The organism is Nonomuraea sp. 3-1Str (genome assembly GCF_031570565.1).
Lineage (GTDB): Bacteria > Actinomycetota > Actinomycetes > Streptosporangiales > Streptosporangiaceae > Nonomuraea.
In genome coordinates this window covers 54796-110056 of the sequence record NZ_JALHBK010000008.1, presented here as the reverse complement: position 1 = coordinate 110056, position 55261 = coordinate 54796, and the positions used below count along the sequence as shown (strand labels likewise).

The window sequence follows — 55261 nt, the reverse complement described above, 5'->3', positions numbered from 1 at the left end:
CTCGCCGCGGCACGGCGGGAGTCGCCGGGCGACGACATGCTGTCGGGAATGGCCACGTACGAAGGGCCGGAGGGCGGGATGACGCCGGTCGAGGTGATCGCCACGTCCGCGCTGCTGCTGGTCGCCGGGCACGAGACCACGGTCAACCTCATCGCCAACGGCATGCTCACCCTGCTGCGCCACCCCGGGCTGCTCAAGCGGCTGCGCGCCGAGCCGGACCTGATCATCACCACGGTGGAGGAACTGCTGCGGTACGAGCCGCCGGTGCACTTCCTGTCGTCACGGGTGACGCTGGCCGACATCCCGGTCGCCGGGACCACGATCCCGGCGGGCGCGCCGGTCGTCCTCGTCCTCGCCTCGGGCAGCCGCGACCCGGCGCACGTCAGCCACCCGGACACCTTCGACCCGGACCGCCGCTACAGCGAGCACCTGGGCTTCGGAGGCGGCGTCCACTACTGCTTCGGCGCGGCGCTGGCCAGGCTGGAGGCGCAGATCGTCCTGCAGCAGCTCGTGAACCGCCTGGTGAACCCGCGCCTGGTCGAGGACCCTCCGCCCTACCGGCCCAGCGCCACGCTGCGCGGGCCGCGGCACGTGCTCGTCGACTACGACGGGGTCACTCCGGCCGCTGTCTGACGGTCCCCTCTGCGACGGTCTCTTCTGTGACGGTCTGGTCTGTGACGGCGGTCTGCTCGGTGGCGGTCCGCTCTGCGGCGATCTGCTCTGCGGCGGCCTCGCCGGTGAGGAGCTTGCCGGCCAGGGCGCGCAGTCCGGAGCGCTCGGCGGCCGTGAGCGGGGCGAGGGTCCGCTCCTCCACGGCCGCGACGACGGCCCGGCCCCGGTCGAGGGCGGCCCGGCCCGCGTCGGTGAGCGAGGCCCGGTAGCGCCGCCGGTCGCCCGGGTCGCGGTCGCGCTCGGCCAGCCCGTCCGCCACCAGGCCGTCCATCAGCCGGGCCATGTCGCTCGGGTCGAGCCCGAGCGAGTCGCCGAGCTCGCGCTGCGCCGCCGGGCCGTGGTCGGCCAGCGCCGCCAGCGCCGCGAACCGCCACAGGCTGAGCCCGGCCTCCGCGGCGAGCCCCTCCGCCACGGCGCGCCGGGCGGCGACCGCGACCTTGTGCAGCACGAACGTCGTGATCCCGAGCAGGGTGGGCGGCGGCTCCATGGCTCCCTAGTGTAGGGTTTCACCAATCATTGGTACTTACCCACTGATTTGGAGACCCTCGCCATGGACGCCCTCTACCCGCGCCTGCTCGTCCGCGACTTCGCCGCCTCGGTGGCCTTCTACCAGGCCGCCCTGCGCGACCTGCACGGAGTCGAGCCCGTGAAGGTCCTTCCCGAGGCGTCGTACGCCAACTGGGACATCGACGGGCAGGCCGGGCTCGTCCTGTTCGGGCGGGCCGCGATCACGGCCGCCGTCGGCACCTCGGACCTGCCCGAGACCCCCGCAGCCCAGGACACGTCCATGCTGGTGATGAGAGTGGACGACGTGGACGCCGCCGCCACCCGCCTGACCGGCCACGGGGCCCGGCTCGTCGCCCCGCCGCAGGGCCGCCCCGCCTGGGGTCCCACCCTGCGCACCGCCCACCTGCGCGACCCCGAGGGCAACCTCATCGAGCTCCAGTCGTACTAGCCGCCTTTACCTCACACGTCATCGCGGCCCTTCCCTCGGGTGCCGTAACGTTTGCGCCATGGGAGCGCTTGCCGTACATCAAGAGGAGACCTTCGGTGAGCTGCTGCGCGCCTGGCGCCAGCGGCGCCGGGTGAGCCAGCTCGACCTGGCGATCGAGGCCGACGTGTCGTCCCGGCACGTCAGCTTCCTGGAGACGGGCCGGGCCCGTCCGAGCCGCGAGATGGTGATGCGGCTGGCGGAGGAGCTGGAGGTGCCGTTGCGGCACCGCAACCGGCTGCTGGTGGCGGCCGGCTACGCGCCGGTGTTCCCCGAGCGGGAGGTGCGGGCGCCCGAGATGGCCGCGGTGCGGCAGGCCCTCGACCGGATCCTCGCCGGGCATGAGCCGTTCCCCGCGCTGGTCGTGGACGCCGGCTGGAACCTGGTCGCGGCCAACGCGGCGGCCGGGATGTTCATGGAGGGGGTGCCCGCCGAGCTGCTCCAGGAGCCGGTCAACGTGATGCGCCTGTCGCTGCACCCCGACGCGATGGGCGGCCGCCTGCTCAACCTCGCCGAGGTCCGCGCGTACCTGCTCAGCCAGCTCCGCCGCCAGGCCGAGGCGTCCGGCCACGGGGCGCTGGCCGAGCTGCACGACGAGCTGGCCGCCTACACCTACCCCGGGGTGGAGCTGAACGTGGCCCGCGTGCCCGGCCCGGCCGACATCCTGCTGCCCCTGCGCATCCGCCACGGTGACCGGGTGCTGTCGATGTTCACCACGATCGCCACCTTCGGCACGCCGGTGGAGGTGACGGTCTCGGAGCTGGCCATCGAGACGTTCTGGCCGAGCGACGAGGAGACCGCGGCGGCCTTCGGCCGCCCCGCCGCCGCGAGCTGACGCCGCCGCGAGCTGACGGGGCCCGGGCCGGCGTGGCCCGGTGGCGACGCCACCGGGCCGGTCCTCACCGCTCGTCGTGGACGACGTCGCGATGGACGCGGGCCGGCGGCACCCCGTCGTCCTGCAGGCGCCGGACCGTCTCGGTCACCATGGCCGCCGGCCCGCACACGTACACCTCGTGCTCGGCCCACGAGTGGAAGCGCTGCGTCACCTCCGGCAGGTGGCCGTGCATCCCCTCGTGGTCCGGGTCGCCGGAGACCACGGGCACGACCCGCAGCCACGGGAAGGCGCTCTCCATCCGGAGGAGGTCCGGCAGGTCGTACAGCTCCTCCGCGGTGCGGGCGCCGTACAGGAGGTGGATGTTGGGGCGGCGGCCCGAGGCGATGATCTGCTCCACGATCGCCTTCAGCGGCGCGAGCCCCGTGCCGCCCGCCACGCACAGCACGTCGCGGCAGCCCGGCTCGGGCGCCGCCATCGTGCCCATCGGCGGGCCCAGCGTGATCGCGTCGCCGATGCGGGTGTCGCGGGTGAGCGTGGTCGACACCCATCCGCCCGGCACGGAGCGCACGTGCAGGCGCAGCGTGTTGTCGGGGCGGGGGGCGTTCGCGATGGAGAACGGCCGCCACACCCGCGGCCAGCGCGGGACCTGCACGGTCACGTACTGCCCGGCCGTGTACGGCAGCCGCTGGCTGGGCTGGAGCGTGACCACCGCGATGTCGGGCGTGCGGCGTTCGTGGTCGATCACCTCCGCGACCCACCAGGCGGGCGACGCCCCGGCGTCCGCCTCGGCGGCCTCGATCATCAGCTCGGCCGCCGCGTTGTAGGCCGCGACCCAGGCGGCCTCGATCTCGGACGTCCAGATGTCGGCCGCGAACGTGCGCACGGTGGCCAGCAGCGCCCTGCCGATCGCGCCGTAGTGCTCGGCGACCACCCCGTACTTGCGGTGGTCGCGCCCCAGCTGGCCGAGGAAGGAGGCCATGCTGTCGGGGCTGTCGAGGCTCCATACGATGCGGGTCAGCGCGCCGAAGAGCCGGTCGCGCTGGGTGTCCATGCCCGGCGGGAACATGCTGCGCAGGTGCGGGCTCTCGGCGAACAGCCGGCCGTAGAAGTACGCGGCCGCCTTGCCGGCCACGGGCTCGATGACGGAGAAGCTCTCTTTTACCAGGCGCGGATTCAACGACATTTCCACATCAACCCCACCCCATAGCCCGGAATCGCATTCCGGTCGTGTCGTTCCACCTCCCTGACGGCTCCGGGTCACGAGCGTCCGGCGGGCCCCGGCTCGGCCGATCGCTCGGAAATCGAGTCTTACACCACCACAGGGACGTCACAACCGTTTCGCGCCGATACGGTGCGAACCCGAACTATGCGTAACGCTCTTGTTATTCTCCGCAGTCAAGGCGGCGCGCATTTCGGACGCGAAACGTGAATATGTATTGCATTCGCCTTTTCTGATTATTTCGCGGTTTGTCAGGAAGCCCTATTGGTGGCAGGGCGGGAACGGCCGGACGGATCCATCTCCGGGGGTGACGTGAGCGAAACGCCGTGCGCCATGATGGCCTGGCGGACGCCGCACCACCGGACGCCGTACCGACTCGTGCCGTACCGACTCCTGCTCGCACCTGGAGATCGCATGTCCCGACCGCTGATCGGCATCACCGCCTACTTCGAGGCCGCCCGCTGGGGGGACTGGGTGCGGGAGGCGGTCCTGTCGCCCCCGGCCTACGCCAAGGCCGTCGAACGCGCCGGCGGGGCGCCCGTCCTGCTGCCGCCCCTGTCCCCGCACACCGCCGCCGACCACGTACGCGGCCTGCGCGGCGTCGTCCTCGCCGGAGGGACCGAGGTCGGCGCCGACGCCTACGGGGAGGACCAGGACGGCCGGGCCGCCCCGCCGCAGGCCCACCGCGACCGCTACGAGGTGGCCCTGGCCCGCGCCGCGGTCCAGGCCGGCCTGCCGATCCTCGCCGTCGCCCGTGGCATGCACGTGCTCAACGTCGCCCAGGGCGGCACGCTCATCCCCTGGCTGCCCGACACGCTCGGCGACGACCGCCACGGCGAGCCCGGGGCCCGCCACTCCATCCAGGTCAGCGCGTCCAGCAAGCTCGGCAAAGCCGTGGGCGACCACGTCGAGGTGGTCGCGCCGCACGTGCAGTCCGTGCGCCGGCTCGGCTCGGGGCTGCTGGCCGTGGCCTGGGCCGAGGACCAGATCGTCGAGGCCGTCGAGCTGCAGGGCCACCGGTTCGCCGTGGGCGTGCAGTGGCATCCCGAGCGGGGCACGGGCGTCGCGTTGTTCGATGCGCTGGTCGAGGCGGCCCGCTAGGCTCCGACCATGCCGCTGAACCCTCAGGCGCGCGAGTTCCTCGCGCGCTACCGGCCGGACGACGGCGGCGGCCTGGACAGCCTGGACCTCGCCGCCATCCGGGAGGCGCGCGCGGCCGACCCGATGGCCGCGCACCGTGGCCCCCTCACCCGCATCGCCTCCGTCCGCGACGAGACCGCGGAGGGCGTGCCGATCCGGATCTACCGGGCCGACCGCGGCGACGGGCCGCTGCCCGTGCTCGTCTCCTTCCACGGCGGCGGCTGGGTGTTCGGCGGCGTCAAGCGCGACGACGCCACCGGCCGCGACCTCGCGCTGCGCACCGGCGCCGTGGTCGTCTCCGCCGGCTACCGGCTGGCGCCCGAGCACCCGTTCCCGGCCGCGGCCGACGACGCGTGGACGGTGGTGCGCGACGTCTTCGCCCGGCCCGCCTTCTACCAGTGCGACGGCTCCGTCGCGGTGATCGGCGTCAGCGCCGGCGGCAACCTCGCCGCCGTGGCCGCCTGGCAGGCCCGGGACGCCGGGCTGAGGCTGACCCACCAGGCGCTTGTCACCCCGGTGCTGGACCTGGCCGGGGACACGCCGAGCTACGCCGCGTTCGGGCGGGGCTTCGGGCTCGACGCGGCCGAGATGGCCTGGTTCGCCCGGCAGTACGCGCCCGGAGCCGACCCCGCCGACCCGCGCCTGTCGCCGCTGCGGGTGCCGTCCGTCACCGGGCTGGCGCCCGCCACGATCGTCACCGCCGAGTGCGACGTGCTCCGCGACGAGGCGGAGCGCTACGGCGAGCGCCTGACCGGGGCCGGGGTGCCCGCCGAGGTGGCCCGCTACGAGGGGGCCGTGCACGGGTTCTACTCGTTCCCGGGCCTGTTCGACCAGGCGCTGGAGGCCCGCGAGCTCGTCGCCCGCCGCCTGCGCGACGCCTTCGGCCTGGAGGGGGAGCCGTGACCGTTCCCGGATCCATCGTTCCCGGATCTCCCGTACCCGGATACGAGGCGTACGAGCGGCTGCGCGTGGACCTGCCCGCCGAGGGCGTGCTGCGGGTCACGATCAGCGAGCCCCGCAGGCTCAACGCCGTCGACATGGTCGGCCACCGCGAGCTGGCCTCGATCTGGCGCGACGCCGACCGCGACGACGCCGTGCGCGCCGTCGTCGTCAGGGGCGAGGGCGAGGCGTTCTCCGCCGGCGGCGACCTGTCCATGATCGAGGAGATGACGCGCGACCACGCCACCCGCATGCGGGTCTTCGCCGAGGCCCGCGACATCGTCTACAACGTGGTCAACTGCTCCAAGCCCGTCGTCTCCGCCATCCAGGGCCCCGCCGTCGGCGCCGGGCTCGCGGTGGCGCTGCTCGCCGACGTGTCCGTCGCCGGGCGCACCGCCCGGATCATCGACGGGCACACCCGGCTCGGCGTCGCCGCCGGCGACCACGCCGCGATCGTCTGGCCGCTGCTGTGCGGGCTGGCCAAGGCCAAGTACCACCTGCTGCTCTGCGAGGCCGTCACCGGCGAGCAGGCCGAGCGGATGGGGCTGGTCAGCCTGTGCGTGGACGACGACCAGGTGCACGAGACGGCGCTCGGCCTCGCCTCCCGGCTGGCCGCCGGCGCCCAGGAGGCCATCAGGCTCACCAAGTACGCGCTGAACAACTGGCTGCGCATGGCCGGCCCGTCGTTCGACGCCTCGCTGGCGATGGAGTTCCTCGGCTTCACCGGACCCGACGTCGCCGAGGGTGTGCGGGCGCTGCGCGACAAACGGCCCCCGTCCTTCTCCTGATCAGGTGATGTCCCCGCGGCGGTGGGTAGGCGCAGCCTCATAGGGGACAAGGAGGTCGTCGACCTGCCGAAGCGCCGGCGCTGGACGACGACGGGCCGGGTCCGCCGAGGCCGAGAACGCCGCCCCGGGGGACGGTCCGCGGCAGGTGGTCCGCGGCCGTGCACGACCCACGCGCACCGGCCACGCGCGTGGGGTGACGGCCGCACTGGGACCGGCGCCGGGGGCGCGGGAGGGTTGAGACCAAGCTCTCCCCGCACCGGGCCCGGTCAGACGCGCGGGCGGCGGGCGTGGAAGACGAACGCCGGCGGCGCGTTGCGCCACACCGTGCGGCTCGGCACCACCTCCTCGAACCGCTCGGCCAGCAGCGCTCGGAATCGGCGGGCCGAGCCCAGCGGGATCGCGTGCACGTACGAGAAGGTCGTGAAGGCGCCCGCCGGGCTCATCGCCGAGACGACGGCCCCCATCAGGCGCCGCTGCAGAGCGTCGGGGAAGGCCGCCCAGGGCAGGCCGCTCACCACCACGTCCGCCTGGCTCAGCCCGCGCGCCCCGAGCAGCCGCGACAGCTCGGCGGCGTCGCCGTGGACCACGTTCACCCCCGGGAAGCGCGAGGCCAGCAGGCTCGCCATCCGCTGGTTGAGCTCCACCGCCAGGTGCCGGCCGCGCCCGGCCAGCCGCCGCTGGATCTCCGCGGTGAACGGCCCCGTGCCGGGACCCAGCTCGACCACCACCGGCTCGCCCCGCTCGGGCACCGGGGCGCAGACGGACCGGGCCAGCCGCCGGGAGCTGGGCGCGAGCGCGCCGACCGTGACCGGGTCGCGCAGGAACTGGCCGAAGAACAGTGCGGTGTCGTTGGACATGCCTCGACCGTAGGGGCGCGGGCGACGCCGCATGATCCGCCGGAAGGACGGGGTTCCGGCCACTTGGAGGAGGCCGCATCCTCCGCGGGGAGGATCGGGAAACGGCGTCGCCCGGATAGTTTGCAGGGCATGCGTTGGCGTGGCGTGGCGCTCGATGTGCTGCTGGCGGTCTCGGGGATCGCGCTGGACCTGCTCCTGTCGGGCAAGGCGGGCGGGTTCGGCGACCTGCCCCCGGCCATGACCGTCCCGATGGCGGTGCTGGCCGGCCTGCCCCTGGGGTTCCTCCGCACCCGGCCGCCGTGGGCGGCGCTCTACCTGGCCGCGTTCCTCGTCTTCGCCGACCACGTGGGCTCCTACAGCTCCAACACCGCGCAGATGCTGATCTGCGTCGCCGTCGGCCGCGTCGCCTACCGGTCCGGGCCGGGAACCGTCGCCGCCTCCGTGGCCGCCGCCGTCCTCGCGACCGGGCTCAACCTGGCCGACGCCGGCGTCCCGGCCGCCGGCAACTGGTGGATGTACACCCTGCTCGTGCCGGGCTTCCCGGCCCTGGTCGGCGGCTACCTGCGCGGCCGCTCCAGCCGGTTCGAGCCGGGCGACATCACGCCCGACGTGCTGCTCGCCGGCGCCGGGGTGGCCGTCGGGGTGCTCAGCACGTGGACGTCGTGGGACCAGGGCTCCCTGCCGGTGTGGGTGGTCGGGCTGCTGGCCGTGTGCGGCGGCCTGTCGCTCGGCGTGGCCCGCCGGCTGCCCGGCATGGTCCTCATCTTCGAGGGCGTCCTGCTCGTCTCCGCCGACCAGTACCTCCACCAGGCCGTCAACTCCTGCCTCATCCTCTCGATGACCGCCCTCGGCGTGTTCGCGCTGCGGGTCGCGTCCTGGTTCTGGACCGCCGTCGCGTACGCCTCCGGCTGCGTGCTCGCCACCGTCGCCGTGGTCGACTCCGAGACCGAGGTCACCCCGTTCCGCGTCCTCGTGCTCATGCTCCTGGTCGTGGCGCCCATCGCGATCGGCCGTTACCTCGGCGTCCGGCAGACCGCGGCCGCCGCCGAGCGGCGGCGCGAGGAGGAGTCGGCGCGGCTGGCCCTCGCCCAGGTCCGCGCCGACCAGCTCGCCGAGCGCGAACGGATCGCCCGCGAGGTGCACGACATCGTCGCCCACCACGTCGGCGCCATGGTGCTGCGGGCCGGCGCCGCCCGCTACGCGGCCCCCGAGGGGCCGGTCGCCGACGCGCTGGCCGACATCCGCGACACCGGACACCAGGTGCTGGAGGACCTGCGCGGCCTGCTGGACGTGCTGCGCGACCCCGACGCCCGGCCCGGCCTGCTGGCCGATCCGGCCGACGTGATGCGCGAGTCCGCCGAGAGGATGGCCGCGGCCGGTCTCGTCGTCGACCTGCGCCTCGACCCGGCCGCCGACCGGGCCCCGCTCGTCGCCCGCGCCTCCGCCGCCCGCATCGTCCAGGAAGGGCTCACCAACGTGCTCAAACACGCCGGACCCGGCACCGAGGTCGTGGTCGCCCTCCCCGCCCGGGGCAAGGGACTGGCCGTCGACATCGTCAACGGCCGCCCGCCGGCGCGGGTGGAGCGCCTGCCCTCCTCGGGACGCGGGCTGGCCGGGATGCGGGAACGGGTCCGCGCCCTGGGCGGCACGCTGGCGGCGGGTCCGGGCGAGAACGGCGGCTGGCGCCTGACCGCCACCCTGCCCGGCACAAGGGACGACCCCGCCGGAACTCCGGCCGGCCGCTTCTGCGCGAAGGAGGACGTCGCGTGATCCGCGCCCAGGCGGTCGTCAGCCGCCCACCGGGGCGGCCCGGCCGGCGCCTCCTTCCGCCCGGTGCGGCCCGTGCGTCATCCCGCGGGCGGACCCCGGAATAATCCGGCAGGCTGACGACCGTCCGCGTCCCCGGCCGCCAGCATGTGGTCCACACTTCTCCAGGAAGGACCACATCATGCAGGAGACCGCGCCCGTGCCCCACGGATCCGCGCCTCAGGTGCCCGGGCCCCGGCGATCCGGACAGGTGTCCGCCGGGCTGCTGTACGGGCTGCGCATCGTCGTCGTCGCCCAGGCGGCGTCCCTGCTCGTCGCCGCCTCCCTGGCCGGCCAGGCGGTCGGGGCGGGCGAGGCGATGCGCGAGTCCCACGTCATGGCCGGGATGGTGGTCCACCTGGTCGCGCTCGTGCAGGTCGTCCTCGCCGTACTCGTCTGGCGGCCGGGACGCGGCGCCGGCTGGCCCGCGCTGGCGAGCGTGGCGCTGCTCGTCGTCGGCATGGCCCAGCACGTCACCTGGCTCTGGCTCGGGGCGCACCTCCCGAACGGGGTCGCCCTGTTCGGGCTGATCGTGGCCATGCTCGTCTGGGTGTGGTCGCCGCGGGCGGGCGTGCGCCGCTAACCTCGACCGTGTGTATGTGAAGATCTGCGGGCTCAGCGAGCCCGGGCACGTGACGGCGGCCGTCGAGGCGGGCGCCGACGCCATCGGGTTCGTGCTGACCCGCAGCCCGCGCCGCGTGACGCCGGAGCGGGCGGCGGAGCTGGCCGCGCTGGTGCCCGGCCACGTGCTCACCGTGGGAGTCTTCCGGGGAGAGGACCCGGCGGAGGTGCGCGCCGCGACCCTCGCCGCCGGGCTGCGGGCCGTGCAGCTGCACGGCCACCACCCCCACGCCGACTTCACCGCGCTGAAGGACCTCGGCCTGACCCTGGTCCGGGCCGTGGACGCCGAGGCGGACCTGCGGTGCGGCGCCTACGACGAGGACCTGCTCATCGTCGACGCGCCCCGGCCCGGCTCCGGCGAGCCGTGGGACTGGGCGGCCGTGCGGGGACGCCCCTCGGGCCGCTGGCTGCTCGCGGGGGGCCTCGACCCGGCCAACGTGGCCACCGCGATCGCCGCGGCCCGGCCGTGGGGGGTGGACGTGTCGAGCGGCGTCGAGGTGGCGCCGGGCGTCAAGGACGCCGGCCTGATCCGGGACTTCCTCGCGGCGGCCCGCGATGCGCGATGACCGCCCGCGAGGCCCGATCGCGCCCGGCCCGACGAGCGACGCCCTTTCCCCCCGCCTCCCCGGCCTGACCGCCGAGCAGGGCCTGACCGCCGAGCAGGGCCCGATCGCGGAGCAGGGCCCGGAGCTGGCGCGGGTGCTGGCCTTCACGCACGCGTTCGCCCGGCGCAAGGCCGGGCGGGTCGTGGAGGTGCCGGGCGGCTTCGCCGTGTTGAACGACCGCTACCCCGGCTCCCACGACGACAACCGCCTCGTCGTCGTGTCCCCCGCCCCGGACGGGCCCGCCCCGGTCCGGGCCGGGGAGGTGCTGCGGGCCGCCGACGAGGTGCTGGCCGGCCGCGGCCACCGCTACGTGTGCGTGGACGACGACGCGCTGGGCGCCGCCCTCGCCCCCGCCTTCACCGCGGCCGGTTACGACCACGAGTCGAACGTGGTCATGGTCTTCCGTGGCGCCCCGCCCGCCGACGTCCCCCCGGCCGAGGAGCTGACGCTGGAGGAGCTGCTGCCCGTCGTGCGCCATGACTGGCGCGAAGCCCTGCCGAGCGTCTCCGACGACGCGGTCGACCAGCTCGCGCGGCGGGTGGCGGAGCGGCTGCGCGGCGCCGACGTGGTCCGCTTCCGCGGCGTGCGCGCCGAGTCCGGCGAGATCGCGGCCCGGGCCGAGCTGTACGTCCAGGACGGGGTGGCCCAGATCGAGAGTGTTCACACGGGCACCCGCCACCGGGGCCGGGGACACGCCCGCGCCCTCATGCGGGCCCTGCTCGCCGAGGCGGCCGGCTGCGAGCCGATCTTCCTGCTCGCCGCCGAGGAGGACTGGCCGAAGGACTTCTACGCCCGCCTGGGCTTCACGGCCGTCGGCCGCACCCATGCCTTCCTGCGCGCCTGAGCGACTTACGCGGTCCGCCGCCCCGGGGAACACCGGCCGGACGGGCCCGCTGCCCGGAGATACGACGCAGTAGGGTCTCCAGCGTGAGCGAAACTTCCGCCGAGGACCGGATCTGGACGGTTCCCAACCTGCTGAGCTTCCTGCGACTCCTCGGCGTGCCCGTCTTCCTCTGGCTGGTTCTCGGGCCCCGGGCGGACGGGTGGGCCATCGGGGTCCTGGCGGTCGCCGGGTTCACCGACTGGCTCGACGGGAAGATCGCTCGCGCCTTCAACCAGACGAGCAAGCTCGGGCGGATCATCGACCCGGCCGCCGACAAGCTGTACGTGTTCGCGACCATCCTGGCGCTGCTGGTGCGGGGCGTCATCCCGTGGTGGCTGGTGGCGCTGATCCTCGCGCGTGAGCTCTTCGTCGCAGGTTTCTTCCCCGTGCTCCGCAGACACGGTTACCGGGCACTTCAGGTGCACTTCCTCGGTAAAGCGGCCATGTTCAATCTCATGTACGCCTTCCCGCTCCTCTTCCTCGCCTCCCACAACGGGTGGTATGCCGAGATGGCCCGCGTCACAGGATGGGCTTTCGCTGTGTGGGGAACAGGTCTGTACTGGTGGGCGGGCGTGTTGTACGCCGTTCAGGTGCGCCGGCTCATAACTGCGACCACAAAGGAGTGATCGGGTGAAGGCGGTCGTCATGGCGGGCGGGGAGGGCACTCGGCTGCGACCGATGACCGCCAACCAGCCCAAGCCACTGCTTCCCGTGGCCAATCGGCCGATCATGGAGCACGTGTTGCGCCTGCTCAAGCGGCACGGGGTGACCGAGACGGTGGTCACGCTCCAGTTCCTCGCCGCGCTCGTGCGCAACTACTTCGGCGACGGCGACGAGCTGGGCATGAGCCTCCAGTACGCCACCGAGGACATCCCGCTGGGCACGGCCGGGAGCGTCAAGAACGCCGCCGACCGGCTGCGGGACGACCGTTTCCTGGTGATCTCCGGCGACGCCCTCACCGACATCGATTTGTCGGATATGGTGCGTTTTCACCGAGAAAATGGAGCACTTATTACCATAGGGCTCAAACGCGTGCCTAATCCGCTGGAGTTCGGGATCGTCATCATCGACGAGGCGGGGCGCGTGCAGCGCTTCCTGGAGAAGCCCACCTGGGGCCAGGTCTTCTCCGACACCGTCAACACCGGCGTCTACGTCATGGAGCCCGAGGTCCTCGACCATGTGGCCGCGGGGGAGCCCGTCGATTGGTCCGCCGACGTCTTCCCCCGCCTGCTGGAGAGCGGCGCCCCCATCTTCGGCTACGTCGCCGACGGCTACTGGGAGGACGTCGGCACCCACGAGAGCTACCTCAAGGCCCAGGCCGACGCCCTGTCCGGCAAGGTCAGGCTGGACGTCGGCGGCTTCGAGCTGTCACCGGGCGTCTGGGTGGCCGAGTCGGCCTCCGTCGACCCCGACGCGGTGCTCAAGGGCCCGCTGCTCATCGGCGACTACGCCAAGATCGAGGCGGGCGCCGAGCTGCGCGAGTACACCGTGCTGGGCAACAACGTGGTCGTGCGCGAAGGCGCCTTCCTGCACCGGGCCGTCGTCCACGACAACGTCTACGTGGGCCCGGGCGCCCACCTGCGCGGCTGCGTCGTCGGCAAGAGCACCGACGTCATGGCCGGCGCCCGCATCGAGGAGGACGCCGTCATCGGCGACGACTGCGTCATCGAGCCCGAGGCGTACATCTCCAGCGGCGTCAAGGTCTACCCGTTCAAGACCATCGAGGCCGGGGCGGTCGTCAACACCAGCGTCATCTGGGAGTCGCGCGGACAGCGCAGCCTGTTCGGGCCGCGCGGCGTCAGCGGGCTGGTCAACGTCGAGATCACCCCCGAGCTGTGCGTACGGCTGGCCAGCGCCTACGCCACCACCCTGAAGAAGGGCGCGTACGTCGTCACCTCACGCGACTCCTCGCTCGCGGCCAGGGCGCTCAAGCGGGCCGTGATCAGCGCGCTCACCGCCAGCGCCATCAACGTGCTCGACCTGGAGGCCGCCCCGCTGCCCGTGGCGCGCTTCCACACCGCCCGCGACGCGGCGGCCGGCGGCATCGCCCTGCGCACCACCGCCGGTGACCCGCAGAGCGTGGACATCGTCATCATGGACGACCGGGGCGCCGACCTGTCGGCCGCCGCCCAGCGCAAGCTGGAGCGGGTCTTCTCCCGCCAGGAGTTCCGGCGGGCCTTCCCCGGCGAGATCGCCGAGCTGACCTACCCGGCGCGCGTCGTCGAGGACTACACCCACGAGCTGATGCGCCGGATCGACATGAGCGGCATCGCCGGCATGAAGGTGGTCGTGGACTGCGCCGGCGGGACCTCCTCCTTGGTCCTGCCGACCCTGCTCGGCCGCGTCGGCGTCGAGGTGCTCACGGTCAACGCCCGGCTCGACGACGCCTCGCCGACCGAGACGCTGGCCGAGCGCCGCCGAGACCTGCAACGCCTGTCGGAGCTCGTCAGCTCGTCCCGCGCCGCGTTCGGCGTCCGCTTCGACCCGGTCGGCGAGCGGATCGCACTGGTGGACGAGATGGGGCAGCTCATCGGTGAGGAACGGGCCCTGCTCGTGGTGCTCGACCTCGTGGCCGCCGAGCGCCGGGGCGGGCAGGTGGCGCTGCCGGTCACCACCACCCGGGTGGCCGAGCAGGTGTGCCGCTTCCACGGCGTGCAGGCGCAGTGGACCTCCACCGCTCTGGACGCCCTCACCTCGGCCGCCGCCGGCGAGGACATGATCTTCGCGGCGGACGGGCGGGGCGGCTTCGTCGTGCCCGAGTTCAGCCCGGCCATCGACGGGCTGGCCGCGTTCATGCGGCTGCTCGGCCTGGTGGCCCGCACCCGGCTGTCGCTCAGCCAGATCGACGCCCGCATCCCCGAGGCGAGGCTGCTCAAGCGCAGCGTGCCGACGCGCTGGGCGGCCAAGGGGGCGGTCATGCGCTCCGTCATCGAGGCGGTGGAGGCCTCCGCCGAGGGACAGCGCATCGACACGACCGACGGGGTGCGCGTCGTCGGCGAGGACGGGACCTGGGTGCTGATCCTGCCCGCCGCCACCGAGCCGGTCACCGACCTGTGGGCCGAGGCCCACGACATGGACACGGCCCAGGCCCTCATCGAGCGCTGGGCCCGCATCGTCGAGGCCGCCGCCTCGTGAGCGTCCCCTGTGCGTCTTCTGTGCGTCTCCGGGGCGTTTTCCGCGCGTCTCCCGGGACCTTTACGCCCGGAGACCGGGGAAGGGGCGCCTTTGGCCGGTTCTTGAGAGGAATGTCACTGCGCGTAACGGCCCCAAGGGTTCGCGCGGCGCCCGACAAGATCGTATTGTGTAAAGGCGCGGCGGCATGGACCATCAGGCGCGGACGGCGGTAACTTTGTCACCGTCCGAACCTGTCGTCCAGCGCCCCGCCTTGACCTTTGCCGTTCAGCAGCGTAAGTTGCGGCATTCGCAAACTTGAAGAGCGAAGCGAGGCGCGCCGAGCACCGTCGCCGCGTCTTCGCGGTAGGAGGCCGAGCCGATCGATGCCGAGCGTCTACTGCACGCAGTGCGGGCACGCCAACCCCGAGGATGCCCGTTTCTGTTCCCGCTGTGGGTCACCGCTGGCCAGAGCCGAGGCCGCCGGGGACACCACCTCGACGATCTCCGTAGCGGGAATCGAGGCGTACGAGGCTGAGACAGGCGACATGCTCCTCGCCGAGCGGGCGCTGGTGGAGCAGTTGCCGCCCGGCACGGCGTTGCTCACCGTGACCAGGGGTCCCAACCAGGGGAGCCGGTTCCGGCTCGACAAGGACCTCACCACCACCGGCCGCCACCCGGAGAGCGACATCTTCCTCGACGACATCACGGTCTCCCGCCGTCATGTCGAGTTCTACCGCCACCGGGGCGGCCAGTTCTCGGTGCGCGACGTGGGCAGCCTCAACGGCACGTACGTCAACAGGGAACGCATCGAGGAGGTGCCGCTGCACTCGGGCGACGAGGTGCAGATCGGCAAGTTCCGTCTGCTGTTCCTGATGCGGACCGCCGCCACAGCATGAGGGAGCGTAGCGAGCGATCCATGGACACGGCTTCGCGCGGACGCATGCGGTCGGCGAAGGAGACCGCATGAGTTCGCAGGCTGCGCGCTCGCACATGAGCATCGGGGAGGTGCTCGCCCTCCTGCGGGGCGAGTTCCCCGACGTCACGATCTCCAAGATCCGGTTCCTGGAGGGCGAGGGGCTCATCGAGCCCGAGCGGAGCCCCTCGGGCTTCCGCAAGTTCACCCACCTGCACGTGGAGCAGCTGCGCTACATCCTCACCGAGCAGCGCGACCACTACCTGCCGCTGCGGGTGATCAAGGACAAGATGGCCGAGGACTTCGGCCGCCCGCGCGCCGTTCCCGACGCCGAGCCGGAGATCCGGCTCAGCCGCGCCGAGCTGCTGGAGACGGCCGGGATCGACGACGAGACGCTCACCGAGCTGGAGGACTACGGGCTGCTCGCGGCCCGCGCCCGGCGCTACGACGAGGACGCGCTGACCGTGGCGCGCACCGTCGGGGCGCTGGCCCGCTTCGGCCTGCACGCCCGCCACCTGCGGGCCGTCAAGGCGGCGGCCGAGCGGGAGTGCGGCCTGATCGAGCAGGCGGTCGCGCCGGTGCTCAAGCGGCGCGGCCCGGGCGCCATCGGCGAGGCCGACGAGGCGGCCAGGGAGCTGTCGGCGCTCCTGCTGGACCTGCACGCCGCGTTGGTCCGCGAGGGCGTGCGCTCCGTCCTGGGACGCTGACTCCAGCGCGCCCTCCCCATCGGCCCTCCCCGGCGGGCCTGACGGCCGGGCCCATCGCTGAGATTCGGGACCGCACCGGCGGGACATACGGCACCCGCCGGGTGTTACGTTGAAATGCATAAGCGAACCAGCAATGAGCTGTGCCGGGTCGCCGGCCAGTCGAATACGGAGCAGCCCGTGTTGCAGATGGAGGTCGTGGGCGTTCGGGTAGAAATGCCCACCAATCAGCCGATCGTCCTGCTCAAGGAGGCACACGGGGAGCGGTTCCTGCCCATCTGGATCGGCATGACCGAAGCCACGGCCATCGCGCTGGCCCAGGCGGAGGAGCCCCCGCCCAGGCCCCTGACGCACGACCTGTTCAGAGACGTGCTGAGCGCGCTGGGCGTCGGCCTGCGCGCCGTCAACATCGTCGCCCTGCGCGACGGAATCTTCTTCGCCGACCTGGTGTTCTCCAACGGCGTCGAGGTCAGCGCCCGGCCGTCCGACTCGATCGCCCTGGCCCTGCGCACCGGAGCGCGCATCTTCGCCAGCGAGGAGGTCGTCCAGGAGGCCGGTGTGATCATCCCCGACGACCAGGAGGACGAGGTGGAGAAGTTCAGGGAGTTCCTTGACACGATCACCCCCGAGGACTTCGGCAGGGCGGGGTAGGTATTTCAGTGCATTTACGCTTCACGACGCGCCGAGCCGGATCGTTGACTGAGCATGGTCACGGTCCTACGGTGCAAGTGAAACCCGTGGCCGCCTTTTTACGAACCCCCAGATCAGGTCACGGGATGAGAGAAAGCCGGAGGTCCGCGTGGCGGTCAGCAGCGGCGAGGGAAAGACGGCCGGCCAGGAAGACTCGGTACGGCGCGAGAGCGCGCGGCAGCGTGCCGGGGAGCAGGGACTGCTCTTCGACGAGCGACCGGCGTCGCTGCCGGGTGACATCGGATACCGTGGCCCGACGGCCTGCGCGGCGGCCGGCATCACCTACCGGCAGCTGGACTACTGGGCACGCACCGGACTGGTCGAGCCCACGATAAGAGCGGCGCACGGCTCCGGCTCCCAGCGGCTCTACAGCTTCCGCGACATCCTGGTGCTCAAGGTCGTCAAGCGGCTTCTCGACACCGGGGTCTCCCTCCAGCAGATCCGTACGGCCGTGCAGCACCTGCGTGAGCGCGGGGTGGCCGACCTCGCCCAGATCACGCTCATGAGCGACGGTGTCAGCGTCTACGAGTGCACCTCGGCCGACGAGGTGATCGACCTGCTCCAGGGCGGTCAGGGCGTCTTCGGCATCGCCCTCGGCCGGGTCTGGCGCGAGGTCGAGGGCTCCCTCGCGGAGCTGCCGGGGGAACGAGCGGCGGTCGCGGACACCGTCCCGGCCGACCACCCCGCTGACGAGCTGGCCCAGCGGCGGCGTGCGCGCCGCACAGGGTAAAGTGAGAGCGCAAGGCTGACGACCCCGTGCGGGAGAGTCCCCGGGCTTCGTCCCTGGGGCGCCGAAGGAGCAACCCTCCCCGGAATCTCTCAGGCACCTGTACCGCTCGGGTGAGGCGTCTCTGGAAAGCAGGCGCGCCCGCCAGGCGCGTCTCACCGACGGTGCAAGCCCTCCGGGGTGAAGCTCTCAGGTCCGCATGACAGAGGGGGAGACCCGGCATACGCCCGCGCCCTGGCGCCGGTCTCCACAGCCTCGGGAGGCACCTCCATGACCGACCTGTCAGCTCCGCCGTTCTCGGCCCGGCACATCGGCCCCTCCGCCCCGGAGCAGCAGCGCATGCTCGAGGCCGTCGGCTTCGAGTCCGTGGCCGACCTCGTGGCGGTGGCCGTGCCCGAGGCCATCAGGGCCAAGGACCGGCTGAGGCTGCCCGCCGCGGTCGGCGAGACCGGCGCGATCGCCGAGCTGCGCGCGCTGGCCGGCCGCAACCAGGTTCTCACCTCCATGATCGGCCTCGGCTACCACGAGACGGTCACGCCCGCGGTCATCCGCCGCAACCTCCTGGAGAACCCCGGCTGGTACACCGCCTACACCCCGTACCAGCCCGAGATCTCCCAGGGCCGGCTGGAGGCGCTGCTCAACTTCCAGACCGTGGTCTCCGACCTGACCGGCCTGCCCGTCGCGGGCGCCTCCCTGCTCGACGAGGCCACGGCCGCCGCCGAGGCGATGACCCTGGCCCGGCGGGCCGGCAAGGTCAAGAGCCCCGTGTTCGTCGTGGACGCCGACACGCTGCCGCAGACCAAGGCGGTGCTCGCCACCCGCGCCGAGCCGCTCGGCATCGAGCTCGTCGAGCACACCCTGGAGGGCGAGCTGCCCGAGTGCTTCGGCGTGCTCGTCCAGTACCCCGGTGCCTCCGGCCGCCTGCGTGACTTCCGCGCGGTCGCCGAGGCCGCCCACGCCTCCGGCGCCCTCGTCGTGGCCGCGGCCGACCTGCTGGCGCTCACGCTCGTCGCCGCGCCCGGTGAGCTGGGCGCCGACATCGCCGTGGGCTCCTCCCAGCGCTTCGGCGTCCCGCTCGGCTTCGGCGGGCCGCACGCCGCGTACATGTCGGTGCGCGAGGGCTTGCAGCGGCAGATGCCCGGCCGCCTGGTCGGCGTCTCCGTCGACGCCGACGGCGACCCCGCCTACCGGCTGGCGCTGCAGACCCGCGAGCAGCACATCCGCCGTGAGAAGGCCACCAGCAACATCTGCACCGCCCAGGTGCTGCTCGCCGTCATCGCCGGCATGTACGCCGTCTACCACGGGCCCGAGGGGCTGCGCCGCATCGCCGCCCGGACCCACCGGCACGCCGCCGCCCTCGCCGAGGCGCTGCGCCGCGGCGGCGTCGAGGTCGTCCACGGCGAGTTCTTCGACACCGTGCTGGCCCGCGTCCCCGGCAAGGCCGCCGACGTCGTACGGCTGGCGGCCGAGCGTGGCGTCAACGTGTGGCCCGCCGACGCCGACCACGTCGCCGTCGCCTGCTCCGAGACCACCACCGCCGACCACCTGGAGCGGGTCGCGTCGGCCTTCGGCGAGACGCTCGGCCACGAGTCCGCCTCCCGCGCCGACCTGGACGCCCTGGTCGCCGACGAGGGCCTCGACCGGCTGCCCGCCGGGCTGGCCCGCGAGTCCGGCTACCTCACCCACCCCGTCTTCCACAGCCACCACTCCGAGACCGCGATGCTGCGCTACCTGCGCAGGCTCCAGGACAAGGACATCGCGCTCGACCGGTCCATGATCCCGCTCGGCTCCTGCACGATGAAGCTCAACGCGAGCACCGAGATGGAGCCGATCACCTGGCCCGAGTTCGCCGCGATCCACCCCTACGCGCCGATCGAGCAGGCCGCCGGCTACGTCGAGCTGGTCGAGACGCTGGAGCGCTGGCTGGCCGAGATCACCGGCTACGACGCGGTCTCCATCCAGCCCAACGCCGGGTCCCAGGGCGAGCTGGCCGGGCTGCTGGCCATCCGCGCCTACCACCAGGCCAACGGCGACACCGGCCGCGACGTGTGCCTCATCCCGTCCTCCGCCCACGGCACCAACGCCGCCAGCGCCGTCATGGCCGGCATGCGCGTCGTCGTCGTGGCCTGCGACTCCGAGGGCAACGTCGACCTGGACGACCTCGACGCCAAGATCGACAAGCACCGCGGGACGCTCGCCGCCATCATGGTGACCTACCCGTCCACGCACGGCGTGTACGAGGAGGCCATCACCGAGATCTGCGCCAAGGTCCACGACGCCGGCGGCCAGGTCTACGTCGACGGGGCCAACCTCAACGCGCTGGTCGGCCTGGCCAAGCCCGGCGAGTTCGGCGCCGACGTGTCCCACCTCAACCTGCACAAGACGTTCTGCATCCCGCACGGCGGCGGCGGGCCCGGCGTCGGCCCCGTGGCCGTCCGCGAGCACCTCGCCGGCTACCTGCCCGGCCACCCGCTGCACGACGGCTCGCCGGTCGGCCCGGTCTCGGCCGCCCCGTACGGCTCGGCCGGCATCCTGCCGATCTCCTGGGCGTACATCCGCATGATGGGCTCCGACGGGCTCACCGCGGCCACCGAGCAGGCCATCCTGTCGGCCAACTACCTCGCGCGGCGCCTGGCCCCCCACTTCCCGGTCCTCTACACCGGGCGCGGCGGGCTGGTGGCGCACGAGTGCATCATCGACCTGCGCCAGATCACCAAGGAGACCGGCGTCACCGTCGACGACGTCGCCAAGCGGCTCATCGACTACGGCTTCCACGCGCCGACCATGTCGTTCCCCGTCGCGGGCACGCTCATGATCGAGCCGACCGAGAGCGAGGACGTCGCCGAGCTCGACCGGTTCGCCGACGCCATGATCGCCATCCGTGCCGAGATCGCCAAGGTGGCCTCCGGCGAGTACGACCAGACCGACAACCCGCTGCGCAACGCCCCGCACACCGCCGAGGCCGTCACCGCCGACGAGTGGACCCACCCCTACACCCGCACCGAGGCCGCCTACCCGGTGTCCTCGCTGCGCGACGGCAAGTACTGGGTGCCGGTACGCCGCATCGACCAGGCCTACGGCGACCGCAACCTGGTCTGCTCCTGCCCGCCCCTGGAGGCGTACGAGGACTGACGTCCCCTCCGAGCGGCCCCTTCCCGCTCCGGCGGGCAGGGGCCGCTACGGCAACCCCGTCCGGGTGGTTCACGGATGCTCGGGAGCACGAGCAGGCCGCGGTTGTATGCCTCCGCGACCGCGGCGGCACGGTCGTTGACGTCGAGCTTCGCATAGACGTTGAGCAGGTGCGTCTTGACCGTGGCCTCGGTGATGAACAGCCGGGCGGCCGCCTCCCGGTTGGTGTGGCCGGCCGCGACCAGGCGCAGCACCTCCAGCTCGCGCCGGCTCAACGGCCCGGTCGACGGCGCCGGGGCGCGCAGCCGGCTCATCAGGCGGGCAGCCACCGAGGGCGAGAGCGCGGCCTCGCCGCGGGCGGCCGAGCGCACGGCGCGCAGCAGCTCGTCCCGCGGTGCGTCCTTGAGCAGGTAGCCGGTGGCGCCGGCCTCGATCGCGGGGAGCACGTGGCTGTCCGTGTCGTAGGTGGTCAGCACCAGCACCCGGGCCGGTACGCCGCGCCGGGTCAGCTCGCCGATCGCGGTGACGCCGTCCATGCCGGCCATCCGCAGGTCCATCAGGATCACGTCCGGCCCGAGCGCCTCGGCCAGCCGGACCGCCTCGGCTCCGTCCGCCGCCTCGCCGACCACGGTGACCTCGGGGTCGTGGGCGAACATGCTGCTCAGCCCGTCCCGTACCACCGGGTGGTCGTCGGCGATGAGCAGCTTGATCGGGTCACTCACGAACGCACCTCCGGCGCCTCGGTGGGCAGGCAGGCCGAGATCCCGGTGCCACCCCCCACCTCCGATTCGATCTGCAACGTGCCCGACAACGCCTCGATCCGCTGCCGCATCGCCACCAGCCCGAAGCCCCCGTCCCGCTCGACCCGGGCGGCCGGGTCGAAGCCGCGGCCGTCATCGCGGACGTCGAGGGCCACCTGGTGGTCCATGTAGGAAAGGGTGAGACCGACGCGGGTGGCGGTGCCGGCATGCCGGGCGACGCGGTGGAACGACTCCACCGATCGGTGGATGGAGAGGCATGGAAGCAGGCCACGAACCGCGTCGGCGAGCTGCCGCGACAGGCCGTGGGCGTCGGGGCGCTCCGGGGGATCCCCGGGGAATGCGGGGTGTCGCGGGGGTGCGGTTCCCGTGGCCGCCAGGCCAACCGGGACAAGTCGGCAGACATGATCGCCGGAAGTCGTTAGGCTCGGTCCGATCGTCGCCGAAGGAGCCATCTTTGACGTCCTCAGAGCTGCGGAACCCGCCTCTCGACACCGCCCGCCGCCTGGCCGAGGACGGCGACCTCGACGGCGCCGCCGCCATCCTGTCCGAGCTGGCGGCCGACCCCGACGGGCCCGACCGGGCGCAGGCCGCCGTGGGCCTGGCCGTGGTGCTGGAGGAGCGCGGCGACCTCGACGGCGCCCGCGCCGCGGCCCGGGCCGCGCTCGCCACCGGCCACCCCGAGTACGCGGCGCAGGCGGCCTGCCACCTGGCGCAGGGCTTCGAGCGGGAGGGCCGGGCCGAACAGGCGCGCGGCGCGTGGCAGGCCGTGCTGGGGCTCGGCACCGCCGCGTACGTGCCGCTGGCCCATCTCGCGCTGGCCCGGCTCGCCGTACAGGCCGGAGCCCTGGACGAGGGTGAGGCGTCGCTGCGCGAGGCCGGCGCGGCGGCGGTGGCGGCCGGCGACGACGAGACGGCCGCGCACGCCGCGCAGCAGCTCGCCGACCTGATGCTGGAGCGCGGCGAGCCGGGGGAGGCGGCCGAGGTGCTCCTCGACGCGCTGGAGGCCGCTCCGGCCGAGGTGGCGCCACGGCTGCGGGTCCAGCTCGGGATCGCGCACCTGGAGATGGCGTGCGCCGAGTTCGCGGGCGCCGTCGAGGACGGCGCCGACGCGGGGACGAGCGCCCTCGCCATCGAACTGCTGGCCCGCACGCTTCCCTTACGGGGGCGGGACGACGACGCCGAGCACGTCTGGGCGTACGGGCTGGACCACGAGGACGAGACGCTGGCCGCCGACGTCCGTCTGCGCCGCGACCGCGACACCTGACGACCCTCTCCCGGCACCGGAGGACCGGGCCGCGTGGGGCGCGATCATCACGAGTCGGGATACCTCTCGGTCTCCCTGCTTCCCGCCTGTGACTCGTCCGTAAGCTGGGGGTGTGTCCCCCGCACTGGTCCTGCTCGACGGCGTTCGATGGCGGGGCGTGCGCGTCGTCGGCGATCGCGCGCAGACCCTGCTGGCGGTGCTCGCCATGTGCGGGCGTGCGGGGGTCGGTGACGAGCGCCTGGTCGAGGAGTTGTGGCCCGGCGAGGCGCCGGCCAACCCGACCAAGGCGCTGCAGGTGGTCGTCTCGCGGACCAGGGCGGCGACCTGCGCCGATGCCGTCGTACGGATCCCGCGTGGTTACCGCCTCGGGCTGCCCGCCGGTCAGGTGGACGCGCTGCTGCTCGGCGCGCTGGTGGACCAGGCACGGGCCGCGCTGGCCGAGGACGACACGGCGCTCGCGCGTCGCCGCGCCGAAGAGGCCATGGGTCTCATGGCCGGCGGCCTGGCCGGCGCCACGGGTGCGCTCGCTGAGCTGAGGGACGCCGCCGCGGGACGGGTGTCCGAGGCGCGACGGGTGGCGGCGATCGCGCAGGGCCGGAGCGGCGCCCACGACGAGGCGCTGCCGCTGCTGGAGGAGGCCGCGGCCGATCGGCCGCACGACGAGGAGCTGCTCGCCTGCCTGCTGCGCAGCGAGGCCGCCGTACGTGGTGCCGCCGCGGCTCTGGAGCGCTACGAGCGCTACCGCGCGGACCTGGTGGCGCGGCTCGGCACGGACCCGGGGCCTGAGCTCGTCCGCGTCCACGCCGCGCTCCTCGCCGCGGATCGGCCGGTCCGCGAGGGCATCCTGTACGACGGGTCCTCGCTGCTCGGCCGCGACGGCGACATCCGTGCGGTGCACGCCTTGCTGCAGACCAACCGGGTGGTCTCCATCGTCGGCTCCGGCGGGCTGGGCAAGACGCGGCTGGCTCATGTCGTCGGGCGGAACGCCGCGCAGCCCGTCGCCCACTTCGTCGAGCTCGTCGGCGTCTCCTCGCCGGAGGGCGTGGTGGGCGAGGTCGGCTCGGCGCTCGGGGTCCGGGACTCGGTCAGCGGGCGTCGTGGCCTGAGCGCCGAGCGGCGCGCCGACGTTCGCGCCCGCATCGCCCAGCATCTCGACCAGGCCCCGGCGCTGCTGATCCTGGACAACTGCGAGCACGTGATCGAGGCCGTCGCCGACCTGGTGGCGTTCCTGACCGTGACGACCCGCGACCTGCGGGTGCTCATCACCTCGCGCTCCCCGCTGTCGATCCCCGCCGAACGCGTCCACCCGCTCGGCGAGCTGCTCACGGATGACGCGGTGGAGCTGTTCCGCCAGCGCGCCACGGCCGCCCGCCCGGACGTCCGGATCGACGAGGGAGTGGTCGCGGACGTCGTCGCGCGCCTCGACGGGCTGCCGCTCGCGATCGAGCTGGCCGCGGCCAAGGTGCGGGTGATGTCGGTGGAGGAGATCGCGCGGCGTCTGGCGGACCGGTTCGCTCTCCTGCGCGGCGGGAACCGTGCGGCCCCCGACCGGCACCAGACGCTGCTCGCGGTCATCGACTGGTCGTGGAACCTGTTGGACGAGCCGGAACGGCGGGCTTTGCGGTGGTTGTCGCTGTTCGGCGACGGCTTCACGCTTTCCGCGGCCGAACACGTACTGGGCACGGACGCCCTGCACGTCGTGGACGCGCTGACCGCGCAGTCGATGCTGAGCGTTCGCGAGACGACGTACGGCCTCCGCTACCGGATGCTGGAGACCGTCAGAGAGTTCGGGCGGATGCGGCTGAAGGAGGCCGGCGAGGAGGCGCCCGCTCGGGCGGCGCAGCGGGCCTGGGCGACGGCGTACGCCCTCGCACACGCGTCCGAGCTGTTCAGCCCGGCGCAGTTCGCGGCGGCCGACGCGTTGCACGCCGAGGAGAGCAACCTCGCCGAACTGCTCAGGCAGGCGCTCGGCGAGGCCGATCCTGCCACGACGGTGCAGTTGCTGGTCGGCATCGGCGCGCTGTGGTCGATCCGCGGTGATCATTCCCGGGTCTTCGCGCATCGGCTCGCGATCAGCCAGGTCGTCGCCGGGTGGACGCCGCCGCCGCAGCTCATCGAGGTGGCCAGGGCCGCCATGCTGATCACGATCATGAACATCATGATCATCGCCGACCGGAGCGTCGATCCGGTGCGGGACCTCCTGCGCGGGTTGCCCGTCACCGACGCGACGGATTCCCGCGTGGCGGCGATGGCCACGGTGATGCTCGCGTGCGACACGACCGACGTCGTCGAGCTGCACCGCAGGCTGGCGGAGCTGTGCCGCAGCGACGACCGTGACGTGGTCCTGGCGGCGACGCAGACGAGCGTCCATTCCCTGGAGAACATAGGAGACGTGACCGGGGCGATCGAGGCCGGCGAGCGGGTGCTGGCGATGCTCGGCGAGGATCAGGGGCCCTGGTTGGCCGCCATCACGCACGCGGAGCTGGCCCACCTGAGCATGAACCTCGGCGACCGCAGGAAGGCGGTCGGACACGCGCGTACCGCCATCCCGGTGCTGAGCCGGGTCGGCGCCACCGACGACGAGACCCAGCTCCGCTCGGTGTTGCTGATGTCCGCGCTCACCGACGGCGACCTCGGCGCCGCGGAGGCCGAGTTCGCCGAGATCGCGCCGGTCAACGACGGCGAGACGGTGCTCGGCGGGGTCTCCATCGTCTCGTTGTGCGCGGCCGAGCTCGCCCTCGCCCGCGGCGAGACGGCCGCCGCGCTGGCGGAATGCCGGCTGGCTGTCCGGCGGGCGCGCGGTCTGCGCCTGCCCGGAGTGCCGGAAGGGGGAGCGACGCCGTGGACGATCATCGCGGAGTCGGTCACCCTGACCGCGTTCGCGTACCATGCCGGGCCGGAGGACGTCCGGTACGGCGAGGAGCTGTTCTCCGCCATGCGGGGCTACGACCTGCTGGACCTGGGCAGCCCCATCCTCGACTACCCGCTGTGCGGCTCGTTGCTCTTCGCGCTCGGCGCCTGGGGGCTGCTGCGGGGAGCGATGCCTCCCCGCGACGCGATCGTGCTGCTGGTGCTGGCCGAGCGGTTCGCGTACAACAACAGCATGCCCAGCATGACCTGGGAGCGGATCGAACCGTACGCGGAGCGGGCCGCGCCCGGGACGATCCCCCTCGTACGGGCCGAGTACGGCGACCGGCGCGGCCCCGAACTGCTCGGCGAGGCGCGGGGTCTCGTCGAGCGGATCCGCGGCCGCGGCGGGCGCGGGTCACATGTGCCGCTTGTAGCTGCGTACCGACAGCGGGGCGAAGATCGCGATGACGACCACGCACGCCAGGAGCGTCCAGCCCACCTCTCCACTGACGAGGGCGCTGTTGGCCAGGTTGCGGGCGGCCGTGACCAGGTGTGAGACCGGGTTGACCCGTACGAACGCGGCCAGCCAGCCGGGCAGGGTCTCGACGGGGACGAACGCGTTCGACAGGAACGTCAGCGGGAACATGATCATCATGGAGATGCTCTGCACGGCCTGGGCACTCCGGGCGATCGTGCCGACCCAGGTGAAGACCCACGCCAGCGACCAGCCCGTGCAGATCGCCAGCAGGATCGCGGCGAGCACGCCGCCCGCTCCGCCGCCCGGGCGGTAGCCCATCACCAGGCCCATGGCGAAGGTCAGAGTGGCCGCGATCGCGTAGCGCAGCAGGTCGGCCACCATCGGGCCGGCGAGTGGCGCGATCCGGGCGATCGGCAACGACTTGAACCGGTCGAAGACGCCCTTCTCCATGTCCTCGCGCAGTTGCGTGCCCGTGGCCATGCACGTCGTCAGCACGGTCTGGGCGAGGATGCCGGGGATCATCAGTGGGAGGTAGCTCTCCACGTCGCCGGCGATGGCGCCGCCGAAGATGGAGGCGAACATCGCGGTGAACAGGATGGGCTGCAGCGCCACGTCGAAGAACTGCTCCGGGTTGCGGCGCATCTTCTTGAGCGCCCGCCACGCCATCGTCAGGGTCTGGCCGAGGGTCTCCGCCACGGAGACGCGCCGCCGGGCGGCGGCCACGCGGTCGGTGGCCCGGACCGTCTCACGCGCGGGTGCGATCACGGTGCTCATCGGTTCTCCTTCGTGCCGGTCTCGTCGCCGTCGTCCGTCCTGCGATCCGGCTCCCGGCCCGCATCGTGGCCCGGCTCGTGGCCGGTCTCGTGGCCCGTCTCGTGGCCCGTGAGGGCGAGGAACACCTCGTCCAGGCTGGGCTTGGCCACGCTCACCGAGGAGATCGACACCCCGGCGGTGCGCAGCGCGATCAGCACGTCCGCGGCCAGGTCGGCCTGGTCGAGGGCGACGTTGAGGCGGCCCTGCTCCGGGCTGAGGATCGGGTCGGAGCCGAGGACGCGCCGCACGACGTCCACGGCGGCGGGCACCTCGCCCGGCTCGGCGAGCAGCAACTGGAGGGTGGAGTTGCCGACCGCGGTCTTCAGCTGGTCGGGGGTGCCCTCGGCGACCTTGCGGCCGTGGTCGATGACCGCGACGCGGTCGGCGAGCTGGTCGGCCTCGTCCAGATACTGCGTGGTCAGCAGCACCGTGCAGCCGTCGGCGACGAGGCCGCGGATGGTGTCCCACATCTGGCCGCGCGTGCGCGGATCGAGCCCGGTGGTCGGCTCGTCGAGGAAGATCAGCGGTGGCCTGGTGATCAGGCTGGCCGCCAGGTCGAGTCGTCGGCGCATGCCGCCGGAGAACTGCGCGATCGGCTTGTCGGCCGCCTTCTCCAGGCCGAACTGGCCCAGCAGCTCGGTGGCGATGCGCCGGGCGCGCGGCGCGGCGATGCCCTGCAGGCGGCTGAACAGCCAGAGGTTCTCGCGGGCGGTCAGGTTCTCGTCGACAGAGGCGTACTGTCCGGTGACGCCGACCAGCTGGCGGATCACGTGCGGGTTGCCGGCCACGTCGACCCCGAAGATCTCGGCGCGGCCCGCGTCGATCGGCAACAGGGTGGCCAGCATCCGTAGGGTGGTGGTCTTGCCGGCGCCGTTCGGGCCGAGGACGCCGAAGATCTCACCGGTGCGTACGTCGAGGTCGATCCCGTCGACGGCGCGGTTCCGGCCGAACGTCTTCACCAGCCCTTCGGTGCGTACGGCCAGATCGGTGCCCCCGCCGGGGGCCGGGCCGCCCCCGGTACGTCCGAGTTCTGTGATGCTCATGGCCTCACTCTCGGCGGCGCCGGTTTCACGGCGCCCTCGACCGGGTTTCACCGGTTTCAGAGAGCTGTCGACAAGGGCCGTTGGTGGGTCCGGGGGCCGGTCGTGGGGCGGGGCCCGATACGGTTCTCGCATGGAGGTCATGACGCCGCGCGGGCCCGCGTCGGTGCAGGTGGACGATGCCGAGAGGCCCCGGTTGCTGCTCGTGCTGACCCACGGGTCGGCCGGGGGAGTGGACGCGCCCGACCTGCTGGCCGTGCGCGACGCCGCCCTCGCGGCGGGGGCCAGCGTGGCTCGGGTGACGCAGCCGTTCAGGCTCGCTGGGGCCCGCGCTCCGGGTTCGGCGGCCCGGCAGGACGAGGCGTGGTGCGCCGTGCTGGCCGAGCTGCGATCGAAGGCGCCGGGCCTGCCGCTGGTGCAGGGCGGCCGGAGCAACGGGGCGCGGGTCGCCTGCCGTACCGCCAAGGACGTCGGGGCGGCGGCGGTGGTCGCCCTCGCGTTCCCGCTGCACCCGCCCGGCAAGCCGGAACGCTCCAGAGCCGACGAGCTGCGCGGGGCGGGTGTGGACGTGCTCGTGGTGAACGGGGACCGCGATCCGTTCGGGGTGCCGGACGCCGCCGACGCGGCACGGCTCGTGGTGCTGCCGGGGGAGGGGCACGACCTGAAGAAGGACCCCGCCCGGGTCGGCGAGGTGGTCGCCGACTGGATCATGTCGTACGCCTGACCGGACGTCCGGACGGCCCGCGCAGAGATGGACGACCCGCGTAGGAGTGGACACTCTGTCCGGTGCAGGACGCCGCGGGGCGGCCGGGGTGGTGACCGGGCGGCGCGTGCCCGGTGACCTCAGGCCCGTGACTTCAGGACTATGACTTCTGTGACTTCAGGACTGTGACGGCAGAACCGTGACCTCGGAGGGCCAGGTCTGGAGGGTCCTGGACGGGAGGACCGTGGTCCGGAGCCGATATCCGGCTCGCCGTGATCTGGAGGGCCGTGTGGCCTCGTCTGGTGCGGCGTGTCGCTCAGGCGGCGCCCACGACGGGGCGGTGCGGGGCGATGGCGGTGCCGCCCGGCAGCAGCTCCCCGGTGTCCTCGAACAGGACCACGCCGTTGCAGAGAAGACTCCACCCCTGTTCGGGGTGGCACGCGACGGTGCGTGCGGCCTCACGGTCGGGCGCCTCGGCGGACGGACAGACCGGGTCGTGCGGGCACATCGGCGTGCCTCCGATATCTCGTGAAAAGCCCCCGTGGCACGGGAGCGGCTCGGGCTGTTGGACCTAGCAAGTGTGCGACGTATGTCACACAATCCGACATAGTCCGTTAGGACTGTTAGAGGAGGATGCGCGGATGGTGTGACCCTCGACACAGCGTGCCTTATGCAGGATAACGGTCCAAGCTCGACACGCCACTAGGTTCGCAACCCTTTGCCCGATCGCTGCGCGAGATCTCGACGAATGCCGCCTTTTCGTGCGGGGACGGCGGCCGGCGAGCTCCGGGCCGCCGGCGGTGGGGGGAGCGCGGCGGGCCGGAGCGGCGCTTCTAGGCGGGCAGGCCCTTGAGCAGCGCGTCCAGGCCCCGCTCGAAGTCGGCGTCGGCGCGCTCGTCGCGGCGTATCCACTCGTCCACCTCGGGGTCGGCCCAGCCCGACTGCTGCACCTCCACCGCGACGCTGCCGAAGACGAAGGCCCGCAGCGTCCGCACCGCCTCGGCGGCGTCGGGCAGGCCCGCCTCGGCGAGTTGGTCCGTCTGCTCCCGGATGGAGATCGCGGTGCCGCCCTTGGGCGGCTTGGTCAGCGCGAGCGCCAGCACACCCGGGTGGTCGCGCAGCAGCTCGCGGCCGGTCCGGCACCACGCCCGGGCGGTGTCCTGCCACGTCGTCCCGGGCTCGACGTGGATGGCGGTGACGTGCTCGGCCAGCGCGTCCATCAGCGCCTCCTTGCCGAGCGGCAGGTGATGGTAGATGGCCATGGCCTCCACCTGCAGGGCGTCGCCGAGCCGGCGCATGGTGAGCCGGCGCAGGCCCTGCGTGTCGGCGATGTGCAGCGCGGTCTCGATGATGCGCTCACGGGACAGGGGAACGGGCGGCCTCTTGGCGGGCATGCGGTGATCTTACTATGTAAAGGCGGTTGCCGTGGTCCGATGACGTGGTGTGTCGCGGAGAGGCGTACCCTTGTCGCGAACAACAGAGCGACTTGCGCGAAGGGGCAGAGCCGATGGCGTTTTTCCGTCCGCGGGTGAGCCGGGAGGCCGAGGTCCGCTACCACGCGGATCTGGAGATCTCCAAGAGCTATCCCGAGCTGCTGGAGAAGGCCAGGCAGGCCGAGCGGACGCTGCGTGAGCTGCGCGCCGCCGACGCGGACGAGGTGGAGCTGCTGGGCGCCGGTCTGGCGTTCGACAAGGCGCTGACCGAGGCGCTGCGGGGCGCCGAGGCGGGGCAGCGGTCCACGTTCGGTGTCCGGGCGTACGACGACCGCATCGCGCGCCGCAAGGCCAAGGCGACGCCCGCGGGGGCGATGTGGACGGCCGAGGTCGACCGGCTGCGCACGCTCCGCGAGGAGAACCGCATGTGGGGCATCCCCCGCATCCCGCGCCCGGTCCCCGCGGTCCGCTAGCGCCCCGTTCCGACGGGTACGCCCGCCACGCGAGGCGGCCCGGCGAGGCGGCCCGGCACTACCGGCCTGGCACTGCACTACCAGCCCGGCACTATCGGTCCGCGCTACCGGCGTGGCACCACCAGCCCGGCACTACCGGCCTGGCACTACCGGCCTGGCACTGCCGGCCTGGCACTGCCGGTCCGCACTGCCGGTCCGGCAAGGCAGCCCGGTGGTGCGGGCCGGCGGTTCGATAGCGCGCGACCCGTTCGGTCCGCGCGTCGGCCCCGGAGGGACCGCGGTCCCGTGCGCGCCGGTCGGCGGCCCTGGCGGCTTCGCCTGCGAGCCGCGCCGCACGCGCTGTCACACCGCGTTGCCCACCACCCGTTGCGGCGTGATCCGGATCACCACGCGCACCGCTTCCGGAGGCAGCCGAAGGTACTCCTCGCCGGCCCCTTCGCCCTCGTACTTCTCCGCCAGCTCCACCGCCAGCCGCCTGCCCTCGTCCTCGGTGACCGTCGCCACCCCGCGGATCTCGACGTACCTCTCAGGGTCGGAAAGGTCGAACACGCTGAGGCTGGCGCGCGGGTCCCGCTCCAGGTTGACGACCTTGCGCCTTCCGGCCTGGGAGGAGATGACCACGTCGGCGCCGTCGGTGCCGACCCAGACGACCGAGGTCTGCGGACTGCCGTCGGGGTTGAGGGTGGCGAGGACGCCGATGTTGGCGGCGTCGAGGATCTGCTTGGCGGAGTCGCTGAGGGTGACGCTCATGATCGGCAGCTTAACGTCACGCCGCAGTACGGAGGCCAGGAGGAGGAGCAGCAGCCCGGCCGCGGGGGCCAGCGCGAGGGCGGCGGAGGGGCCCAGCCCGTCGGCGGCGCGGCCGGCGAAGGACGCCGCCAGCGCCGAGCCGGCCGCCCCGGCGGAGTTGTTCCAGGTGAACGCCTGCGTGCGGGCCGCCGGATGGACGGCCTTCTCCGTCAGGACGTTCAGCAGGACGAGCGTGGGCGGCACCGCCGCCTCCGTCACCACCACGGCTGCGCCCAGCAAGAGCGCGGAGGGCGCGAGGGGAAGCAGGAGCCCCGTGGCCGTCAGCCAGGCGGTGGCGACCACGAGTTGGCGGCCCTCCGGAGCGCGGTGCCGGCGCAGCCCGTAGAGCCAGCCGGAGAGCAGCCCGCTGACGCTGGAGGCGGCCATGATCGGCGCGGCCGCGCCGGGCATGCCGTGTCCGACGGCGAAGGCGCTCACCGCGACCCCCATGGTGCCGAAGTACAGCCCGATGGCCAGGTTGAGCGCTGCCAGGAGGAGGAAGGCCGGCCGCCGCAGTGTCCGCCCTGGGTGGGCGTGCGCGGTGTGCGCGGCGCGATCGACACGCGCGGTGGGTGAGGCGTGGCGGTCGCGCGCGGCGTGTCCGATGCGCTCGCGCGCGGCGTGACCGATGCGCTCGCGGGCGGGCGGCGGATCGGTGCGGCGCTGGGCGGCCAGCGCTCCTCCACCGCCGATGACCAGGACGGCGGCGATGGCACTGGCCGGCGTCGAGTCGCCGACCGCGCCGAGCGCGGCGACCAGGACGGGCCCGAGGAGGAAGGCGGTGGCGTTGGCCAGCGATTCCAGGGAGAAGGCAGCGGGTAACTCCTCCGCCCGCCGCTCGCGCAGCAGGTGCGCCCAGCGGGCGGCGGAGAGGGCTCCGAGCTGGGGTACGGCCGCGCCGGCGCAGGTGGCGGCGGCGATGGCCGCACCGGGAGTGGCGGACGCGAGGACGCCCGCGACGGCGGCGCCGTGGGCGAGGAGGGAGTACGGCAGGACGCGGGTCTGCCCGAACCGGTCGATCAGGCGGGCCACGTGCGGCCCGACCAGGGCTTCGGCGAGGGCGAAGCCGGCGGCGGCCAGGCCGGCGGTGCCGTAGGAGCCGGTTCGGGCGTGCAGCAGCCAGACCAGGCCGAGGCCGGTCATGGCGATGCCGACGCGGCCCACGGCGGCGGTGAGGAAGAAGGCGGCGGCGCCGGGGGTGCGCAGCAGAGCGCTGTAGCCGGATGCGGCGGACGGCATGGGTGTCCTTCGTCGCCGCCGGGCGGGGCGGGCACCTCGGGTCGCCGGCGCCTGGCACCCCGCCGGGGGTGCGGTGAACTGAAGGGGTGCGACCCGTGGCCCGCCAGGGGACGTCCAGGACCGCGGGAGGACGGGACACGCGCCCTCACCGCCGCCCCCATCACCGGGCGGAGGAGAAACGTCGGGCCCGGGCCGAGGCGGGTCCGGGCGGCTGCAACGAAGGTAGCAGCATCCGGCGGGGCTCCGGCAAGGGCGTATCGGGTGGGCGCGTCTCCGTGTGGCCGGGCGGGCGCGGGCATGACGAAAGCCCCGCGGAGAGGCGGGGCTTTCGGGGTGCGTCGGGTGGCGGCCTGACCGGCCGTCGTCAGCGCGTGACGGCGGGCGGCATGCCGCCGGGGGTCAGCTGGCCCAGTCGAGCAGCGGGCGGGTGTTGCTCGGGTGGCGCAGCTTGGACAGCGACTCCTTCTCGAGCTGGCGGATGCGCTCCCGGGTCAGCCCCAGGTGCTTGCCGATCTCGTCGAGGGTGTGCGGCTTGCCGTCCACCAGGCCGAACCGCAGCGCCATGATCTTCGACTCGCGCGGCGAGAGGTTGTCGAGGACGCCCCGCAGCTGGTCGCCCAGCAGCTGGCGGTCGACGATCTCGGACGCCTCGGGGGAGTCGACGTCCTCGATGAGGTCGCCGATCGTGGTCTCGCCGTCCTCACCGATCGTCGCGTTCAACGAGATCGGCTGGCGGCTGGTGCGCAGCAGCTCCTCGATCTGGTCGGGCGTCCTGTCCAGCTCCTTGGCCAGCTCCTCGGGCGTGGGCTCGCGGCCCAGGCGCTGGTGCATGTCGCGCTCGATGCGCGACAGCTTGGACAGCATCTCCAGCACGTGGACCGGCAGCCGGATCGTCCGCGCCGAGTCGGCGAAGCCGCGCTGTATGGCCTGGCGGATCCACCACATGGCGTACGTGGAGAACTTGAAGCCCTTGGTGTAGTCGAACTTCTCGACCGCCCTGATGAGGCCCAGGTTGCCCTCCTGGACCACGTCGAGCAGCGACATGCCGCGGTCGGTGTACTTCTTGGCGACCGAGACGACCAGCCGGAGGTTGGCCTCCAGCATGTGGTCCTTGGCGTCCCTGCCGTCCTGGACGACCAGGTCGAGGTCGTCGCGGGCGGCGGGGGACAGGGTCGGGTCGGTCTCCAGCTTGTACTCGGCGTACAGGCCGGCCTCGATGCGCCGGGCCAGCTCGACCTCCTGGGCGGCGGTCAGCAGCGTGCGGCGGCCGATCGACTTGAGGTACGTGTGGACCGAGTCGCCCATGACCGACTGGGTGTCGTCGAGGTCGATGACCTCGTTCTCCAGCTCGGGCTCCTCGGAGCCCATGGCGAGGGCGTCGGGGTCCGGCTCGGCGTCGGCGGACGCCTGGACCTCCGGGGCGGCCTTCACCGCGGGCCCGGTGGTGGAGCCGCCCGCGGACCTGCCGGTGGATCGGGTCGTGGACCTGCCGGTGGATCCGGTGGGCTTCGCGGAGACGGGCGCGTCGTCGTCGGCGGGGGAGTCGGCCGAGGGAACGGCCGAGATGTCGGTCTTGGACTCGGCGACGCCGGAGCCGGTAGACTTCGGCTTGGCCGGGCGCTTGGTCGTGGTCTTCCTCGCGGTCGTGCGGGCGGGCCTGCCGAGGGACGGCTCGTCCTCCGCGGCCAGGCTGACACCCGCCTCGGTGAGCTCGCGCAGGATCGACCGGCCTTCGGCAGGATTGATCCCGGCCTCGGCGAACGCGTGACGCAGTTCCGCGAGAGAAAGGTGACCCTGTCCTCGCCCTCGGTCAAGGAGCTGGTCGAGGGTCGCGGGTGGGGTCGCCACGGCGGTTCGGGGCATGAGGACACCTCCTCCATACGGAGTCAAAGCAATCAGGCAGATTGTGGTGGGGCGGCACGTGCCGCTCGGCGCACCAGTATCAATAACGCGATTTGCCGTTATTTGTTCCCGTTGGGACGAAAAGGGGCAGACCGCCTCTTCGGCGGCCCACCCCGCGTACGGATGCCGGGCGGGCGGCTAGTAGCCGCTGACCTGGCCCGGGTCGCCGTCGGGGGTCACTCCTGAGGGGCCCTCGGTGACCTTCCCGGGCTCGCCCTCGGGCATCGGCATGGGCTCGGCGCCCTCCATGCGCTCGTCGGTCCAGTAGTCGAGGACCGCGTCGGGGTCGGGGTTCACATCCTTGGACACCACCACGTCGGGCGTGGACTCCGGAGAGGCCGACTCCCCGGCGAGCTCGGCCACGCGGGAACCGTCCACCTCCATCACCGCCCTGGTCTCCTTGGCGACCTGTTCGAGCCTGCCCGCCGAGGCGGCCGCCGCGACCGAGACGCCGCCGACGACGATGACGCCGACGACCACCGCGGATGCCCACATCTTGCGGGTCTGATCCATGAAGGCTCCCTCCTTGCTCTTCCCCACTATGACGCACCGGCTGGTCGTCAGGTTCCTGGGAGCGCTCCGTCGCAGGTGAAGAGGCCGCACGCGACCGGCCGGGCACAGCCGGACGGGGCGGGCGCGTGTCTAGATCTGCGAGCGCAGCCGTACGAGGTCGGGCTTGCCGTTGGGCAGCAGGGGCAGGCCGGGCGTGAGGCGCAGCTCGCGCGGCGCGGCGTAGAAGGGCAGCCGGTCGGCGCAGTAGGCGCGTAGCTGCGTCAGCGTCGGCGGGCGGGAGGGGTCGGCGGGCACCACCACGGCCACCACCACCTCGCCCCACTCGGGGTCGTCCCGGCCGACGACCGCCACGTCCGCCACCTCGGGGTGGCCCCCGAGCACCGTGGCCACGGCGCCCGCCACGACCTTCTCGCCGCCCGTGTTGATCACGTCGTCGGCCCGGCCCAGCACGCGCAGCCGTCCGCCGGACAGCTCGCCCAGGTCGGAGGTCACGAACCAGTCGCCGTCGCGCGGGACGGGCTCGCCCGAGCGGTACCCGGAGAACAGCACCGGCCCCGCCACGCGGATCCGGCCGTCGTCGCCCACCTTGACGTCCACGTGGTCGAGGGGCCGGCCGTCGTACACGCAGCCGCCGCTCGTCTCGCTCATCCCGTACGTCGTCACCAGCCGCGCGCCGAGGTCACGCGCCTCGTCCAGCAGGCGGGGACGGGCCGCCGCGCCGCCGAGCAGGATCGTCGCGAACACCGACAGGTCGGCCCGCAGCTCGACCAGCCGGTGCAGCTGAGTCGGCACCAGCGAGACGTGGCCGGCGCCCGAGGCCAGCACCCGCTCCGGGTCGAACCTCTCGTGCACGATCGGCTCGGTCCCGGTGAGCAGCGCGCGGACGAGCACCTGGAGCCCGGAGACGTGGGAGGGCGGCAGGCAGCACAGCCACCGCTCGCCCCTGGCCGCGCCGAGGCGGCGCAGGGACGCGGCGGCCGAGGCGCGCAGGGCCGCCGCCGAGAGCATGACGCCCTTGGGCGCGCCCGTGCTGCCGCTGGTGGCGATCACCACGGCGACGTCGGCCGGCACGCCGGAGCCGCCGTCAAGGGGCCGCCCGTTGACGTCGGAGGGGCGCAGGGCGGCGATCGCGGCGGCCTCCTGGCCCGGGGCGAGCGGCAGCACGGCCGGGCCGTCACCGCTCAGCGCGTCGCGCACCGCCGCGAACAGCTCGGGGCCCGGCGGCATGACGACGGCCCGCAACGGGCGGTCCGGATGCGACGACGTGCTCGGCATGCTCGTAAGGTTAGTGGCGACAGATCGGTACTGACGCAGTGGTGACGCGGCGGTGGCAGGGCGGGACGCGCGCCCCGGCACGGACGGCGGCACACCCGGCAGCACGGTCGGCGGCACAGGCGAGAGCACGGATGAAAGCGCGGACGTACGCGCGGACGGGAGCGCGGGCGTGGACGCGGACGGGGGCGTGACGCCCGGCACGGGCGGCGCAGCCAAGCAGACGGGCGGCGCGGCGAACAGGACGGGCGGCGCAGCGAACAGGACGGGCGGCGCAGCGAACAGGACGGGCGGCGCAGCGAACAGGACGGGCGGCGCAGCGAACAGGACGGGCGGCGGAGGGGACAAGCCGGGCGACCGGGCACCACGGGAGCTGACCCGTGCCGTCGTGGTGTTCCGGATCCCGATGCCCACCCGGTTCCGCGGGCAGACCGTCAGGGAGGGCGTGCTGCTGCGCGGCCCCGCGGGGTGGGGCGAGTTCTCGCCGTTCCCCGAGTACGGGCCGCGCGAGTGCGCCCGCTGGCTGGCGTGCGCCCATGAGGCCGCCTTCGAGGGCTGGCCGGCGCCGGTCCGCGACACCGTCCCGGTCAACGCCACGGTCCCGGCCGTCCCGGCCGAGCGGGCGTTCGAGCTCGTACGGGCGTCCGGCTGCGCCACCGCGAAGGTCAAGGTGGCCGAACCCGGCCGGCCGTTCGCCGACGACCTGGCCAGGGTGGAGGCCGTGCGCGACGCCCTCGGCCCGTCCGGGCGGCTGCGCGTGGACGCCAACGGCGCCTGGAGCGCCGACGAGGCGGTGCGGCGGCTGAAGGAGCTCGACCGGTTCGACCTGGAGTACGCCGAGCAGCCGTGCGCCACCCTGGAGGAGCTGGCCCTGGTGCGGCGGGCCTGCGACGTGCCGATCGCCGCCGACGAGTCGATCCGCCGCGCCGAGGACCCGCTGCGCGTGCGGGCCGCCGAGGCCGCCGACATCGCCGTGGTCAAAGTTCAGCCGCTCGGTGGGGTGCGGCAGGCGCTGCGCGTCGTGGAGGCGTGCGGGCTGCCGGCCGTCGTGTCGAGCGCGGTCGAGACGTCCGTGGGTCTGGCCGCCGGCCTGGCGCTGGCCGCGGCGCTGCCCGAGCTGCCGTACGCGTGCGGGCTGGGCACGATGGCGCTCCTGGCCGGCGACGTCACCGCCGACCCCCTCACGCCGGTCGGCGGGGCGCTGACCGTGCGGCGGCCCGAGGTGGACGAGCGGGCCCTTTCAGAGTTCGCCATCGAGTCGCCCTGGTGGCTCGGCCGAATGCAGGAGGCGTCCCGGTGAACCCCGCGACCGCGCTGGCCACGGTGCTTGTCGACGAGCTGGTGCGCTGCGGCCTGACCGACGTCGTGCTCGCGCCCGGCTCCCGGTCGGCGCCGCTGGCGCTGGCGCTGCACTCCGAGTCGCGGGTACGGCTGCACGTGCGCGTGGACGAGCGGTCGGCGTCGTTCCTGGCGCTCGGCCTGGCGCGGCGCTCGGAGCGGCCCGTCGCGCTGATCTGCTCCTCCGGCACGGCCGCCGCGAACTTCCACCCGGCCGTCATCGAGGCGAGCGAGTCCGGCGTCCCGCTGCTCGTGCTCACCGCCGACCGCCCGCCCGAGCTGCGCGGCACCGGCGCCAACCAGACCATCGACCAGATGAAGCTGTACGGCACGGCCGTCCGCTGGTTCGCCGAGGTGGGAGCGCCCGAGGACCGGCCCGGCCAGGTCGCCTACTGGCGCTCGCTGGCCTGCCGCGCCTACCAGCGCGCCGCCGGCCCCGCCGCCCCGGGCCCCGTCCACCTCAACCTCGCCTTCCGCGAGCCGCTGATCCCCGACGGCGACACCACCTGGAACGAGTCGCTCGACGGCGACGCGACCGGGCCGTGGGTGCGCACCCGCGTCGCCCCGCCGCCCGTCGCCCTGCACATCCCGCCCACCCGGCGCGGCGTGCTCGTGATCGGCGACGGCGCGGCCAACGTGCGCCGCTACGTCGCCGCCGCCGGGATGGCCGGCTGGCCGGTCCTGTCGGAGCCCAACGGCGGCGGACGCTACGGCGACCACGCCGTCTCCACCTACCACCACCTGCTGGCCACCCCGGAGTTCGCCGACACGTACGCGCCCGACGTGGTGGTGACGCTCGGCCGGCCGGGGCTGTCGCGGCCGCTGCTGTCGTGGCTGAAGCGCGCCCAGGAGCACATCGTCGTCGCCACCGACCTCGACCGCTGGCCAGACCCCACCCGCTCGGCCACCCAGGTGGCGCAGGCCGTGGAGATCCCGGTGGCCTCCGGCGACGACGGCTGGCTGCACGCCTGGCGCCACGCCGACCAGGCCGCGCGGGCGGCGGTGGACGAGGTGCTCGACACCTCGGGCACCAGCGAGCCGCGCCTGGCCCGCGACCTGGCCGACACGCTGCCCAACGGGTCCCTGCTGTTCTGCGGGTCGTCCATGCCGATCCGCGACCTCGACCAGGCCATGCGGCCCCGGCGCGGGCTGCGGCTGCTGGCCAACCGGGGCGCCTCCGGCATCGATGGGGCCGTCTCGACGGCGATGGGCGCGGCGCTGGCCCACAACGGGCCGTCGTACGCGCTGCTCGGCGACCTGTCGTTCCTGCACGACCAGAACGGCCTCGTCCTCGGGCCCCGCGAGCCGCGCCCCGACCTGTGCCTCGTGGTGGTCAACAACGACGGGGGCGGCATCTTCTCGCTGCTGCCGCAGGCGGCGCTGCGCGACCCGTTCGAGCGGGTGTTCGGCACGCCGCACGGGGTGGACCTCGGGTACGTCGCCGCCGCGACCGGCACGCCGTACCGGCTGGTGGAGGAGCTGGGGGACCTGTCCAAGGCGCTGCGGGGCGACGGGCCGCGCGTGGTGGAGGTGCGGACGGACCGGGAGGAGAACGCGGCGGTGCACGCCCGGCTGCGGGACGCCGCCCAGGAGGCGATCCGCGCGGCCCTCGCCTGAGCCCGCGCCCGGACTGGTCCCCGACCTCCCGGGCCTATGAAAGTGTACCGGCTGGCCTGTATAGTTTCGGGCATGCCGAGACCGAGTTCACGCGACCGGCTCCTGGACGCGGCGGCCGAGGTGCTGCTGTCGGACGGGGCCGAGTCGCTCACGCTGGAGGCGGTCGCGCAGCGCGCGGGCGTGTCGAAGGGCGGGCTGTTCTACCACTTCCCGACCAAGCAGGCGCTGGTCAGGGCCATGGTGGCGCGGCTCACCGACGCCTTCGACGAGGCGCTGGCGCGGGCGGGCGACGGGCCCGGCGACTTCCTGCGCGCCTACGTGGAGGCCACCGTCCCCGAGGCGCACACCCCGGAGGCGCCCGACCGGGTCACGGCCGCGCTGCTCGCCGGCGTGCTGGTCGATCCGGCGGGCCTGGAGCCGCTGCGCGAGCGGTTCGCCGCCTGGCAGGAGCGGCTGACGCGCGACGGCGTGGACCCCGCCGCGGCCACCGCCGTCCGGCTGGCGGTGGACGGCTGGTGGGCCGTACGGCTGCTCGGCCTCGGTGAGCCCGACCCCGCGCTGCACGCCCGGACCCGCGCCTACCTGATGGAGCTGATCGAGCGTGCTCAGAGCGACTAAGGCGCTGATGCTGGCGACCGACGTCGGGTTCGTCGCCTATTTCACCGTCACCGGCCTCGGGCTGATCCCGCCCGAGTGGGCCTTCGCCGGGTACACCGACCCGGTGATGGTGGCCTGGAACTGGTCGTTCCTCTGGATCGACCTGGCGGCCAGCGCCACCGGCCTGACGAGCCTCTGGCTTCTCGCACGCTCAGGCGTGGCGTCCCCGTCCTCGGGGGCCGGGGTGCCGCTCATGCTCGTGTCCCTCGTGCTCACCATGGCCTCCGGGCTCATGGCGATCGCGTTCTGGACGCTGCGCGGCGACTTCTCCCTGGCCTGGTGGATCCCGAACCTCTACCTCATGCTGTTCCCGCTGCCCGCCATCGTGGCCCTGGTCGTGGCGCCGCGCGGCAGGGCCGCCACCGGCGGGTGACGCCCCCGGCCATATCCGGATGCGGGCTGGTCGGGGCGCCCGGCAGACTGGGCGGCGTGATCGTCAGCGCGTACGAGGGTCCGGACAAGTCGCGGGTTCCCTCGTGGACACTGTTGGTGATGCGCTCCGTCTCGCCCCGCACGTGGCGCCCGGTCGGCGCGCCGGAGAGCACCGGAGGGGCAGGAGGCCCGGCCGTCACGCCGGTAGGTGAGGAGCGCGCGCCGGTTCGAGGTTGGCCGTCATGCGTTCGAGGACGCTGACGGCCGTCCGGTACTCGTCGGGCGAGATGCCGGTCATCGACAGGTCGCGGAACGCGCCGACCCGCTCGGCGACACGGGCCAGGCGCTCGGCGCCATCGGGGGTGAGGACGAGCCGGCCCGGCGCGGGGCGGGCCGCCCAGCCGCCGGTCAGCACGGCGTCGATCGCGGCGGTCAGCGCGGGCGTGCCGGCGTTGGCGGCGAGCACCGACAGGACCTCTCCGTCGGTGACGCCCCGCGCCCGCTGGACGGCGTCGTGGGCTCCGGTGGCGTTCGGGGCGTCCTGGACGACGTTGAGCACCTGCCAGGAGAGCCGGGTGAGGCCGAACTCCTCCAGCATGCCGTTCATGTGGCGGGTGAGGGCCTGGTCGGCGCGGTTGAGCCAGTAGCCGATCGGTTTCATGAGGGCGTTCCCTTCGGGGGACTCAGTGGGTGGAGACGGTGGTCCCGGACGACAGGAGGGCGGGCCAGTCCTGGGCGGCGGCCCAGTCGGCGAAGCCGTGCCAGCCGACCTCCGGGTGGTCGCGGCGCAGCCCGGCGACGTCCACGTCGAGGCCGGCCTCGGTGAAGTACGCGAACATGGCGGCCAGATCGTCCGACCGCTTGCGGACGTACGCGAGGGGCACCTCCTGGTGAGTGATCGGCGCGCCGATGGCGGAGGCGAGGATCTCGGCCATCTGGCGGGGAGTGCGCTCGTCCGAGGCGATGTCGATGCGGCGGCCGGTGAACGCGGTGCGGCGCTGGAGGGTCAGCGCGGCGAACGCGCCGATGTCGGCGGCGGGGATGAGCGCAAGCGGCTGGTCGGCGGGCATCGGCCAGGCGAACGTGCCCTCGCGCAGGCCGTCCAGCGTCCACCCGCCGGCGTAGTTGTCCATGAACGCGGCCGGCGCGATCACCGTCCACGGCACGCCGGAGGCGCGCAGGTGCTGCTCGACGAGACGCTTGCTCTCGTAGTGCGGTACGCCGGTGTCACGGTCGGCGTGGGCGGCGGAGGTGAGCACGACGTGGCCGAGACGGGCGGCCGCCGCGGCGTCGAGCAGGGCCTTGCCCTGCCGGACCTCGGTGGCTGTGTCGGTGCCGAACGGTGTGGTGACCGCGAACAGCGCGTCGGCCCCCACGAGCGCGGCGTCGAGGGAGGCGCGCTCGTCGAAGTCGGCGTGGCGCACCTCGGCGCCGAGGGCCTTGAGGGCCTCGGCGGCGGGCGAGCCGGGGTCGCGGGTGAGCGCGCGCACCCGGTGGCCGGCGTCGAGGAGGGCGCGGGCGGTGGACCCGCCCTGGGCGCCGGTCGCTCCGGTGACGGCGACAGTGAGCATGGAGGTCTCCAGGTTGTAGTATAGCTGCGTGGCGCATTAACTGCGTCACGCACTAGATTATCAGAAACTAGTTGCGTCGCACAGCTATTGGGAGCTGATCACGATGACAGGCACGCGTCGCGAGCGGCTGTACGAGGAACTGTCCATGGCGTCGCGCCGCTACATGGCGGCGTATGTGCTGTTCAACCAGGCCGTCGCCGACCATCTCGGGTTGCATCCGACCGACGTGCAGTGCCTGAGCCTGATGACGGCGGCGCCCGAGCCGCTCACGGTCAAGCAGATCGCCGAGCTGACCGGTCTGACCGCCGGCTCGGCCACCCGCCTGGTCGACCGGCTCGAACGCGGGGGCTACGTGGTCCGCACGCCCGACCGGCAGGACCGGCGCCGCGTCCTGGTCGCCCCGGTCCCCGAGCGCGTGGCCCGGGTCACTGCGCTCTGGGACGACCTCGGCGCCTCCTGGCAGGCGCTCTACGGCGAGCACACCGAGGAGGAGCTGGAGGTGATCACCCGGCACCTGCGCCGGGCGCACGACCTCAGTCACGTCCAGATGGATCGCCTGCGCTCCCGGCCGAAGCCGGCCTGAAGCTCCCGGGATGCCGCCCTGACGGCGACTGCGAGGAGTTCGCCGAGCGCACCGGGTGCCTTCGCGTCACGGGCGGCCGGATATCCGGATGCGGGCCGGTCGGGCCGCCCGGCAGACTGGGCGGCGTGATCGTCAGCGCGTACGAGGGTCCGGACGACCTGCGGGCCATGCAGGAGCTGTGCAGCCGCATCTGGTCGCCCGGGTCGCGGTGGCACGTCGGCGACCTGGCCTGGGGCAGGTTCCAGCACACCGGGCGGGAGCCCGGGTGGCCGACCCGGCTGTGGCGCGACGGCGGCCGGACCGTGGCCTGGGGGTGGATCGACCTGCCGGGCTCCCTGGACCTGGCGGTGGACCCCGCCCGGCCGGAGCTGGCGAGGCAGGTGCTGGAGTGGTTCGCGCGCACGGCACCCGCCGGGCCGCGCGACGTGACCGTGCTCGACACCGAGACGCACCTCGCCGCCGCCCTCCGCGAGGCCGGTTACCGGCCGGCCGGCGACGGCCCCTTCTTCAGGCACCTGGTCCGCGACCTGGCCGACCCGGCCGAGCCCGTCCCACCCCAGGGCTACCGGCTGCGGGCCGTGGGGGAGGCCGACGTGCCGGGGCGCGTGGCGGCGCACCGGGCGGCCTTCCACCCGTCACGGGTGAGCGAGGAGAGCTACCGGGCCGTCCGGGCCACCTGGCCGTACCGGGCCGGACTGGACCTGGTCGCCGTGGCGCCGGACGGCGAGGTCGCCGCGTACTGCCTGGTCTGGCTGGACGAGGCGCGGCGCGTCGCGGAGATCGAGCCCACCGGAACCCTGCCCGCCCACCGCCGCCGGGGACTCGCCCGGGCGGTCTGCCTCGCCGCGCTGCGCGCGGCCCGGGAGGCGGGCGCCGAGCGGGCGGCCGTGTACGCCCGGGGGGACGACGCCTACCCGGCGCCGGGACGGCTCTACCGGTCGATCGGCTTCCGCCCGGCCGCCCGCACCGTCACCTGGGTCCGGGACCATCCAGCAGGCGCGTGACCTCCTCGGCCACCACGGCGCAGGCCTCCGCCGCCGGGTCGATCAGCGGGAAGTGACCGGCGTCCTCCACCAGCCTCAGCCGCACCGCCTCACCCGCTCGGGCCGCCGCGCGCACGTAGGCCCCGGCGACCTCGACCGGCACCACGATGTCGGCCCGGCCGTGGACGACGGTGGCGGGGACGCCGGTGGGCAGGAGCGCGGCGGGGTCGGCGGACGGGCGCCGCTCCTCGAAGCGCTCAGGCCCGCCGAGGAGCTGGAGCGCGGCGCCGGAGCACACCGACAGCTCGCGCGCGGTCCTGAGGTCGGCGATCGGCGCGAGCGCCACCACACCCGCGACGGACAGACCGGCGCCGGGAGGCCGCCACGGCGACCCCTGCGGCAGCACGTGGCGGGCCGCCGCCCACAGCGCGAGGTGGCCGCCCGCCGAATGCCCGGTCACCACGATGCGGCTCACGTCCACCGAGGGCACGCCGTCCGCCCAAGGCTGTGCGTCCGCCGAAGGCTGCGCGTCCGTCCGGGGCATGGCGCCCGCGACGAGGCCGGGCAGGGCGTCCATGGCGGCGGCCACGTCGTCGACCGTCCCCGGCCAGCCCCCCGCCCCCCCCGGCCCGGCCCCCCCCCGCCGGTACTCGACCGAGGCCACCGCGAACCCCCGCCGCGCGAGGAAGGCCGCGAAGGGCGACACGTGCCGCCGGTCGTAGGCGGCCCGCCACGCGCCCCCGTGCAGGACGACGATCAGAGGCGCCCCCGCCCCGCCGCCGCCCCGGGGGGCGTAGAGATCGACGACCTGGTCGGGGTGCCGGCCGTAGGAGACGGTGACGTCCGGCTCCGCGTGCGGATGGGAGAAGGCCGACTCCTGCTCGGCGGCGTCCCGCGCCGCGGCGCGCCGCTCCGGCGGGACGGTCACGGCGCGGAGACCACCTCGGCCAGCACGCGCGCCGCCCGATGCGCGTCCGCGAACGACACGTACAGCGGCGTGAAACCGAACCGGAGCACGTCCGGGTGCCGGAAGTCGCCGACGACCCCGCGGGCGATCAGCGAGGCCATCACCTCACCCGCGCCGGCGCAGCGCAGCGCGACCTGGCTGCCCCGCTCCGCGTGCGCGGCCGGGGTGATCGGCTCGACGCGCCCCGCGGGCACGTACGCCGCGACGCACTCCAGGAAGAAGTCCGTCAGGGCCAGGCTCTTGTCCCGCACCGCCTCGATCGAAACCCCGTCCCACACCTCCAGCGCCGCCTCCAGGGCGAGCATCGACAGGATGTCCGGGGTGCCCACCCGGCCCCGCCGCGCGCCGTCGGTGGCCTCGTACCGCGGCGACATGCCGAAGGGGTCGTGGTGGGAGTTCCAGCCGGGGAGCGGGGAGTCGAAGCGGGGCTGAAGGTCCCGGCGGACGTACAGGTAGGCGGGCGAGCCGGGGCCGCCGTTGAGGTACTTGTAGGTGCAGCCGACGGCGAGGTCGACGTCGTGCTCGTCGAGGCCGACCGGGAGCGCGCCCGCGCTGTGGCACAGGTCCCACACCACCAGGGCGCCCGCGGCGTGCGCGGCGGCCGTCACGCCCGGCAGGTCGTGGAGCCGCCCGCTGCGGTAGTCCACGTGGTTGACCAGGGCGGCGGCGGTGCGGGGGCCGAGGGCGGCCGGCAGGTCGCGCGGGTCGGCGGCGACCAGCCGGCGGCCGGTCATGCGCGCGGCCGACTCGGCGATGTAGCCGTCCGTGGGGAACGTCGTAGCGTCGACGACGATCTCGTCCCGCTCCGCGCCGGCCATCCGCACCGCGCCCACCAGCGCCTTGAAGACGTTCACGCTGGTCGAGTCGCCGGCCACGACCTGACCGGGGGCGGCGCCGACGAGCGGGGCGATGCGGTCGCCGACGCGCTCCGGCGCCGTCCACCAGCCGGACTCCGTCCAGGACCGGATGCGCAGCCGCCCCCACTCCCTGGCCACCACGTCGGCCACCCGGCCCGGAACGGTGGCGGGCAGCGCGCCGAGGGAGTTGCCGTCGAGGTAGACGGTGTCGTCGTCGAGGACGAACTCGGCGCGCTTGGCACGCAGCCCGTCCGACTCGTCGAGCTTGCGGGCCTTCGCCGCCAGGTACGCGGGATCAGACATGGCTGCGCGCCGTCCACAGCTCGGGGAAGACGTGCTTGGCGGCCCGTCTCTCCAGCCAGGCCACGCCCGCCGAGCCGCCGGTGCCGGCTTTGGCGCCCATCGCGCGCCGGGTGGCCACCAGATGGTCGTTGCGCCAGCGCCACACCTGCTCGGCGACGTCCGTCAGCGCCTCTCCCAGCCGCGCCAGGTCGCTGTCCCGGTCACCGGAGTAGATCTCCGCCCACACCGCCTCGACCTCGGGGCGGGGCTCGTACCGCTGCGACAGGTCCCTCTCCAGCACCGCGCGCGGCACGGCGTGACCGCGGCGGCCGAGGAGGTGCAGCACCTCGTCGTACAGGCTCGGCTGGTGCAGCGCCTTCTCCAGCTCCTCGTGGACCCGCGGCGCGCCCCGGTGCGGCACCAGCATGGACGACGACTTCTCGCCGAGCAGGAACTCCATCCGCCGGTACATCGCCGACTGGAAGCCGGAGCCCTCGCCGAGCGCCGCCCGGTACGCGTTGAACTCGGCCGGGGTGAGCCGCGCCAGCGGCCGCCAGGAGGCGTTCAGCGCCTCCAGCTCGCGCACGCTGCGCTCCAGCGCGGCCACGGCGACGGGCAGCCGGTCCTCGCGCAGCGCGCGGCCGGCGGTCTCCCACTCGTGCACGATCACGGTGAACCACAGCTCCATGACCTGGGTCGTGACGAGGAACGCCATCTCGCCCGGATCATCGGACAGGGGGTGCTGGAGGTGGGTGAGGACGTCCGCCCGGACGTAGTCCTCGTAGGGGGTCGTACCCGCGAAGTCGAGGTTCGGGGAGTCCGAACCGATGCCGGCTTCTCGGGACCGCGTGCGATGCGACATCGCTGTCTCCTGGAGACGTGCCACCGGGTAGCGGTCCGCTCCCTTCCTCTCGGCGCTGGAGCCCCGGTCCCCTCGGACCCGGTCGCCGCGGACGGCGCCGAGTCCATCAGGCATGATGCGGGATCTGTCCCGATCTGGCAAGGGTCAGCCCTGGCCCGCGTGCGTGTGGCCGTGCGCCACCTCCGGCGGGCACGGGCCCGGCGTGGCCGCGCGGCCGTCCCGCCGCCACTCCGCCACCGCGATCGCGAAGGCGACCAGCAGGCCGGCGACCGCGGCGCCCAGGGCCACGGTCACGGCCTCGGAGATGTCGCCGCCCGTCGAGGAGAGGACCAGGTAGTACACGCCGGGCAGCGCCGCCGTGCCAACCGCCCCGCCGAGGCGCTGCCCCGTCTGCAGGGCGCCGCCGGCCGCGCCCGCCATCCGCACCGGCACGTCCTTGAGCGTCATCGTCACGTTGGGCGAGATCACGAAGCCGCTGCCGATGCCGCCGACGAGCAGCGCGGGGATCGCGGCCCACACGGCGACGCCCGGGGAGGCGTAGCCCAGCAGCAGCGCCGCCGCGGACAGCCCGATCACGACCGCGGCGAGCCCGAGCACGGTCAGCAGCCGCCCCAGCCGCTCCACCAGCCGCCCGGCGACGACCGCCGCGCAGGCCGAGCCGATCGCGAACGGCGTGACGCACAGCCCGGACATCAGCGGCGTGAAGCCCCGCCCGTTCTGGAAGTAGAGCGCGAAGACCAGCCAGACGCCGCTGAAGCCGATGAAGTACACCGTCGCCAGCGCGGCGCCGGGCGCGTAACCGCGGGTCTCGGTGATCAGCCTGGGGGCGAGCAGCGGCTCGGCGCCACGGGCCGCGACGCGCCGCTCCCACAGCGCGAACGCCACGAGGAGCGCCGCCCCGACGGGGAACATCCACCAGAGCCGCTGGACGCCGCCCGAGTCGGCCTGCACGAGCGGGAACATCATCAGGAACACGCCGGCGCCCAGCAGGACGACTCCCGTCAGGTCCAGCGCCCCCCGCGGGGCGCCCCGGCCGTGCGGCAGCAGCCGGGCGGCGAGGACGAGCGCGGCCACCCCGATCGGCACGTTCACGAAGAAGATCCAGCGCCAGCCCTGGTCGCCGCCCGCCAGCGCGAGGATCACGCCGCCGGTGATGGGGCCGACCGCGCTGGAGATCCCGACGGTGGCGCCGAAGAAGCCGAACGCCCGGCCGCGCTCCGCGCCCCGGAACATCTGCTGGATCAGGGCCGAGTTCTGCGGGGCCAGGCAGCCGGCGGCGACGCCCTGGGCGAGCCTGGCCAGGACCAGCAGCTCGATGGTCGGCGCGGCCCCCGCGGCCATGCTGAACAGCACGAAGGCGCTCAGCGCGACCAGGAAGATGCGCCGCCGGCCGATCGCGTCACCCAGCCGCCCGGCCAGCACCAGGGAGAGCGCGAACGTCAGCGCGTACCCGGACACCACCCACTGCACCTGGGCGGGCGAGGCGTGCAGGGCGCGCTGCATGGACGGCAGCGCCACGGCCACGATGGTCACGTCCAGCAGGATCATGAAGCCGACGACGAGGGTGACCGCGAGGGCCTTCCACCGGCGCGGATCCGGTCCGGGGTTCGCGGACCCTGATGGCATGGGACCTCCCTCCGAGGCGGTCGCCGCGGACGGGCCCGGCCTGGACGCCGGTCCCGGGCGTCATGGACGACCTGCGGTGATCCGGGCAGAGACGCGGATCACGCCTCTGGGGTGGACAACGCCGATCCGGCGGTCCGCATTTCGCTCCCTCCGCTGTTCCCCCTGCCCCGCCCCTCATGCGCGGAGGCGTCGGGCACCTGCTGGGCGGCGGTGTACGCGGGCCGGCGCAGCTCCTGGAGGCGGCCCGCCGGGCTCAGCCCCGGGACGGGATGCCGGGTGGGATCGAACCGGGTGGGCACGTCCGCGTCCGGCATGGCCGGCGGCACGAGCTTGACGAGGCCGAACAGGTGCCAGGGTCCCGCCGGGGCCGCGACGAGGAGGTCGAGGATCAGCGGCTCCTTCGCCACGGCGGCGGCGAGCGCGTCGAAGCGCGCCGGCAGCGGCCGGTCCACGCGGGGCAGCGCGCCGAGCAGCACCCGCCGGCCTCCGCCGTCCCCGGCGCCGCGGGTCTCGTACGGGAAGAGCGAGCTGTACAGGCCCGGCGCCCACCTGGTGGCGGGCCGCAGGAGGCGGCGCCCCGGCGTGGTGTGGCCGGTGGTGGCGAGCAGGAGCTCGGCGTCGGCGTCCGCCTGCCGCCAGCGCAGGGCGATGCCGAGGATGTCCGGCAGGGGCGGCGGCAGGCCGGCCGAGCGGGAGAGGCGGGCGATGCCGCGCAGCTCCAGCCGCTCGTCGAGAAACGGGCTCCCCCAGGTGCGGGCCGCGTCGCCGTGCAGGTGGAGCTCCGCGTCGAAGAGCAGCCCGTGGGGGTGCAGGGGGCGGCCCCTGCGCAGGCCCGCCGCCAGGCGGAACCCGGCCGCCAGCGCGGCCCCGGTGGTGGTCGTGAGCGGCCCTGCCATGGCTCCCCCTGCGATCGCCGGCGTCGTTCACCGGCATGACCGTACCCGGGGCGGGGGCCGGTGAACGGGTGTCCGGGCACCATCGGGGCGACCGGGTCAGCGCTCGATCAGGGTCACTTCCAGGGAGTAGTGCGAGGCGCGGTAGACGTGCGAGCCGTGCTCGACCGCCCGGCCCTGGTCGTCGTACGTGGTGCGCACCATGGTGAGCAGCGGCGCCCCGCGCCGCTCCCGCAGCAGCCTGGCCTCGGTCAGGCCCGCCGCGCGGGCCCCGATGCGCTGGTTGGCGACCCGCATGCGCACGCCCGCCCCGCGCAGCAGCTCGTACAGGCCCCGGTCCTCCAGGTCGGAGGCGCCGAGCTGGGCCAGGCCGAGCGGCAGCCAGTTGTGCAGCAGGGCCAGCGGCTCGCCGGCCGCGAACCGCAGGCGTTCGAGGTAGAGCGTCTCCGAGCCCGGCTCCACGCCCAGGATGGCCGCGATGTCCTCGTCGGCGGCGCGCGGCTCCAGCGCGAGGACCTGCGTGGCGGGCTCCTGCCCCGAGCGGCGCAGGTCGTCGTACAGGCTCGTCAGCTCCACCGACCGCTTGACCTGGCCGTGGACCACCTGCGTGCCGACGCCGCGTTTGCGCACGAGCAGGCCCTTGTCCACGAGATACTGGATGGCCTGGCGGATGGTGGGCCTCGACAGGCCGAGCTTGTCGGCCAGCAGGATCTCGTTGTCGAGCCGGGCGCCGGGCGCCAGGTCGCCTCGCCGGATCGCTTCGGCGATCTGCTCGGCCACCTGGAAGTAGAGCGGCACGGGGCTGGATCGGTCCAGGTCGATCGCCAGATTCGCGGTCATGCTGATCAGGTTAACGCAGGTAATAATGTCCAGACAAACCAGACGGACATGGCGTCATGCGGCATGATCGGAAGGGGGGAGCCCGCGGGAATGGGCAGGGGAGTCCCGAGGGTGCCGTAAGGCCGTGATGGGGGAGGACGCATGGACGCCAGGCGACACGAGGACACGCCGTTCCCGCACGACGCGCTGCTGGAGACGGCCGGCGAGGCGGCCAGGGCCGTCGGGCCGCGGCTGCGCAAGGCGTTCCGCTCCCGCCCGGAGGTGGCCACCAAGAGCGACTTCCACGACCCGGTGACCGAGCACGACAAGGCGGCCGAGGAGACGATCCGCGCCGTCATCGAGAGCCGGTGGCCCGGCAGCGCCGTCCTGGGCGAGGAGGGCGGCGAGAGCGGCTCCGGCCCGCTGCGCTGGTACGTCGACCCGATCGACGGCACCGCCAACTTCGCCGCCGGGCTGCCCTTCTTCTGCGTCTCGATCGCCGCCGCCGTGGAGGGCGAGCTGGTCGCCGGCGTCGTGTACGACCCGGTGCGCGAGGACGAGTTCACCGCCTCGACGGCGGGCGCCTGGTGCAACGGCACCCCCATCCGCAGCACCGGCGCCGCCGGCGACCGGGAGGCGATGCTGCTGACCAGCTATCCGACGCCCCGCGAACTGGCCGCCCGGCGCGAGGAGGCGCTGCTGCGCTACGGCCGGCTGCTGGAGTCGTTCGCGGCGGTGCGGCGGGTGGGCAGCGCCGCGCTCAAGCTCGCGCACGTCGCAGCCGGGTGGGCGGACGTCGCGTACGGCACGGGCGCCAGCCCGTGGGACGTGGCCGCCGGGGCGCTGATCGTCCGGCAGGCGGGCGGCGTCTACCTGGGCGACCCGCTGGTCAAGGGCGACTACCTCGCCTGCGTGGGCGGCTTCGACCTGGCCGCCTCCGCCCTGGCCGACCTCGCGCCCTGAGCGGCGAGGGCCGGCAGCGTCGGCAGCTCCGTCAGCGACGTGATGCGCGGGAAACCGTCGGGAGGCGGCTCCGTGCCGTGCCGGTCGAGCCACACCGACCGCATCCCGGCCGCCGCCGGCCCCGTCACGTCGTTGACCACGTCGTCGCCCACCAGCAGCACCTCGCCGGGCGCCAGCCCGAGCGCCTCGGCGGCGGCCGTGTAGCAGGCCCGAGCCGGCTTGTAGCTCCCGCCCAGCACCTCGCCCGTCAGCACCGGACCGACCCGCCCGTCCAGCCCGATCGCGCGGACCTTGGCCTCCTGCATGCGCTGCGACCCGTTGGTCAGCACCCCCAGCCGGAACCCCTCCAGTGCCGCCACCGCCCGCGCCGCATCCGGATAGGCCGTCCAGCTCTGCCGGTAGTGCGAGGCGTACGCGCCGAACGCCGCGTCCAGGTCGGCCGGCACCGTCACGGACAGCTCCACGCACAGCGCCCGGATCCGCCGGCGGCGCTGCTCCTCCCACGAGCACTCGCCCGCCTGCCACGCCCGCAGGTGCGGCTCCTCCAGCGCCCACCACAACGCGGCCGCCTCGGCCAGGCGCGGATGGCCGGGCGCGTGCCCGGACAGCCAGGCCGTGACCGCCGCGTCGGCCGCCGAGCGGTGGTCGAGCAGGGTGCCGTCGAGGTCGAGCAGGACGCCGCGGATCACACTCCTCATCCTGGCACCTTTCTCCGCGAGGATGCGAGCCGCCGGCTCGTGCGGCGGATCCGGTCAGCCGTCCGGGGGCTCGTGGTCCCGGCGGTGCTCGCCGGCCCGCCGTACGTGCTCGATCATGAGGTGCTCGGCCGCGGCGCCGTCGCCCCGCTCCAGGGCCGCCAGGATGCCCTCGTGCGCCTCCAGCTGGCCCGGCACCTGGGCCGGGTCCAGCCACAGCGAGGCCGCGGGGGGCACCGGGAAGCTGTCGTGCACAGCCCGCGCGTGCTGGCCCAGGAAGGCGGGGCCGCCGATGTCGGCGATGCGCAGGTGGAAGTGCCTGCTCTGCTCACCGAGGCGGTTCAGCCGTCCCTCGGCGGCGTCGCGCGCCATCGCGGCGTGCAGCTCGCGCAGCCACTCCAGCTCCTCCGGCGTGACGCGGGTGGCGGCCAGCCGGGCGCCCAGCCCCTCGACCACCGCGCGCAGGCCGTAGAACTCCTCCAGCGCGTCGTCGCCCAGGTCCACCACCGTGGCGCCGTGATGCGCCTCGTAGCTGATCAGCCGGTCCTTCTCCAGCCGGCGCAGCGCCTCGCGGACCGGCGTCACCGACACCCCGAGACGGCGCGCGATGGCCGCCGCGCGCAGCGCCGTCCCGCCCGGGATGCGGGCGGAGCGGATCTCCTCGGCCAGCACGCCGTAGACGTAGTCCGCCTTGCTCATGGGGGGACGCGGCTCAGGGGTCGGCATGGCTTCAGTCTCCCCCACGACGGGCCCGGGTTGACCGGAAAGGTATTTCTTATACGTTATAAGACATGACGAGCCTCGCCGACCTGCGGGTCATCGACGCCGCGACGCTGTTCGCGGGCCCCTCCGCCGCGATGATGCTGGGCGACTTCGGCGCCGACGTGATCAAGATCGAGCACCCGCGCCGCGGCGACCCGTCGCGCGGGCACGGCGCCTCGGTGGACGGCGTCGGGCTGTGGTGGAAGTCCCTGTCGCGCAACAAGCGCGCCGCCGCGGTGGACCTGTCGCAGCCCGAGGGGCAGGAGATCCTGCGCCGCCTCGTGGCGCGCTCCGACGTGCTCGTCGAGAACTTCCGGCCCGGGACGCTGGAGCGCTGGGGGCTCGACCCGAAGGACCTGCTGGAGCTCAATCCCCGGCTGATCGTCGCCCGCATGACCGGCTTCGGGCAGAGCGGGCCGATGGCCGGGCAGCCCGGGTTCGGGACGCTGGCCGAGGCGATGAGCGGGTTCGCGGCCATGACCGGCGAGCCGGACGGGCCGCCCACGCTCCCGCCGCTCGCGCTGGCCGACGGCATCGCGGGCCTGGCGATGTCGTACGCGATCATGGTGGCGCTGCACGCCCGCGAGCGCACCGGGCGCGGGCAGGTGGTGGACATGGCGATCATCGAGCCGATCCTGGGGCTGCTGGGCCCGCAGATGACCGCCTACCGGGCGCTCGGCGCGGTGCCGCGCCGCACCGGCAACCGCTCCAGCAGCAACGCGCCCCGCAACACCTACCGCACCCGCGACGGCCGCTGGCTGGCCGTGTCCACCAGCGCGCAGGCGGTCGCCGAGCGCGTCGTCACGCTCGTCGGCCGGGCCGACCTGGTGGCGCAGCCGTGGTTCTCCAGCGGCAGCGGCCGGGTGGCGCACGTGGACGAGCTGGACGAGGCCGTCGCCGGCTGGATCGCCGCCCGCGACGCCGACGAGGTCATCGCCCGCTTCGAGGAGGCACAGGCGGCGATCGCGCCGATCTACGACGTCCGGGACATCGCCGAGGACCCGCAGTACGCGGCGCTGGGGACGTTCGTCGAGCTGCCCGACGAGGAGCTGGGGACGGTGACGATGCAGAACGTGCTGTTCCGGCTGTCGGACACGCCCGGCGAGGTGCGCTGGCCGGGCCGGTCGCTGGGGCGCGACACGGACGAGGTGCTGGGGGAGCTGGACTACGGGGCGGAGGAGATCGCGGGCCTGCGCGGCAAGGGCGTGATCGCATGACGGCGCCGTCGTCCCGGCTGCCCGCCGTCTCCTGGCTGTACGTGCCGGGGGACCGGCCGGAGAGGTTCGCCAAGGCCGCCGCGTCGGGGGCGGACGTGGTGATCATCGACCTGGAGGACGCGGTCGTCCCCGCCCGCAAGGACGAGGCCCGCGCCAACGCCGCCGCCTACCTGCGCGAGCGCGCCGCCGGGGACGCCGGCGCGGTGGCCGTCCATGTCCGGGTCAACGACGTGACGACCGCGAGGGGGCTGGACGACCTGGCCGCGCTCGCCGGCCTGCCGGGGCTCGGCGGCGTCCGGCTGCCCAAGGTGGAGTCCGCCGGGGTGCTGGACGCGCTGGACGGCCTCACGGTCCCGGCGTACGCGGTGCTGGAGTCGGCCGCCGCGATTCTGGCCGCTCCGGCGATCGCCGCCCACCCGCGGGTCGCCGGTGTGGCCCTGGGCGAGCAGGACCTGGCCGCCGAGCTGTCCGTCACGGCCGCGACCGCCCTCGACCAGCTCCGGCTCCAGGTGGTGCTGGCCGCCGCCGCGGCAGGGCTGCCGCCCGTGCCCATGTCGGTCTATCCGGACGTACGGGACGAGGAGGGGCTGCTGGCGTCGTGCGCCGCGGGGCGGGGGATCGGGATGTTCGGGCGGGCGGCCATCCACCCGCGCCAGATCCCGGCGATCCGGCGCGCCTTCACACCCACGGCGGAGGAGACCGCGCGGGCCGCGGAGATCGCCGAGGCGGCCGAGCTGGCGGAGCGGGAAGGGCTGGGGGCGGTCGCGCTGCCGGACGGCCGCTTCGTGGACGCCCCGATCGTCACCCGCGCCCGCCGCACCCTGGCCCTCGCCCGCCGCCTCGCCCCACCGGTCCCGGACGGCCCGCAAGGCCGGCCGGCCACCACGTCCCCGGACGCCCGGCCACCCGCCTGACCCGTCTCCGGACGCCCAGCCACCCGCCTGACCCGTCGCCGGACGCCCTGAGGCGGCGGGTCAGGGGATCCAGCGGGTGGAGAGCTCCGCGTCCTCCGGGGCGGGGCCCGGCAGGGCGTCGTGGGAGGCGGGCACGCGCAGGGCGTCGAGCAGCAGCGCCAGATAGCGGTGCCGCAGTTGCCGGGTGCGCTCCTGATCGCCCAGCTTCACCGACGCCACCTGCTCGAACAGCAGCGCGATGTCCGCCGTCGTGACGTCCGGACGCAGCACCCCCGCCTCCACGGCGCGCGCGTGGACCCGGGTCGCCAGGTCCGAGGCGCGGGCCGCCGCCGCGCCCAGCTCCGGCGTGGGCTGGAAGGTGCCGGCCAGCTTGATGGTCAGCGAGCTGCTGTCGGCGTCCACGGTGCCGCGCATGTAGCCGGCGAACGCCTCCCACGGGTCCCCCTGGTCGTCGAGGGCCCGCTCCGACACCGCGCTGTAGAGGTTCAGCCCGTCCAGGCACAGTTTGCGCAGCAGGTCCTCCTTGCCGGGGTAGCGACGGTAGAGTGCGCTGATCCCGACGCCGGCCCGCTCGGCCACCGCCGAGATGGGCGCCCCGGGGTCGGAGGTGAACACGGCCCGCGCCGCCTCCAGGATCAGCTCGTCGTTGCGCGCCGCCTGCGCCTTGCGCCCGCTCATGGGTGTGGTCGTCATGCCTCCAGCATATTGGAACGGAAACTTCCGTTCTAGTGTCCGGCCGATCCACGCGCATTGGTCCGTATGTCTATACAAAGAGTTGATATTGATGTACAACCGGGGCGAGCCCGATGGTCATGGAGGTGTCCCGGTGAGACGAACCCGTGTCGTGCTGGCCCTGCTCTGCGCTTTGACGCTCGGCGCCTGCTCCTCCTCCGGCGGGGCCGGCACGGAGAGTGCTCCCGCCTCCGGCTCCGCGCCGCCCGCGGCCGGCGGCGCCACCTTCGCCGTCGTCACCCACGGCGGGGCGGGCGACGCCTTCTGGGACGTGGTCAAGAACGGCGCCGAGGCGGCCGGCAAGCAGTACGGCGTCACGGTGACCTACCAGGGCGACGGCGACCCCGGCAAGCAGTCCCAGCTCATCGACCAGGCCGTCTCGCAGAAG

Annotated in this window: 53 protein-coding genes, 2 pseudogenes and 1 riboswitch (2 of these 56 running past the window's edge); of the genes and pseudogenes, 31 read left to right on the top strand and 24 right to left on the bottom strand. The window is 73.9% G+C overall.

Annotated features, from left to right (window positions below; translation table 11 throughout):
* Positions 1 to 633, top strand: the 3' portion of a protein-coding gene (locus MTP10_RS15525) for a cytochrome P450 (RefSeq protein ID WP_310709921.1). Its footprint begins 609 nt before the window's first position; only the last 633 of its 1242 coding nucleotides appear in the window; the start codon falls outside the window, past its left edge; the stop codon is at positions 631 to 633.
* Here the strand turns inward: MTP10_RS15525 and MTP10_RS15520 are convergent.
* The gene (locus MTP10_RS15520) at positions 614 to 1159 is read right to left on the bottom strand and encodes a MarR family winged helix-turn-helix transcriptional regulator (RefSeq protein ID WP_310709919.1); all 546 of its coding nucleotides are present in this window, start codon (positions 1157 to 1159) and stop codon (positions 614 to 616) included. The genes MTP10_RS15525 and MTP10_RS15520 overlap by 20 nt on opposite strands.
* 63 nt (positions 1160 to 1222) lie before the next feature.
* Here MTP10_RS15520 and MTP10_RS15515 point away from each other — a divergent pair, with 63 nt between their 5' ends.
* Complete coding sequence (locus MTP10_RS15515) at positions 1223 to 1627, top strand: VOC family protein (protein WP_310709917.1); 405 nt, start codon at positions 1223 to 1225, stop codon at positions 1625 to 1627.
* A 58-nt stretch (positions 1628 to 1685) separates the two neighbouring features.
* Entirely contained in the window at positions 1686 to 2498 is an 813-nt protein-coding gene (locus tag MTP10_RS15510; RefSeq protein ID WP_310709915.1) for a helix-turn-helix transcriptional regulator, read from the top strand.
* Positions 2499 to 2562: 64 nt separating this feature from the next.
* Here the strand turns inward: MTP10_RS15510 and MTP10_RS15505 are convergent, their stop codons facing one another.
* A complete protein-coding gene (locus MTP10_RS15505) occupies positions 2563 to 3681 on the bottom strand; it encodes a globin domain-containing protein (protein ID WP_310709913.1) in 1119 nt (372 codons plus the stop codon).
* A gap of 450 nt (positions 3682 to 4131) precedes the next feature.
* On the opposite strand from MTP10_RS15505, the gene MTP10_RS15500 reads away from it, so the two are divergent.
* Genes MTP10_RS15500 through MTP10_RS15490 form a run of 3 tightly spaced genes read left to right on the top strand, consistent with a single transcriptional unit; the run spans position 4132 to position 6584 of the window.
* Positions 4132 to 4818, top strand: a complete 687-nt coding sequence (locus MTP10_RS15500; protein WP_310709911.1) for a gamma-glutamyl-gamma-aminobutyrate hydrolase family protein — start codon at positions 4132 to 4134, stop codon at positions 4816 to 4818.
* Positions 4819 to 4827: 9 nt separating this feature from the next.
* The gene (locus MTP10_RS15495) at positions 4828 to 5760 is read left to right on the top strand and encodes an alpha/beta hydrolase (RefSeq protein ID WP_310709910.1); all 933 of its coding nucleotides are present in this window, start codon (positions 4828 to 4830) and stop codon (positions 5758 to 5760) included.
* Positions 5757 to 6584 carry an enoyl-CoA hydratase/isomerase family protein gene (locus MTP10_RS15490; RefSeq protein WP_310709908.1) on the top strand — a complete coding sequence of 276 codons (828 nt, stop codon included), beginning with the start codon at positions 5757 to 5759 and terminating at the stop codon, positions 6582 to 6584. Before MTP10_RS15495 ends, MTP10_RS15490 begins: the two co-directional genes overlap by 4 nt.
* 266 nt (positions 6585 to 6850) lie before the next feature.
* Here MTP10_RS15490 and MTP10_RS15485 read toward each other — a convergent pair whose 3' ends face one another.
* Positions 6851 to 7441: a methyltransferase domain-containing protein gene (locus MTP10_RS15485; protein WP_310709906.1), complete on the bottom strand. Its 591-nt coding sequence runs from the start codon at positions 7439 to 7441 to the stop codon at positions 6851 to 6853.
* A gap of 129 nt (positions 7442 to 7570) precedes the next feature.
* Between MTP10_RS15485 and MTP10_RS15480 the strand changes: the two genes are divergently transcribed.
* The 11 genes from MTP10_RS15480 (at position 7571) to gcvP (ending at position 20636) form a co-directional block, all read left to right on the top strand.
* Positions 7571 to 9211 carry a histidine kinase gene (locus tag MTP10_RS15480; protein ID WP_310709904.1) on the top strand — a complete coding sequence of 547 codons (1641 nt, stop codon included), beginning with the start codon at positions 7571 to 7573 and terminating at the stop codon, positions 9209 to 9211.
* 178 nt (positions 9212 to 9389) lie between these two features.
* Positions 9390 to 9830, top strand: coding sequence for a hypothetical protein (locus MTP10_RS15475; protein ID WP_310709902.1), 441 nt, complete (start codon positions 9390 to 9392; stop codon positions 9828 to 9830).
* Positions 9831 to 9840: 10 nt separating this feature from the next.
* A complete protein-coding gene (locus MTP10_RS15470) occupies positions 9841 to 10434 on the top strand; it encodes a phosphoribosylanthranilate isomerase (protein WP_310709901.1) in 594 nt (197 codons plus the stop codon).
* Complete coding sequence (locus tag MTP10_RS15465) at positions 10424 to 11317, top strand: GNAT family N-acetyltransferase (protein WP_310709899.1); 894 nt, start codon at positions 10424 to 10426, stop codon at positions 11315 to 11317. Before MTP10_RS15470 ends, MTP10_RS15465 begins: the two co-directional genes overlap by 11 nt.
* 83 nt (positions 11318 to 11400) lie before the next feature.
* On the top strand, positions 11401 to 11982 hold the full coding sequence (locus MTP10_RS15460; RefSeq protein ID WP_310709897.1) for a CDP-alcohol phosphatidyltransferase family protein: 582 nt from the start codon (positions 11401 to 11403) through the stop codon (positions 11980 to 11982).
* Between the two features lie 4 nt (positions 11983 to 11986).
* On the top strand, positions 11987 to 14491 hold the full coding sequence (locus MTP10_RS15455; RefSeq protein ID WP_310709895.1) for a mannose-1-phosphate guanyltransferase: 2505 nt from the start codon (positions 11987 to 11989) through the stop codon (positions 14489 to 14491).
* 362 nt (positions 14492 to 14853) lie between these two features.
* Positions 14854 to 15366 (top strand): FHA domain-containing protein, encoded by a 513-nt coding sequence (locus MTP10_RS15450; protein ID WP_310709893.1) that lies wholly within the window; start codon positions 14854 to 14856, stop codon positions 15364 to 15366.
* A 67-nt stretch (positions 15367 to 15433) separates the two neighbouring features.
* Positions 15434 to 16090 (top strand): MerR family transcriptional regulator, encoded by a 657-nt coding sequence (locus MTP10_RS15445; protein WP_310709891.1) that lies wholly within the window; start codon positions 15434 to 15436, stop codon positions 16088 to 16090.
* Positions 16091 to 16267: 177 nt separating this feature from the next.
* Positions 16268 to 16738 carry a bifunctional nuclease family protein gene (locus MTP10_RS15440; RefSeq protein WP_090771501.1) on the top strand — a complete coding sequence of 157 codons (471 nt, stop codon included), beginning with the start codon at positions 16268 to 16270 and terminating at the stop codon, positions 16736 to 16738.
* 148 nt (positions 16739 to 16886) lie between these two features.
* Entirely contained in the window at positions 16887 to 17507 is a 621-nt protein-coding gene (locus tag MTP10_RS15435) for a MerR family transcriptional regulator (RefSeq protein WP_310709883.1), read from the top strand.
* A gap of 19 nt (positions 17508 to 17526) precedes the next feature.
* Positions 17527 to 17622, top strand: a riboswitch (glycine riboswitch).
* 152 nt (positions 17623 to 17774) lie between these two features.
* On the top strand, positions 17775 to 20636 hold the full coding sequence (gene gcvP / locus MTP10_RS15430; RefSeq protein WP_310709881.1) for an aminomethyl-transferring glycine dehydrogenase: 2862 nt from the start codon (positions 17775 to 17777) through the stop codon (positions 20634 to 20636).
* A gap of 86 nt (positions 20637 to 20722) precedes the next feature.
* On the opposite strand, the pseudogene MTP10_RS15425 reads toward gcvP, so the two are convergent.
* Together MTP10_RS15425 and MTP10_RS15420 are read right to left on the bottom strand one after the other, a co-directional pair.
* A pseudogene (locus tag MTP10_RS15425) lies at positions 20723 to 21343 on the bottom strand (response regulator); the annotation flags it as partial.
* A gap of 8 nt (positions 21344 to 21351) precedes the next feature.
* On the bottom strand, positions 21352 to 21630 hold the full coding sequence (locus tag MTP10_RS15420) for an ATP-binding protein (protein WP_310709879.1): 279 nt from the start codon (positions 21628 to 21630) through the stop codon (positions 21352 to 21354).
* A 218-nt stretch (positions 21631 to 21848) separates the two neighbouring features.
* Between MTP10_RS15420 and MTP10_RS15415 the strand changes: the two genes are divergently transcribed.
* Together MTP10_RS15415 and MTP10_RS15410 are read left to right on the top strand one after the other, a co-directional pair.
* On the top strand, positions 21849 to 22658 hold the full coding sequence (locus MTP10_RS15415; RefSeq protein WP_310709877.1) for a hypothetical protein: 810 nt from the start codon (positions 21849 to 21851) through the stop codon (positions 22656 to 22658).
* A gap of 205 nt (positions 22659 to 22863) precedes the next feature.
* Positions 22864 to 24234: pseudogene (locus MTP10_RS15410) on the top strand (ATP-binding protein); the annotation flags it as partial.
* Positions 24235 to 25923: 1689 nt separating this feature from the next.
* On the opposite strand, the gene MTP10_RS15405 reads toward MTP10_RS15410, so the two are convergent.
* Complete coding sequence (locus MTP10_RS15405) at positions 25924 to 26760, bottom strand: ABC transporter permease (protein WP_310709875.1); 837 nt, start codon at positions 26758 to 26760, stop codon at positions 25924 to 25926.
* The gene (locus MTP10_RS15400) at positions 26757 to 27842 is read right to left on the bottom strand and encodes an ATP-binding cassette domain-containing protein (protein WP_310709873.1); all 1086 of its coding nucleotides are present in this window, start codon (positions 27840 to 27842) and stop codon (positions 26757 to 26759) included. Before MTP10_RS15400 ends, MTP10_RS15405 begins: the two co-directional genes overlap by 4 nt.
* Before the next feature lie 130 nt (positions 27843 to 27972).
* Between MTP10_RS15400 and MTP10_RS15395 the strand changes: the two genes are divergently transcribed.
* Positions 27973 to 28563, top strand: a complete 591-nt coding sequence (locus tag MTP10_RS15395) for an alpha/beta family hydrolase (protein WP_310709871.1) — start codon at positions 27973 to 27975, stop codon at positions 28561 to 28563.
* 295 nt (positions 28564 to 28858) lie between these two features.
* Here MTP10_RS15395 and MTP10_RS15390 read toward each other — a convergent pair whose 3' ends face one another.
* Both MTP10_RS15390 and MTP10_RS15385 read right to left on the bottom strand, forming a co-directional pair.
* Positions 28859 to 29050, bottom strand: a complete 192-nt coding sequence (locus MTP10_RS15390; protein ID WP_175590377.1) for a DUF5999 family protein — start codon at positions 29048 to 29050, stop codon at positions 28859 to 28861.
* Between the two features lie 325 nt (positions 29051 to 29375).
* Complete coding sequence (locus tag MTP10_RS15385; RefSeq protein WP_310709869.1) at positions 29376 to 29936, bottom strand: TetR/AcrR family transcriptional regulator C-terminal domain-containing protein; 561 nt, start codon at positions 29934 to 29936, stop codon at positions 29376 to 29378.
* Between the two features lie 113 nt (positions 29937 to 30049).
* Between MTP10_RS15385 and MTP10_RS15380 the strand changes: the two genes are divergently transcribed.
* Positions 30050 to 30448 (top strand): hypothetical protein, encoded by a 399-nt coding sequence (locus MTP10_RS15380; protein WP_310709868.1) that lies wholly within the window; start codon positions 30050 to 30052, stop codon positions 30446 to 30448.
* A 342-nt stretch (positions 30449 to 30790) separates the two neighbouring features.
* Here the strand turns inward: MTP10_RS15380 and MTP10_RS15375 are convergent, their stop codons facing one another.
* The 4 genes from MTP10_RS15375 to MTP10_RS15360 form a co-directional block, all read right to left on the bottom strand.
* The gene (locus MTP10_RS15375) at positions 30791 to 32476 is read right to left on the bottom strand and encodes a TIGR03618 family F420-dependent PPOX class oxidoreductase (RefSeq protein WP_310709867.1); all 1686 of its coding nucleotides are present in this window, start codon (positions 32474 to 32476) and stop codon (positions 30791 to 30793) included.
* A gap of 399 nt (positions 32477 to 32875) precedes the next feature.
* Positions 32876 to 34339 carry an RNA polymerase sigma factor gene (locus tag MTP10_RS15370; protein ID WP_310709865.1) on the bottom strand — a complete coding sequence of 488 codons (1464 nt, stop codon included), beginning with the start codon at positions 34337 to 34339 and terminating at the stop codon, positions 32876 to 32878.
* Between the two features lie 177 nt (positions 34340 to 34516).
* Complete coding sequence (locus MTP10_RS15365; protein WP_310709863.1) at positions 34517 to 34891, bottom strand: hypothetical protein; 375 nt, start codon at positions 34889 to 34891, stop codon at positions 34517 to 34519.
* A 129-nt stretch (positions 34892 to 35020) separates the two neighbouring features.
* A complete protein-coding gene (locus MTP10_RS15360; RefSeq protein WP_397334464.1) occupies positions 35021 to 36166 on the bottom strand; it encodes an AMP-binding protein in 1146 nt (381 codons plus the stop codon).
* Between the two features lie 403 nt (positions 36167 to 36569).
* Between MTP10_RS15360 and MTP10_RS15355 the strand changes: the two genes are divergently transcribed.
* The 4 genes from MTP10_RS15355 to MTP10_RS15340 all read left to right on the top strand — a co-directional run bounded on the left by MTP10_RS15355 (position 36570) and on the right by MTP10_RS15340 (position 40148).
* The gene (locus tag MTP10_RS15355; protein ID WP_397334465.1) at positions 36570 to 37463 is read left to right on the top strand and encodes an o-succinylbenzoate synthase; all 894 of its coding nucleotides are present in this window, start codon (positions 36570 to 36572) and stop codon (positions 37461 to 37463) included.
* The gene (menD, locus tag MTP10_RS15350) at positions 37460 to 39118 is read left to right on the top strand and encodes a 2-succinyl-5-enolpyruvyl-6-hydroxy-3-cyclohexene-1-carboxylic-acid synthase (RefSeq protein WP_310709861.1); all 1659 of its coding nucleotides are present in this window, start codon (positions 37460 to 37462) and stop codon (positions 39116 to 39118) included. Before MTP10_RS15355 ends, menD begins: the two co-directional genes overlap by 4 nt.
* A gap of 72 nt (positions 39119 to 39190) precedes the next feature.
* Positions 39191 to 39736: a TetR/AcrR family transcriptional regulator gene (locus tag MTP10_RS15345; RefSeq protein ID WP_310709860.1), complete on the top strand. Its 546-nt coding sequence runs from the start codon at positions 39191 to 39193 to the stop codon at positions 39734 to 39736.
* Positions 39720 to 40148, top strand: a complete 429-nt coding sequence (locus tag MTP10_RS15340) for a DUF5360 family protein (RefSeq protein WP_310709858.1) — start codon at positions 39720 to 39722, stop codon at positions 40146 to 40148. The genes MTP10_RS15345 and MTP10_RS15340 overlap by 17 nt, the downstream gene beginning before the upstream one ends.
* Positions 40149 to 40343: 195 nt before the next feature.
* Here the strand turns inward: MTP10_RS15340 and MTP10_RS15335 are convergent, their stop codons facing one another.
* Positions 40344 to 40808 (bottom strand): MarR family winged helix-turn-helix transcriptional regulator, encoded by a 465-nt coding sequence (locus MTP10_RS15335; protein ID WP_310709856.1) that lies wholly within the window; start codon positions 40806 to 40808, stop codon positions 40344 to 40346.
* 22 nt (positions 40809 to 40830) lie between these two features.
* Positions 40831 to 41718 carry an NmrA/HSCARG family protein gene (locus tag MTP10_RS15330; RefSeq protein WP_310709854.1) on the bottom strand — a complete coding sequence of 296 codons (888 nt, stop codon included), beginning with the start codon at positions 41716 to 41718 and terminating at the stop codon, positions 40831 to 40833.
* A gap of 103 nt (positions 41719 to 41821) precedes the next feature.
* Here MTP10_RS15330 and MTP10_RS15325 point away from each other — a divergent pair, with 103 nt between their 5' ends.
* Both MTP10_RS15325 and MTP10_RS15320 read left to right on the top strand, forming a co-directional pair.
* Complete coding sequence (locus MTP10_RS15325) at positions 41822 to 42301, top strand: MarR family transcriptional regulator (RefSeq protein WP_310709851.1); 480 nt, start codon at positions 41822 to 41824, stop codon at positions 42299 to 42301.
* A 125-nt stretch (positions 42302 to 42426) separates the two neighbouring features.
* Positions 42427 to 43305 carry a GNAT family N-acetyltransferase gene (locus MTP10_RS15320; protein WP_310709849.1) on the top strand — a complete coding sequence of 293 codons (879 nt, stop codon included), beginning with the start codon at positions 42427 to 42429 and terminating at the stop codon, positions 43303 to 43305.
* Here the strand turns inward: MTP10_RS15320 and MTP10_RS15315 are convergent.
* The 6 genes from MTP10_RS15315 to MTP10_RS15290 form a co-directional block, all read right to left on the bottom strand.
* Positions 43271 to 44212 carry an alpha/beta hydrolase gene (locus tag MTP10_RS15315; RefSeq protein ID WP_310709847.1) on the bottom strand — a complete coding sequence of 314 codons (942 nt, stop codon included), beginning with the start codon at positions 44210 to 44212 and terminating at the stop codon, positions 43271 to 43273. The two genes, MTP10_RS15320 and MTP10_RS15315, sit on opposite strands and share 35 nt — an antisense overlap.
* Positions 44209 to 45411 carry a kynureninase gene (gene kynU / locus MTP10_RS15310; protein ID WP_310709845.1) on the bottom strand — a complete coding sequence of 401 codons (1203 nt, stop codon included), beginning with the start codon at positions 45409 to 45411 and terminating at the stop codon, positions 44209 to 44211. Before kynU ends, MTP10_RS15315 begins: the two co-directional genes overlap by 4 nt.
* Positions 45404 to 46252: a tryptophan 2,3-dioxygenase family protein gene (locus tag MTP10_RS15305; RefSeq protein ID WP_310709844.1), complete on the bottom strand. Its 849-nt coding sequence runs from the start codon at positions 46250 to 46252 to the stop codon at positions 45404 to 45406. The genes kynU and MTP10_RS15305 overlap by 8 nt, the downstream gene beginning before the upstream one ends.
* A 144-nt stretch (positions 46253 to 46396) precedes the next feature.
* On the bottom strand, positions 46397 to 47878 hold the full coding sequence (locus MTP10_RS15300) for an MFS transporter (protein WP_310709843.1): 1482 nt from the start codon (positions 47876 to 47878) through the stop codon (positions 46397 to 46399).
* 98 nt (positions 47879 to 47976) lie between these two features.
* A complete protein-coding gene (locus tag MTP10_RS15295) occupies positions 47977 to 48774 on the bottom strand; it encodes a hypothetical protein (RefSeq protein WP_310709841.1) in 798 nt (265 codons plus the stop codon).
* A 96-nt stretch (positions 48775 to 48870) separates the two neighbouring features.
* Positions 48871 to 49611 (bottom strand): GntR family transcriptional regulator, encoded by a 741-nt coding sequence (locus MTP10_RS15290; protein ID WP_310709839.1) that lies wholly within the window; start codon positions 49609 to 49611, stop codon positions 48871 to 48873.
* Positions 49612 to 49752: 141 nt separating this feature from the next.
* Here MTP10_RS15290 and MTP10_RS15285 point away from each other — a divergent pair, with 141 nt between their 5' ends.
* Positions 49753 to 50553, top strand: a complete 801-nt coding sequence (locus tag MTP10_RS15285; RefSeq protein WP_310709837.1) for an inositol monophosphatase family protein — start codon at positions 49753 to 49755, stop codon at positions 50551 to 50553.
* On the opposite strand, the gene MTP10_RS15280 is transcribed toward MTP10_RS15285, so the two are convergent.
* Both MTP10_RS15280 and MTP10_RS15275 read right to left on the bottom strand, forming a co-directional pair.
* Positions 50490 to 51251 carry an HAD family hydrolase gene (locus MTP10_RS15280; protein ID WP_310709836.1) on the bottom strand — a complete coding sequence of 254 codons (762 nt, stop codon included), beginning with the start codon at positions 51249 to 51251 and terminating at the stop codon, positions 50490 to 50492. The two genes, MTP10_RS15285 and MTP10_RS15280, sit on opposite strands and share 64 nt — an antisense overlap.
* 54 nt (positions 51252 to 51305) lie before the next feature.
* Complete coding sequence (locus MTP10_RS15275) at positions 51306 to 51947, bottom strand: GntR family transcriptional regulator (protein WP_310709834.1); 642 nt, start codon at positions 51945 to 51947, stop codon at positions 51306 to 51308.
* Between the two features lie 92 nt (positions 51948 to 52039).
* Between MTP10_RS15275 and MTP10_RS15270 the strand changes: the two genes are divergently transcribed.
* Entirely contained in the window at positions 52040 to 53227 is a 1188-nt protein-coding gene (locus MTP10_RS15270) for a CoA transferase (RefSeq protein ID WP_310709833.1), read from the top strand.
* Positions 53224 to 54141 carry an aldolase/citrate lyase family protein gene (locus tag MTP10_RS15265; protein WP_310709831.1) on the top strand — a complete coding sequence of 306 codons (918 nt, stop codon included), beginning with the start codon at positions 53224 to 53226 and terminating at the stop codon, positions 54139 to 54141. Before MTP10_RS15270 ends, MTP10_RS15265 begins: the two co-directional genes overlap by 4 nt.
* Before the next feature lie 60 nt (positions 54142 to 54201).
* Here the strand turns inward: MTP10_RS15265 and MTP10_RS15260 are convergent, their stop codons facing one another.
* The gene (locus MTP10_RS15260) at positions 54202 to 54834 is read right to left on the bottom strand and encodes a TetR/AcrR family transcriptional regulator (RefSeq protein ID WP_310709829.1); all 633 of its coding nucleotides are present in this window, start codon (positions 54832 to 54834) and stop codon (positions 54202 to 54204) included.
* Positions 54835 to 54967: 133 nt separating this feature from the next.
* Between MTP10_RS15260 and MTP10_RS15255 the strand changes: the two genes are divergently transcribed.
* Positions 54968 to 55261, top strand: the beginning of a protein-coding gene (locus MTP10_RS15255) for a sugar ABC transporter substrate-binding protein (protein ID WP_310709827.1). 687 nt of this gene lie beyond the right edge of the window; only the first 294 of its 981 coding nucleotides appear in the window; the start codon lies at positions 54968 to 54970; the stop codon falls past the right edge of the window.

Coding starts and splice junctions, on each gene's coding strand:
- MTP10_RS15520 (WP_310709919.1), bottom strand. CDS start 1,159: ATGGAGCCGCCGCCCACCCTGCTCGGGATCACGACGTTCGTGCTGCAC.
- MTP10_RS15515 (WP_310709917.1), top strand. CDS start 1,223: ATGGACGCCCTCTACCCGCGCCTGCTCGTCCGCGACTTCGCCGCCTCG.
- MTP10_RS15510 (WP_310709915.1), top strand. CDS start 1,686: ATGGGAGCGCTTGCCGTACATCAAGAGGAGACCTTCGGTGAGCTGCTG.
- MTP10_RS15505 (WP_310709913.1), bottom strand. CDS start 3,681: ATGTCGTTGAATCCGCGCCTGGTAAAAGAGAGCTTCTCCGTCATCGAG.
- MTP10_RS15500 (WP_310709911.1), top strand. CDS start 4,132: ATGTCCCGACCGCTGATCGGCATCACCGCCTACTTCGAGGCCGCCCGC.
- MTP10_RS15495 (WP_310709910.1), top strand. CDS start 4,828: ATGCCGCTGAACCCTCAGGCGCGCGAGTTCCTCGCGCGCTACCGGCCG.
- MTP10_RS15485 (WP_310709906.1), bottom strand. CDS start 7,441: ATGTCCAACGACACCGCACTGTTCTTCGGCCAGTTCCTGCGCGACCCG.
- MTP10_RS15480 (WP_310709904.1), top strand. CDS start 7,571: ATGCGTTGGCGTGGCGTGGCGCTCGATGTGCTGCTGGCGGTCTCGGGG.
- MTP10_RS15475 (WP_310709902.1), top strand. CDS start 9,390: ATGCAGGAGACCGCGCCCGTGCCCCACGGATCCGCGCCTCAGGTGCCC.
- MTP10_RS15465 (WP_310709899.1), top strand. CDS start 10,424: ATGCGCGATGACCGCCCGCGAGGCCCGATCGCGCCCGGCCCGACGAGC.
- MTP10_RS15450 (WP_310709893.1), top strand. CDS start 14,854: ATGCCGAGCGTCTACTGCACGCAGTGCGGGCACGCCAACCCCGAGGAT.
- MTP10_RS15445 (WP_310709891.1), top strand. CDS start 15,434: ATGAGTTCGCAGGCTGCGCGCTCGCACATGAGCATCGGGGAGGTGCTC.
- gcvP (WP_310709881.1), top strand. CDS start 17,775: ATGACCGACCTGTCAGCTCCGCCGTTCTCGGCCCGGCACATCGGCCCC.
- MTP10_RS15405 (WP_310709875.1), bottom strand. CDS start 26,760: ATGAGCACCGTGATCGCACCCGCGCGTGAGACGGTCCGGGCCACCGAC.
- MTP10_RS15400 (WP_310709873.1), bottom strand. CDS start 27,842: ATGAGCATCACAGAACTCGGACGTACCGGGGGCGGCCCGGCCCCCGGC.
- MTP10_RS15395 (WP_310709871.1), top strand. CDS start 27,973: ATGGAGGTCATGACGCCGCGCGGGCCCGCGTCGGTGCAGGTGGACGAT.
- MTP10_RS15390 (WP_175590377.1), bottom strand. CDS start 29,050: ATGTGCCCGCACGACCCGGTCTGTCCGTCCGCCGAGGCGCCCGACCGT.
- MTP10_RS15385 (WP_310709869.1), bottom strand. CDS start 29,936: ATGCCCGCCAAGAGGCCGCCCGTTCCCCTGTCCCGTGAGCGCATCATC.
- MTP10_RS15380 (WP_310709868.1), top strand. CDS start 30,050: ATGGCGTTTTTCCGTCCGCGGGTGAGCCGGGAGGCCGAGGTCCGCTAC.
- MTP10_RS15375 (WP_310709867.1), bottom strand. CDS start 32,476: ATGCCGTCCGCCGCATCCGGCTACAGCGCTCTGCTGCGCACCCCCGGC.
- MTP10_RS15370 (WP_310709865.1), bottom strand. CDS start 34,339: ATGCCCCGAACCGCCGTGGCGACCCCACCCGCGACCCTCGACCAGCTC.
- MTP10_RS15365 (WP_310709863.1), bottom strand. CDS start 34,891: ATGGATCAGACCCGCAAGATGTGGGCATCCGCGGTGGTCGTCGGCGTC.
- MTP10_RS15360 (WP_397334464.1), bottom strand. CDS start 36,166: ATGCCGAGCACGTCGTCGCATCCGGACCGCCCGTTGCGGGCCGTCGTC.
- MTP10_RS15355 (WP_397334465.1), top strand. CDS start 36,570: ATGCCCACCCGGTTCCGCGGGCAGACCGTCAGGGAGGGCGTGCTGCTG.
- MTP10_RS15345 (WP_310709860.1), top strand. CDS start 39,191: ATGCCGAGACCGAGTTCACGCGACCGGCTCCTGGACGCGGCGGCCGAG.
- MTP10_RS15335 (WP_310709856.1), bottom strand. CDS start 40,808: ATGAAACCGATCGGCTACTGGCTCAACCGCGCCGACCAGGCCCTCACC.
- MTP10_RS15330 (WP_310709854.1), bottom strand. CDS start 41,718: ATGCTCACTGTCGCCGTCACCGGAGCGACCGGCGCCCAGGGCGGGTCC.
- MTP10_RS15325 (WP_310709851.1), top strand. CDS start 41,822: ATGACAGGCACGCGTCGCGAGCGGCTGTACGAGGAACTGTCCATGGCG.
- kynU (WP_310709845.1), bottom strand. CDS start 45,411: ATGTCTGATCCCGCGTACCTGGCGGCGAAGGCCCGCAAGCTCGACGAG.
- MTP10_RS15305 (WP_310709844.1), bottom strand. CDS start 46,252: ATGTCGCATCGCACGCGGTCCCGAGAAGCCGGCATCGGTTCGGACTCC.
- MTP10_RS15300 (WP_310709843.1), bottom strand. CDS start 47,878: ATGCCATCAGGGTCCGCGAACCCCGGACCGGATCCGCGCCGGTGGAAG.
- MTP10_RS15295 (WP_310709841.1), bottom strand. CDS start 48,774: ATGGCAGGGCCGCTCACGACCACCACCGGGGCCGCGCTGGCGGCCGGG.
- MTP10_RS15290 (WP_310709839.1), bottom strand. CDS start 49,611: ATGACCGCGAATCTGGCGATCGACCTGGACCGATCCAGCCCCGTGCCG.
- MTP10_RS15285 (WP_310709837.1), top strand. CDS start 49,753: ATGGACGCCAGGCGACACGAGGACACGCCGTTCCCGCACGACGCGCTG.
- MTP10_RS15280 (WP_310709836.1), bottom strand. CDS start 51,251: ATGAGGAGTGTGATCCGCGGCGTCCTGCTCGACCTCGACGGCACCCTG.
- MTP10_RS15275 (WP_310709834.1), bottom strand. CDS start 51,947: ATGAGCAAGGCGGACTACGTCTACGGCGTGCTGGCCGAGGAGATCCGC.
- MTP10_RS15270 (WP_310709833.1), top strand. CDS start 52,040: ATGACGAGCCTCGCCGACCTGCGGGTCATCGACGCCGCGACGCTGTTC.
- MTP10_RS15265 (WP_310709831.1), top strand. CDS start 53,224: ATGACGGCGCCGTCGTCCCGGCTGCCCGCCGTCTCCTGGCTGTACGTG.
- MTP10_RS15260 (WP_310709829.1), bottom strand. CDS start 54,834: ATGACGACCACACCCATGAGCGGGCGCAAGGCGCAGGCGGCGCGCAAC.